The organism is Gallibacterium faecale (assembly GCF_027920745.1).
In the GTDB taxonomy this organism is placed as follows: domain Bacteria; phylum Pseudomonadota; class Gammaproteobacteria; order Enterobacterales; family Pasteurellaceae; genus Gallibacterium; species Gallibacterium faecale.
The window spans coordinates 1-52,809 of record NZ_JAQIBB010000013.1; the positions used below are offsets into that span (position 1 = coordinate 1).

49 protein-coding genes, 4 tRNA genes and 1 pseudogene are annotated in these 52,809 nt (G+C 36.4%); 37 read left to right on the top strand and 17 right to left on the bottom strand.

Translation table 11 applies throughout. The features are described 5' to 3' along the window. The first annotated feature begins 14 nt into the window (after window positions 1–14). A pseudogene (locus PF272_RS01190) lies at window positions 15–861 on the top strand (SDR family oxidoreductase). A 2-nt stretch (window positions 862–863) separates the two neighbouring features. After that, a complete protein-coding gene (gene uxaC / locus PF272_RS01195) occupies window positions 864–2,267 on the top strand; it encodes a glucuronate isomerase (protein ID WP_271141333.1) in 1,404 nt (467 codons plus the stop codon). A 68-nt stretch (window positions 2,268–2,335) separates the two neighbouring features. Here uxaC and gapA read toward each other — a convergent pair whose 3' ends face one another. Both gapA and fadR read right to left on the bottom strand, forming a co-directional pair. Then, window positions 2,336–3,331 (bottom strand): glyceraldehyde-3-phosphate dehydrogenase, encoded by a 996-nt coding sequence (gapA, locus tag PF272_RS01200; RefSeq protein ID WP_065233993.1) that lies wholly within the window; start codon window positions 3,329–3,331, stop codon window positions 2,336–2,338. 181 nt (window positions 3,332–3,512) lie between these two features. Next, on the bottom strand, window positions 3,513–4,235 hold the full coding sequence (fadR, locus tag PF272_RS01205; RefSeq protein ID WP_271141334.1) for a fatty acid metabolism transcriptional regulator FadR: 723 nt from the start codon (window positions 4,233–4,235) through the stop codon (window positions 3,513–3,515). A gap of 292 nt (window positions 4,236–4,527) precedes the next feature. On the opposite strand from fadR, the gene nhaB reads away from it, so the two are divergent. The 6 genes from nhaB to PF272_RS01235 all read left to right on the top strand — a co-directional run bounded on the left by nhaB (window position 4,528) and on the right by PF272_RS01235 (window position 11,180). Continuing rightward, window positions 4,528–6,084, top strand: a complete 1,557-nt coding sequence (gene nhaB / locus PF272_RS01210) for a Na(+)/H(+) antiporter NhaB (protein ID WP_271141335.1) — start codon at window positions 4,528–4,530, stop codon at window positions 6,082–6,084. Window positions 6,085–6,097: 13 nt separating this feature from the next. Then, a complete protein-coding gene (gene dsbB / locus PF272_RS01215) occupies window positions 6,098–6,640 on the top strand; it encodes a disulfide bond formation protein DsbB (RefSeq protein ID WP_271141336.1) in 543 nt (180 codons plus the stop codon). Window positions 6,641–6,716: 76 nt separating this feature from the next. After that, window positions 6,717–8,972 carry an ATP-binding protein gene (locus tag PF272_RS01220; RefSeq protein ID WP_271141337.1) on the top strand — a complete coding sequence of 752 codons (2,256 nt, stop codon included), beginning with the start codon at window positions 6,717–6,719 and terminating at the stop codon, window positions 8,970–8,972. Between the two features lie 6 nt (window positions 8,973–8,978). Beyond that, window positions 8,979–9,707, top strand: a complete 729-nt coding sequence (gene menH / locus PF272_RS01225) for a 2-succinyl-6-hydroxy-2,4-cyclohexadiene-1-carboxylate synthase (protein ID WP_271141338.1) — start codon at window positions 8,979–8,981, stop codon at window positions 9,705–9,707. A gap of 16 nt (window positions 9,708–9,723) precedes the next feature. Next, on the top strand, window positions 9,724–10,581 hold the full coding sequence (menB, locus tag PF272_RS01230) for a 1,4-dihydroxy-2-naphthoyl-CoA synthase (RefSeq protein WP_271141339.1): 858 nt from the start codon (window positions 9,724–9,726) through the stop codon (window positions 10,579–10,581). Between the two features lie 59 nt (window positions 10,582–10,640). Beyond that, on the top strand, window positions 10,641–11,180 hold the full coding sequence (locus PF272_RS01235) for a gamma carbonic anhydrase family protein (protein WP_271141340.1): 540 nt from the start codon (window positions 10,641–10,643) through the stop codon (window positions 11,178–11,180). 46 nt (window positions 11,181–11,226) lie between these two features. Here PF272_RS01235 and glyS read toward each other — a convergent pair whose 3' ends face one another. From glyS to glyQ, 5 genes are all read right to left on the bottom strand, one after another. Continuing rightward, window positions 11,227–13,296, bottom strand: coding sequence for a glycine--tRNA ligase subunit beta (gene glyS, locus PF272_RS01240; RefSeq protein WP_271141341.1), 2,070 nt, complete (start codon window positions 13,294–13,296; stop codon window positions 11,227–11,229). A gap of 34 nt (window positions 13,297–13,330) precedes the next feature. After that, the gene (locus tag PF272_RS01245) at window positions 13,331–13,912 is read right to left on the bottom strand and encodes a hypothetical protein (protein WP_271141342.1); all 582 of its coding nucleotides are present in this window, start codon (window positions 13,910–13,912) and stop codon (window positions 13,331–13,333) included. 114 nt (window positions 13,913–14,026) lie between these two features. Next, window positions 14,027–14,296, bottom strand: a complete 270-nt coding sequence (locus tag PF272_RS01250) for a hypothetical protein (RefSeq protein ID WP_271141343.1) — start codon at window positions 14,294–14,296, stop codon at window positions 14,027–14,029. A 20-nt stretch (window positions 14,297–14,316) separates the two neighbouring features. After that, entirely contained in the window at window positions 14,317–14,934 is a 618-nt protein-coding gene (locus PF272_RS01255; RefSeq protein WP_271141344.1) for a glutathione S-transferase family protein, read from the bottom strand. Between the two features lie 32 nt (window positions 14,935–14,966). Then, entirely contained in the window at window positions 14,967–15,875 is a 909-nt protein-coding gene (gene glyQ / locus PF272_RS01260) for a glycine--tRNA ligase subunit alpha (RefSeq protein ID WP_271141345.1), read from the bottom strand. Window positions 15,876–16,200: 325 nt separating this feature from the next. Here glyQ and nagB point away from each other — a divergent pair, with 325 nt between their 5' ends. From nagB to PF272_RS01290, 6 genes are all read left to right on the top strand, one after another. Next, window positions 16,201–17,013, top strand: a complete 813-nt coding sequence (nagB, locus tag PF272_RS01265) for a glucosamine-6-phosphate deaminase (RefSeq protein ID WP_271141346.1) — start codon at window positions 16,201–16,203, stop codon at window positions 17,011–17,013. After that, window positions 17,010–18,155 carry an N-acetylglucosamine-6-phosphate deacetylase gene (gene nagA, locus PF272_RS01270; protein WP_271141347.1) on the top strand — a complete coding sequence of 382 codons (1,146 nt, stop codon included), beginning with the start codon at window positions 17,010–17,012 and terminating at the stop codon, window positions 18,153–18,155. Before nagB ends, nagA begins: the two co-directional genes overlap by 4 nt. A gap of 204 nt (window positions 18,156–18,359) precedes the next feature. Next, window positions 18,360–18,436 (top strand) — tRNA-Met (locus PF272_RS01275). 4 nt (window positions 18,437–18,440) lie between these two features. Continuing rightward, window positions 18,441–18,525, top strand: a tRNA-Leu gene (locus tag PF272_RS01280). A 9-nt stretch (window positions 18,526–18,534) separates the two neighbouring features. Next, a tRNA-Gln gene (locus tag PF272_RS01285) sits at window positions 18,535–18,609 on the top strand. A gap of 32 nt (window positions 18,610–18,641) precedes the next feature. Continuing rightward, window positions 18,642–18,716, top strand: a tRNA-Gln gene (locus PF272_RS01290). Window positions 18,717–18,750: 34 nt separating this feature from the next. Here PF272_RS01290 and PF272_RS01295 read toward each other — a convergent pair. Further along, complete coding sequence (locus tag PF272_RS01295; protein WP_271141348.1) at window positions 18,751–19,566, bottom strand: NAD-dependent epimerase/dehydratase family protein; 816 nt, start codon at window positions 19,564–19,566, stop codon at window positions 18,751–18,753. A gap of 113 nt (window positions 19,567–19,679) precedes the next feature. Here PF272_RS01295 and PF272_RS01300 point away from each other — a divergent pair, with 113 nt between their 5' ends. The 5 genes from PF272_RS01300 to tehA all read left to right on the top strand — a co-directional run bounded on the left by PF272_RS01300 (window position 19,680) and on the right by tehA (window position 24,879). Then, window positions 19,680–20,219, top strand: a complete 540-nt coding sequence (locus tag PF272_RS01300; protein ID WP_271141349.1) for a cytochrome b — start codon at window positions 19,680–19,682, stop codon at window positions 20,217–20,219. Between the two features lie 200 nt (window positions 20,220–20,419). Continuing rightward, on the top strand, window positions 20,420–21,721 hold the full coding sequence (tig, locus tag PF272_RS01305; RefSeq protein ID WP_065233976.1) for a trigger factor: 1,302 nt from the start codon (window positions 20,420–20,422) through the stop codon (window positions 21,719–21,721). A 112-nt stretch (window positions 21,722–21,833) separates the two neighbouring features. Next, entirely contained in the window at window positions 21,834–22,421 is a 588-nt protein-coding gene (gene clpP / locus PF272_RS01310; RefSeq protein ID WP_065237866.1) for an ATP-dependent Clp endopeptidase proteolytic subunit ClpP, read from the top strand. Between the two features lie 11 nt (window positions 22,422–22,432). Continuing rightward, a complete protein-coding gene (gene clpX, locus PF272_RS01315) occupies window positions 22,433–23,683 on the top strand; it encodes an ATP-dependent protease ATP-binding subunit ClpX (RefSeq protein WP_271141350.1) in 1,251 nt (416 codons plus the stop codon). A 242-nt stretch (window positions 23,684–23,925) separates the two neighbouring features. After that, a complete protein-coding gene (gene tehA, locus PF272_RS01320) occupies window positions 23,926–24,879 on the top strand; it encodes a dicarboxylate transporter/tellurite-resistance protein TehA (RefSeq protein WP_271141351.1) in 954 nt (317 codons plus the stop codon). A 128-nt stretch (window positions 24,880–25,007) separates the two neighbouring features. Here tehA and PF272_RS01325 read toward each other — a convergent pair whose 3' ends face one another. Further along, a complete protein-coding gene (locus PF272_RS01325; protein ID WP_271141352.1) occupies window positions 25,008–26,666 on the bottom strand; it encodes a putative transporter in 1,659 nt (552 codons plus the stop codon). A gap of 183 nt (window positions 26,667–26,849) precedes the next feature. Here PF272_RS01325 and PF272_RS01330 point away from each other — a divergent pair, with 183 nt between their 5' ends. Continuing rightward, a complete protein-coding gene (locus tag PF272_RS01330) occupies window positions 26,850–28,634 on the top strand; it encodes an ABC transporter ATP-binding protein/permease (RefSeq protein WP_271141353.1) in 1,785 nt (594 codons plus the stop codon). Window positions 28,635–28,735: 101 nt separating this feature from the next. Here the strand turns inward: PF272_RS01330 and PF272_RS01335 are convergent, their stop codons facing one another. Genes PF272_RS01335 through rbsK form a run of 3 tightly spaced genes read right to left on the bottom strand, consistent with a single transcriptional unit; the run spans window position 28,736 to window position 31,974 of the window. Beyond that, a complete protein-coding gene (locus tag PF272_RS01335) occupies window positions 28,736–29,749 on the bottom strand; it encodes an aldose 1-epimerase family protein (RefSeq protein WP_271141354.1) in 1,014 nt (337 codons plus the stop codon). A 10-nt stretch (window positions 29,750–29,759) separates the two neighbouring features. After that, window positions 29,760–31,040 carry an L-fucose:H+ symporter permease gene (gene fucP / locus PF272_RS01340; protein ID WP_271141355.1) on the bottom strand — a complete coding sequence of 427 codons (1,281 nt, stop codon included), beginning with the start codon at window positions 31,038–31,040 and terminating at the stop codon, window positions 29,760–29,762. A 13-nt stretch (window positions 31,041–31,053) separates the two neighbouring features. After that, complete coding sequence (gene rbsK, locus PF272_RS01345) at window positions 31,054–31,974, bottom strand: ribokinase (protein WP_271141356.1); 921 nt, start codon at window positions 31,972–31,974, stop codon at window positions 31,054–31,056. A 156-nt stretch (window positions 31,975–32,130) separates the two neighbouring features. On the opposite strand from rbsK, the gene deoC reads away from it, so the two are divergent. Both deoC and deoR read left to right on the top strand, forming a co-directional pair. Then, window positions 32,131–32,805 (top strand): deoxyribose-phosphate aldolase, encoded by a 675-nt coding sequence (deoC, locus tag PF272_RS01350; protein ID WP_271141357.1) that lies wholly within the window; start codon window positions 32,131–32,133, stop codon window positions 32,803–32,805. Window positions 32,806–32,825: 20 nt separating this feature from the next. Further along, a complete protein-coding gene (deoR, locus tag PF272_RS01355) occupies window positions 32,826–33,575 on the top strand; it encodes a DNA-binding transcriptional repressor DeoR (RefSeq protein WP_271141358.1) in 750 nt (249 codons plus the stop codon). Between the two features lie 30 nt (window positions 33,576–33,605). Here the strand turns inward: deoR and hpaC are convergent, their stop codons facing one another. Together hpaC and hpaB are read right to left on the bottom strand one after the other, a co-directional pair. Beyond that, on the bottom strand, window positions 33,606–34,106 hold the full coding sequence (gene hpaC / locus PF272_RS01360) for a 4-hydroxyphenylacetate 3-monooxygenase, reductase component (RefSeq protein WP_271141359.1): 501 nt from the start codon (window positions 34,104–34,106) through the stop codon (window positions 33,606–33,608). A gap of 64 nt (window positions 34,107–34,170) precedes the next feature. Further along, window positions 34,171–35,772 carry a 4-hydroxyphenylacetate 3-monooxygenase, oxygenase component gene (gene hpaB, locus PF272_RS01365; RefSeq protein ID WP_065239321.1) on the bottom strand — a complete coding sequence of 534 codons (1,602 nt, stop codon included), beginning with the start codon at window positions 35,770–35,772 and terminating at the stop codon, window positions 34,171–34,173. Between the two features lie 266 nt (window positions 35,773–36,038). Between hpaB and hpaA the strand changes: the two genes are divergently transcribed. The 13 genes from hpaA to PF272_RS01430 all read left to right on the top strand — a co-directional run bounded on the left by hpaA (window position 36,039) and on the right by PF272_RS01430 (window position 48,721). Beyond that, complete coding sequence (hpaA, locus tag PF272_RS01370; protein ID WP_271141360.1) at window positions 36,039–36,968, top strand: 4-hydroxyphenylacetate catabolism regulatory protein HpaA; 930 nt, start codon at window positions 36,039–36,041, stop codon at window positions 36,966–36,968. A gap of 250 nt (window positions 36,969–37,218) precedes the next feature. Continuing rightward, on the top strand, window positions 37,219–38,244 hold the full coding sequence (locus PF272_RS01375; protein WP_271141361.1) for a TRAP transporter substrate-binding protein: 1,026 nt from the start codon (window positions 37,219–37,221) through the stop codon (window positions 38,242–38,244). 53 nt (window positions 38,245–38,297) lie between these two features. Then, window positions 38,298–38,825: a TRAP transporter small permease gene (locus tag PF272_RS01380; RefSeq protein ID WP_065239318.1), complete on the top strand. Its 528-nt coding sequence runs from the start codon at window positions 38,298–38,300 to the stop codon at window positions 38,823–38,825. Window positions 38,826–38,828: 3 nt separating this feature from the next. Further along, a complete protein-coding gene (locus tag PF272_RS01385; RefSeq protein ID WP_271141362.1) occupies window positions 38,829–40,160 on the top strand; it encodes a TRAP transporter large permease in 1,332 nt (443 codons plus the stop codon). An 11-nt stretch (window positions 40,161–40,171) separates the two neighbouring features. Next, window positions 40,172–40,858, top strand: coding sequence for a fumarylacetoacetate hydrolase family protein (locus PF272_RS01390; RefSeq protein ID WP_271141363.1), 687 nt, complete (start codon window positions 40,172–40,174; stop codon window positions 40,856–40,858). A 10-nt stretch (window positions 40,859–40,868) separates the two neighbouring features. Further along, window positions 40,869–41,657, top strand: coding sequence for a fumarylacetoacetate hydrolase family protein (locus PF272_RS01395; RefSeq protein WP_271141364.1), 789 nt, complete (start codon window positions 40,869–40,871; stop codon window positions 41,655–41,657). Then, entirely contained in the window at window positions 41,654–43,117 is a 1,464-nt protein-coding gene (gene hpaE, locus PF272_RS01400; protein ID WP_271141365.1) for a 5-carboxymethyl-2-hydroxymuconate semialdehyde dehydrogenase, read from the top strand. The genes PF272_RS01395 and hpaE overlap by 4 nt, the downstream gene beginning before the upstream one ends. Window positions 43,118–43,133: 16 nt before the next feature. Next, window positions 43,134–43,982 (top strand): 3,4-dihydroxyphenylacetate 2,3-dioxygenase, encoded by an 849-nt coding sequence (gene hpaD / locus PF272_RS01405; protein WP_065239314.1) that lies wholly within the window; start codon window positions 43,134–43,136, stop codon window positions 43,980–43,982. Between the two features lie 10 nt (window positions 43,983–43,992). After that, window positions 43,993–44,376, top strand: a complete 384-nt coding sequence (locus tag PF272_RS01410; protein ID WP_065239313.1) for a 5-carboxymethyl-2-hydroxymuconate Delta-isomerase — start codon at window positions 43,993–43,995, stop codon at window positions 44,374–44,376. A 21-nt stretch (window positions 44,377–44,397) separates the two neighbouring features. Continuing rightward, on the top strand, window positions 44,398–45,609 hold the full coding sequence (locus tag PF272_RS01415; protein ID WP_271141366.1) for a Bcr/CflA family multidrug efflux MFS transporter: 1,212 nt from the start codon (window positions 44,398–44,400) through the stop codon (window positions 45,607–45,609). 18 nt (window positions 45,610–45,627) lie between these two features. Next, window positions 45,628–46,431, top strand: a complete 804-nt coding sequence (hpaH, locus tag PF272_RS01420; RefSeq protein ID WP_065239311.1) for a 2-oxo-hept-4-ene-1,7-dioate hydratase — start codon at window positions 45,628–45,630, stop codon at window positions 46,429–46,431. A gap of 12 nt (window positions 46,432–46,443) precedes the next feature. After that, window positions 46,444–47,253 (top strand): 4-hydroxy-2-oxoheptanedioate aldolase, encoded by an 810-nt coding sequence (gene hpaI / locus PF272_RS01425; RefSeq protein WP_065239310.1) that lies wholly within the window; start codon window positions 46,444–46,446, stop codon window positions 47,251–47,253. A 16-nt stretch (window positions 47,254–47,269) separates the two neighbouring features. Continuing rightward, window positions 47,270–48,721 (top strand): NAD-dependent succinate-semialdehyde dehydrogenase, encoded by a 1,452-nt coding sequence (locus PF272_RS01430; RefSeq protein ID WP_271141367.1) that lies wholly within the window; start codon window positions 47,270–47,272, stop codon window positions 48,719–48,721. A gap of 49 nt (window positions 48,722–48,770) precedes the next feature. Here the strand turns inward: PF272_RS01430 and accC are convergent, their stop codons facing one another. The 3 genes from accC to aroQ form a co-directional block, all read right to left on the bottom strand. After that, a complete protein-coding gene (gene accC, locus PF272_RS01435) occupies window positions 48,771–50,117 on the bottom strand; it encodes an acetyl-CoA carboxylase biotin carboxylase subunit (protein ID WP_065237067.1) in 1,347 nt (448 codons plus the stop codon). A 69-nt stretch (window positions 50,118–50,186) separates the two neighbouring features. Then, window positions 50,187–50,648: an acetyl-CoA carboxylase biotin carboxyl carrier protein gene (gene accB, locus PF272_RS01440; RefSeq protein ID WP_065233696.1), complete on the bottom strand. Its 462-nt coding sequence runs from the start codon at window positions 50,646–50,648 to the stop codon at window positions 50,187–50,189. Window positions 50,649–50,710: 62 nt separating this feature from the next. Further along, on the bottom strand, window positions 50,711–51,163 hold the full coding sequence (gene aroQ / locus PF272_RS01445) for a type II 3-dehydroquinate dehydratase (protein WP_271141368.1): 453 nt from the start codon (window positions 51,161–51,163) through the stop codon (window positions 50,711–50,713). Between the two features lie 226 nt (window positions 51,164–51,389). Here aroQ and PF272_RS01450 point away from each other — a divergent pair, with 226 nt between their 5' ends. Then, entirely contained in the window at window positions 51,390–52,376 is a 987-nt protein-coding gene (locus tag PF272_RS01450) for a 2-hydroxyacid dehydrogenase (protein WP_271141369.1), read from the top strand. Window positions 52,377–52,496: 120 nt separating this feature from the next. Beyond that, window positions 52,497–52,809, top strand: a 313-nt coding sequence (gene trxA / locus PF272_RS01455) for a thioredoxin (RefSeq protein ID WP_271141370.1), incomplete at its 3' end; no start/stop codon positions are given.

Below are 52,809 nucleotides of genomic sequence, written 5' to 3' on the forward strand. Positions count from 1 at the left end.
ATAAGGAGTTAAGAATGAATATAGCTCAAAATCATAATTTAAAGGACAAACTTATAGTTATTTCAGGTGCTGGTGGTGTTCTCTGCGCTTTCCTTGCTAAGGAACTTGCAAAAACTCAAGCTAAAATTGCATTACTCGATATTAACTATGATGCTGCTAATCAAGTAGCAAATGAAATCAATCAAGCTGGAGGAATCGCAAAAGCTTATAAAACAAATGTACTAGAATTGGAAAGTATTCAACAAACTCGAGATAAAATCTACGAAGAACTTGGTACCTGCGATATCTTAATCAATGGTGCTGGTGGTAATAATCCAAAAGCCACAACAGACAATGAATTTCATCTATTAAATCTTCCAGAAAATACAAAAACATTCTTTAGCTTAGACAAATCTGGTATTGAATTTGTATTTAATCTTAATTACTTAGGAACATTATTGCCAACACAGATCTTTGCTAAAGATATGATCGGAAAAGAAGGAGCCAATATTATTAATATTTCTAGTATGAATGCGTTCACTCCTCTCACTAAGATCCCCGCCTATTCTAGTGCAAAAGCAGCAATTAGTAATTTTACTCAATGGTTAGCTGTTTATTTTTCTAAAGTTGGTATTCGTTGTAATGCCATTGCTCCAGGCTTCCTTGTAAGTAATCAAAATAGGGCCTTACTATTTGATAATGATGGTAATCCAACTCCTCGTGCAAATAAAATTTTAACTAATACCCCCAATGGCACGATTTGGTGAACCTGAAGAACTTTTAGGAACATTACTTTTTTTAATTGATAGTCAATATTCTAGTTTCGTGAACGGAGTGATTATTCCTGTTGACGGTGGCTTTTCTGCATATAGTGGGGTGTAATAATGAAATCATTTATGGATGAAGATTTTTTACTATCCACTAAAACTGCAACTCTGTTATATCATCAATATGCCGCATCCCAGCCTATTTTTGATTATCACTGTCATTTAAGTCCTAAAGATATTGCTGAGAATCGACAATTTAATGATCTAACGGAAATATGGTTAGCTGGAGATCATTACAAATGGCGAGCAATGAGAACAGCCGGTATTCACGAAGACTTGATTACAGGTACAGCTAGCAATTATCAGAAATATCTCGCCTGGGCAAAAACAGTTCCTCTTTGTATCGGCAATCCAATCTATCACTGGACACATCTAGAATTACGTCGCCCTTTTGGTATAACAAATACACTATTTAACCCAGATTCTGCTGAGAAAATTTGGTATCAATGTAATGAATTATTACAACAACCTGAATTTTCTACACAAGGTATCTTGCAGCAAATGAATGTCAAACTTATAGGCACTACTGATGATCCTATCGATTCTCTTGAATATCATCAACAAATTGCCAAAGATTCAATATTCAAAATTCAAGTTGTTCCAAGCTGGCGACCTGACAAAGTATTTAAGATAGAATTGTCTGGCTTCATAGATTATATTTCTCATTTGTCTGAGGTAAGTAACGTAGATATTCATTCTTTTTCTACTTTAAAACTAGCACTAATAAAACGTTTAGATCATTTTGATAAACATGGGTGCAAATCTGCTGATCATGGTATTGAAATTGTTCGTTTTGCTCCTATCCCAGACGAAAAAACATTAGACAATATCTTACAAAATCGCTTGCAAGGCAAAGATTTGTCTGACTTACAAATAGCTCAATTCACTACAGCAATTCTAGTATGGTTAGCACAGCAATACTCAGAACGTAACTGGGTTATGCAAATGCATATTGGTGCTTTACGGAATAACAATACTCGAATGTTTAATATATTGGGTCCAGATAGTGGCTTTGATTCTATTGCAGATCGTTGTTATGCTGAGCCTTTAGCAAAATTATTGGATCTTATAGATCAAACAAATCAATTACCAAAAACAATCCTCTATTGTCTAAACCCTAGAGATAATGAAATGATCGCCAGTATGATAGGTAATTTCCAAACTGGAGGAATCCCTGGAAAAATTCAATTTGGTTCAGGTTGGTGGTTTAACGATCAAAAAGATGGTATGGAACGTCAATTACAACAACTATCTCAATTAGGTTTATTAAGTCAATTTATTGGTATGTTAACCGATTCTCGTAGTTTTCTATCTTATACTCGTCATGAATATTTTAGACGGATTCTATGTGAAATGATTGGTAAATGGGTAGAAAATGGTGAAGTTCCAAATGATATTGATTTACTAGGAAATATGATAAAAAATATTTGCTTTAACAATGCTCAAAACTACTTTAAATAATGCTTTTTTAAAAACAAAAAACCGCCAACAAAGGCGGTTTTTTATTGGATTAAAGATTAATCACTCAATTATTTAGAGATATGAGCAACTAAGTCTAATACTTTGTTTGAATAACCAGTTTCGTTGTCATACCAAGAAACTACTTTAACGAAAGTATCAGTTAATTGAATACCTGCTTTAGCATCAAAGATTGATGTTAATGCACAACCGTTGAAGTCTGTTGATACAACATCATCTTCTGTGTAACCTAAAACACCTTTAAGTTCATTTTCAGAAGCACGTTTCATTTCTGCACAGATTTCAGCATAAGTTGCTGGTTTTTCTAAGTTTACAGTTAAGTCAACAACAGATACGTTTGGAGTAGGAACACGGAATGCCATACCAGTTAATTTACCATTTAATGCTGGGATAACTTTACCTACAGCTTTAGCAGCACCAGTTGATGATGGGATGATGTTTTGAGAAGCACCACGACCACCGCGCCAGTCTTTAGCTGATGGACCATCTACAGTTTTTTGAGTTGCTGTAGTTGCGTGAACAGTTGTCATTAAACCGTCTTTGATACCCCATTTGTCATTTAATACTTTAGCAATTGGTGCTAAGCAGTTTGTTGTACAAGATGCGTTAGAAACGATGTCTTGTCCAGCATAGCTATCGAAGTTAACACCATTTACAAACATTGGAGTGCTGTCTTTTGAAGGACCAGTCATAACAACTTTTTTCGCACCAGCAGTGATGTGTTTACGAGCTGTTTCATCAGTTAAGAATAAACCAGTTGCTTCAACAACAACATCAACACCGATTTCGTTCCATTTTAAGTTTGCTGGATCACGTTCTGCAGTAACACGGATTGTTTTACCATTTACTACTAAGTTACCATCTTTAACTTCAACAGAACCGTCGAAACGACCGTGAGTTGAATCATATTTCAACATATACGCCATGTAATCAACATCGATTAAGTCGTTGATACCAACTACTTCAATGTCATCACGGTGTTGTGCTGCACGGAAAACGATACGACCGATACGGCCAAAGCCATTAATACCAATTTTAATTGCCATAGTATTTTTACCTATATTGAATGTTAAACAAAAAATCTAATTAAGCCACGTTTATCCTATTAAATTAGAACTTCCCATGACGTAACTGCGGCGAATTATAGCATAAACTTCTTTTTTACGAAAATCCGCCATTGTGCAATCGCAAGATAACAGATAACTTTTTTGTGATCTACATCAAATTTTATTGATTAAAGTTTTCTGGTAAATGTTGCTGCATAGATGACCAGATAAGACCACTTTCGATACCATATTGACGAATACAAGGTCTAACTTGATCTATCTCTCCAGATTGACAAATACTTTGTAATTGATAATAAAACTTAAGTGCTAGCTCTCTACTTAAAGCATTTGAAAAATAGAAACGCCCTACCCGCTCATATAAGCTCTTTAGACTATTTAAAATCAAGCCATACACAGGATTATTAGATGCAAAAGCAAGTTTACGGAAAAGTTCATAATCAAAAGAAGTATAATCTTCCGCTGTATCTTTGAGTCTAGCTAATGGTTCAAAAACAGCTAATGACTCCTCTTTTGCAATACGAAACGCTTTACTAATATAAATAGCAGAGATATTTGTTCTTGCCGATAAAATATTGGCAATAATAGTAGATACTCTTGTACCATCTAATTTAATCAGCGCTTCTAAAATATTAAGCCCCGATGTTTCCCAAATATTATTAACACGTGTTGGTTTACCGTGCTGAATACTCAACCAACCATCACGAGCCAAGCGCTGTAATACTTCTCGCAAAGTAGTCCGTGTTACCCCAATTTTATCGGCTAATTCTCTTTCTGCGGGGAGATCACTTCCCGGTGGAAAATGATTATTCCAAATACTTCTGATTATGTATTCTTCTGCTAATCTTGCAGGGCTATGTGCTTTGATGACATCATTATTTGCCATTATCGTACCTTGTTCCTAATTACACTCTAACAGATCATACATAATACCTTTTCTACTGACTTTCATTAATCAAAAAAGGTTACATACTTTCTTAATAACTAATATTTTGTGCATTTCGCATTAAAAAATGCACTGAATAAGCGAAAAAGACGAAAATCTTTGATCATCCACAAATAAATCGAATATCGAATGAATAAATCTGCAAGATTGTATTACAATCGAGCCAGTTGTAAATTAAAAAAACACAACATCACTAATAAATAATGTTCTAAAAGTCTATGGAGATGACGCTATGACCTATTTGCAAGCAAGTATGCAAAATTTTTTAGGGCAGAGTCCAAATTGGTATAAATTATTTATCATTGGCTGCTTAATCCTTAACCCTATCATTTTTTACATTAATCCCTTTCTAGCTGGTTGGCTTCTTGTTGCAGAATTTATTTTTACTCTTGCCATGGCGTTAAAGTGTTATCCCTTACAACCCGGTGGTTTGCTTGCATTAGAGTCTGTCATTATTGGTATGACAACGCCTGAACATATTAAGCATGAAATTATGGCGAATTTTGAAGTAATTATGTTGTTGATGTTTATGGTGGCAGGTATTTACTTTATGAAGCAATTATTACTATTCCTGTTCACCAAACTTCTCCTCGCCATTCGTTCCAAAATTACCTTATCTTTAGCTTTTTGTATTAGTGCTGCATTCTTATCTGCATTCCTTGATGCACTTACTGTTGTTGCCGTTGTGATTAGTGTCTGTATGGGCTTCTATGGGGTTTATCATAAAATTGCATCAGGCAATAAATTTGATGATTCTACGGATATTACCAATGACGATAAAATCACCAGTGCCAAAAAGACATTAGATGAATTTCGTGCTTTTTTACGTAGTTTAATGATGCATGCAGGTGTAGGTACTGCATTAGGTGGCGTAATGACTATGGTTGGCGAACCACAAAACTTAATTATTGCTGAACAAGCAGGGTGGCATTTTGGTGAGTTCTTCTTCCGCATGGCACCGGTTACTGTACCTGTCTTAATTTGTGGATTATTAACTTGTTTTGCTCTTGAGAAATTTAAGCTCTTTGGCTATGGTGCACATTTGCCTCGTCGTGTTTGGTTAGTGCTAGCAATTCTAGATCGCAGTCAAAGTGAAAAAATGAGTCGTAATGATCGAATCAAATTATTTGTACAAGCACTGATCGCTGTTTGGTTGATTATTGGATTAGCCTTCCATCTTGCTGCGGTTGGTTTAATTGGATTAACGATCATTATTTTATCAACTTCATTCTGTGGTATTACTGACGAACATACCATTGGTCGTGCCTTCCAAGAGTCTTTACCATTTACGGCTTTACTTGTTGTTTTCTTTACTGTGGTGGCAGTGATTATCGATCAGCACCTATTTGGCGGAATTATCCAATTTGTATTAAGCGCTAGCGAAAGTTCACAATTAATCCTGTTCTATATCTTTAATGGTTTGTTGTCATCTATTTCAGATAACGTATTCGTTGGTACCGTTTATATTAATGAAGCAAAAGCAGCTTTAGAAGCAGGTAAAATTTCTTTAACTCAATTTGAAAATATTGCTGTTGCTATTAACACAGGTACTAACTTACCATCTGTAGCAACGCCAAATGGGCAAGCAGCTTTCTTATTTTTGCTAACTTCATCATTTGCCCCATTAATTCGTTTATCTTATGGTAGAATGGTGCTCATGGCGTTACCTTATACAATTGTGTTATCTGTTGTCGGTTTAATTGGCGTAGAGTTTTTCTTACCTGAACTTGCTGCACTCTTCACACAATGGGGATTAATTCCAACGCCACATATTCCACCAGTACATTAATAAAGGATAGGCGATGCTTACTGTATTTAAATCTTGGTCTTTAACTCGAACAGCGTGGCTAATTATGGCGCTATCAGGATTAGCGCTGGAAGGTACTGCGCTTTATTTTCAACATGGCTTAGGATTACATCCTTGCGTAATGTGTATTTATGAACGTGTAGCATTGCTTACCATTATTTTTGGTGCACTCATTGGTGCCATTTATCCTTCATCATTATTCTTTCGTATTGCAGGTATTATTGTTGGTGCCTGGGGTGCAATCAAAGGCGTATTACTTGCCCTAGAACACGTAGATTTACAACTTAATCCAGCGCCTTGGAAACAGTGTGAATTTCGTCCTGACTTTCCACAAACACTTCCACTTGATCAATGGTTCCCACAAATTTTCCAAGCAAGTGGTTCTTGTAGTGATATCACTTGGCGTTTTCTTGGTTATACTATGCCGCAATGGTTAGTTGTTGTTTTCGGGATTTACATCGTACTTTGGCTACTTATTGCATTAAGCCAATTTAAACGTGGTTATTCAACACGCCAAAGACGTTTATTTAAACATTAACATTCAATGATCAAAAAGGATAAATTTAAGCCATAATTTATCCTTTCTTTTTATCTATTTCTGCCAAGGATTAACTATGCTTGATATTAGACATTCTGTGCAAAAATATATTGATTGGGTTATTCGTCTAGGGAGATTACGTTTTTCTCTGCTTGGCATTGCTGTGCTTGCCGTTTTTGCACTCTGTGTACAAATTCTTCTCAGCATTTTTGTCACTGGGCAGATCTATTGGATGGATATCATTCGCTCCATCAGTTTTGGTTTGATCTCTGCACCTTTCGTCATCTACTTTTTCAATGTTATTGTGGAAAAACTTGAACGTTCTCGCCAGCGTTTACACGAATCCAATCAAGAACTTTCCGAAACGCTAAAACTATTAGAAAAAGAGATTACAGAAAAAAACAAAGCTCAACTCGCTTTACAACAAAAAGCCGATTTTCTCCGTTCTTTTATCGATGCGTCTCCTGACCTTGTGTTTTCACGTTCTGAGAGTGGTAAATTTCTAGAATGTAATCGTGCTATGGAATTGCTTACAGGGAAAAGTGAAAGTGAACTACAAGGATTAACCATTCAACAAACTTTCCCTGCTGATATTGCTAAATATATTCAAGGTACAGATAAAGCTGTCTTAGAAAATAATATTGGTATGACTTATGAACAATGGTTTAAATATCCAAACGGTAAAGTCGCTTGTTTTGAAATCAGAAAAGTCCCTTATTATGATCAAATTAATCAACAACACTGTTTGCTAGGCTTTGGTCGGGATATTACTGAACACAAACGCTATCAAGAAACTATCGAAAAAGCGAGCCGTGATAAATCAACATTAATGACAACCATTAGTCACGAATTACGTACTCCATTAAATGGTATTATCGGGCTAAGCCGAATTCTTTTAGATAGCCAACTCAATGAAAAACAACGTAATTACTTACATACAATTAACGTTAGTGCTGTTTCACTTGGCCATATCTTTAGCGATATTATTGATTTAGAAAAATTAGATTCTCGCCGTATTCAGTTATATAAGAAAGAAACTGATGTTCTACGCTTATTAAGTGATATTGAGAACTTTGCCACCTTTATGGCAAATCAGAAAAATCTCTACTTTAAGTTAGAATATGATGACAACTTACCTAATTTCTTAATGTTAGATTCTGCGCGAGTGTCACAAATTTTATGGAATCTGATTAATAATGCTGTGAAATTCACGACAGTTGGTGGGTTAACTTTGCGTTTCTCTCGTCTTGATCAACACACTTATAGTTTTGCATTAACCGATACAGGGGTAGGTATTCCGGCGAATGAGCAGAAAAAAATCTTCGCAATGTATTATCAAGTCCGTTCTGGTAATCAAAAAGCGCTTGGCAGTGGGATTGGTTTATCCATTTCAAAACGCATTGCTAAATTAATGAATGGAAACTTAACCGTAAGCAGTGCACCAAATAAAGGCTCGACTTTTACCTTTACATTTAAGGCAGAAGAAGTTGTAAAACTACCGCCAATTGTCACTATTCCTGAATTGCAACATCTTTTTATCTTATTAGTGGAAGATATTGAAATTAATGTGATTGTTGCACGATCTATCCTAGAAAAATTAGGTTATCACGTTGATGTTGCTATGACAGGAAAAGACGCGATTAAGATGTGTGAAGAAAAACAATATGATCTTGTTCTGCTCGATATTCATCTCCCTGATATGACTGGCTTTGAAATTGCCGAATACTTACATCAACAATATGAACAAGAAAAATATGATTACTTACCGCCATTAGTGGCGTTAACGGCTAATGTTGTATCGAATAAACAAGATTATTTCAAACATGGTATGGATGATGTTTTACAAAAACCACTTTCATTAGAGGCTCTTAATCAATGTCTATTACACCTGTTTAATTTACAACCTCAGCCTATTGCAGAGCCAACCTTTACTGAAACTGAGCTACCAACAAAAAGCAAGGATTCTGAAGTTTGGCAAAAATTAGATATCGTGATGTTAAATGAATTAGCCAATATTCTCGGCAAAAAGACCATTCAAAATAACTTAAATTTATTCGCCTCTATGATGCCGAACTATCTACAAGAGTTATCTGCTCAATATCAAGCCTATTTAACTGATCCTCAACATAAACAATCATTATGCGAAATTGCTCATAAAATGAAAGGAGCAGCTTCTTCTGTTGGGTTAAAACAGTTGCAAGAAATCAGCAAGCATATTCAAGATGGTAATGAAGCAGATTGGGAAGAACATTTAGCTGAACGAATTGAGTTGTTACAACAATGGCAGCAGCATACAGATTGCTTACAACGTTGGCTAGATCAGAAGTATTAAATTGATATGCAACATTTTATCTTTTTACATGGTTTTTTAGGATCACAACAAGATTGGCATGCGGTAGTTACACAATTATCCAATGTAAAATGCCACTGTCTAGATCTTCCGGGTCATGGTGCGAATCATCATATTCAAATCAGTGATTTTGCAGAAAGTGCTATTTGGCTTTCAAAACAGATTCAACAATTAGTTGGTCAAGCACCCTATTATCTGATTGGTTATTCCTTAGGTGGTCGGTTAGCTGCTTATTTTGCTACACAAACTATAACACCAGTACATAACTTACAAAAAGTAGTGCTAGAAGGCGCAAATTTAGGACTAACCTCTCAAATAGAACGGGAATTACGTTGGCAAAATGATACGATGTGGGCAGAACAATTTGCTACCCAACCGATTCGACAAGTATTACAAGCTTGGTATCAACAACCTGTTTTTGCCGATCTCACTGAACCACAACGCCAAGATTTAATTAACATTCGTGCTAATAATCAACCAACTGCATTAAGCCAAATGCTGTTAGCCACGTCTCTTGCAAAACAACCTGACTTGTGGCAACAAATTCAGGTACAACCAGAAAAGTTCTACTACTTTTGTGGTGCAAATGATGAAAAATTTCGCCAATTAGCAGAAAAGCATCAATTAAACCTAACATTAATTGAGAAAGTTGGGCATAATGCACACGTTCATCAGCCAATCGCATTCGCAACCAAATTGGCTGCACTATTTTGTTAATAAAAAAGGAAAAATTATGTTATATCCAAGCGAAGACTTTTTATACGCACCTGTTGAATGGCAAGATTGTAGCGCAGGTTATACCGATATTCTTTATCATAAATCTGCTGATGGTATTGCCAAAATTACAATTAACCGTCCTCAAGTACGTAATGCATTTCGTCCACAAACCGTAAAAGAGATGATTCAAGCCTTTGCTGATGCTCGCTTTGATGAAAAGATCGGGGTTATTGTTTTAACTGGTCAAGGTGAAAAAGCATTCTGTTCTGGTGGCGATCAAAAAGTCCGTGGTGATTACGGCGGTTATAAAGATGATCAAGGTGTACATCATCTCAATGTACTCGATTTCCAGCGTGATATTCGCACTTGTCCAAAACCAGTTGTCGCAATGGTTGCAGGCTATGCAATCGGTGGTGGTCATGTATTACATATGATGTGCGACTTAACCATTGCCGCAGACAATACAATTTTTGGTCAAACTGGACCAAAAGTAGGTTCTTTTGATGGTGGTTGGGGTGCGTCATATATGGCACGTATTGTAGGTCAAAAGAAAGCCCGTGAAATTTGGTTCCTTTGCCGTCAATACAATGCGCAAGAAGCATTAGATATGGGACTAGTGAACACTGTTGTACCTTACGCAGATTTAGAAAAAGAAACCGTACGTTGGTGTCGTGAAATGTTGCAAAATAGCCCGATCGCATTACGCTGCTTAAAAGCGGCATTAAATGCAGATTGTGATGGTCAGGCAGGATTGCAAGAACTTGCTGGTAATGCAACGATGTTGTTCTATATGACTGAAGAAGGTCAAGAAGGGCGTAATGCATTCAACGAAAAACGCCAACCAGATTTCAGTAAATTCAAACGTAATCCTTAATCACACAATATGGTCAGCAGACGCTGACCATTATTTTATCTCACTTATCAGGAATCACTATGGCAATACGCAATTATTTATCTTATCGCCCACAGTTAGCAGATCGTGTTTATATTGATGAATCAGCTGTTGTTATTGGAAAAGTTTGGTTAGCAGACGACGTTTCAATTTGGCCCGGTGCAGTATTACGTGGTGATGTGAATGATATTCGCATTGGCGCACGTAGTAATATACAGGATTTAAGTGTTCTGCATACAACCCGATCCTCTGAAGCTAATCCCAAAGGTTCCCCATTAAATATCGGTGAAGATGTTACTATTGGCCATCATGTTACTTTGCATGGCTGTACTATTGGTAACCGAGTATTGGTTGGCATGGGAAGTATTATTTTAGATGATGCTGTTATTGAGGATGATGTCATAATTGGAGCAGGTAGCCTGGTACCTCCTCGTAAACATCTCGCCAGCGGTTATTTATATTTAGGCTCTCCAGTAAAAGCGATTCGTCCATTAACCGAAGAAGAACGCACGTTCTTACGCATCTCAGCTCAAAATTATGTGAATACTGCTGCGGAATATAAACAAACAGAAATCGACTAAACTGAAATGAAAAAGGGAAGAACCTTTGTCCTTCCCTTAAACTCATTTATTGTAATAACGAAATATCCGCTACTTTAAAGAACAGATCACGTAAATTCTTCAATAATGCTAAACGATTTTGGCGAAGTTTTGCATCTTCCACATTTACCATAACATTATCAAAGAAGTTATCCACACTTTCACGTAATCCAGCGAGTTGATCTAAAGCAGTTTGATAATCACCTTTTTCAAACAATGGTTGCAATTCACGCTGTAATTCTAAAACACGTTCAGCTAATGTGATTTCTTGCGCCTCTTTGCATAATGCAAGATCGATATGCTCAGGTAATTCGCCTTCTACTTTAGAAAGAATGTTTTGTACACGTTTATTTGCTGCAGCAAGCGATTGTGCCGACTCTAAAGTACGGAAATGACTTACAGCTTTTACACGTGCATCAAAATCAGCTGGTTTAGTTGGGCGACAAGCTAATACCGCTTGAATGGTATCAATTGCGTATCCTTCATCTTGATACCAAGCACGGAAACGGCCAAGAATAAAATCAACAACATCATTCACAACCGCTGTATTAGTTAATTTATCACCATAGAATTGTGCGGCTTTCTCGGTTAAATCGACTAAATCTAATGGTAAATTTTTCTCTACAATAATTCGCAATACCCCTAATGCTGCACGACGTAACGCAAACGGGTCTTTATCGCCTTTTGGATGTTGCCCAATACCGAAAATTCCCACTAAGGCATCGAGTTTATCCGCTAAAGCAACAGAACAAGCCACGAGACTACGCGGTAATCCGTCACCAGCAAAACGTGGCATATATTGTTCATTTAGCGCAACCGCAACTTCTTCATCTTCACCATCATGGCGAGCATAATGCATTCCCATTACACCTTGTGTATCAGTAAACTCAAATACCATATTTGTCATTAAGTCACATTTTGACAATAAACCTGCACGTTGAGCTTGTTGTACATTAGCACCAATTTGTTGAGCAATTTCACCACTTAATCTCTCAATTCGTTCTGTTTTATCAAATAATGTACCTAATTGTTGTTGGAATAATACGGTTTTTAGGCGTGGTAAGTTATCAACTAAACGTTGTTTTAAATCCGTTTTAAAGAAGAATTCCGCATCACTTAAACGAGGACGTACAACTTTTTCATTCCCTTGAATTACCGCACTTTGATCGGCTGGATTAATATTTGATACAAAAATGAAATGTGGTAATAACTTGCCACTTTGATCATAAATTGGGAAATATTTTTGATCCCCTTTCATAGTGTAAACCAAGGCTTCTGCTGGAACAGCTAAGAAGCGCTCTTCAAATTTTGCTGTCATCACCACTGGGAACTCAACTAATGAAGTCACTTCCTCTAAAAGATCTTCTTCAATATCTGCTACTCCACCAACTTTGGCAGCAGCTTGTTCTGCATCACGGCGAATTATGGTTTTACGTTGATTAAAATCAGCAATCACGCTGCCTTTATCTGCTAATAATTGTGGATATTGATCAGCATGATCAATCGTAAACTCGGCCTCACCTAAGAAACGATGTCCACGAATAGTACGTGCACTTGCTACACCAAGGATCGTTCCTTCAATTAACTCACCACCAAATAATAATGTCACAGTATGTACAGGACGGATAAATTGCTCACTTTTATCTCCCCAACGCATTGGTTTAGGAATTGGTAATTTCGCCAGTGCATTAGCAACTAAATCCACTAATAATTCTTTTGTTTGTTTACCTGCTTCTACAACTTGATAAAATAGCCATTCGCCTTTATCTATACTGATACGTTCCGCTTGATCAACTGTAATTCCACAACCTCTTGCCCAACCTTCTGCCGCTTTAGTCGGTTTACCTTCTGCATCAAATGCTACTGATACGGCTGGACCACGTTTTTCAATCGTTTTACTTGGTTGTTCAGTAATTAAGTTATGTACTTTCACTGCCAAACGGCGTGGTGCCGCAAACCATTCCACTTTATCAAAAGTTAAGCCAGCATTATTTAACTCCGCAGTGAAATTATCTGCAAATGCCACCGCTAATTTTTTCAGAGCTTTCGGTGGTAGCTCTTCAGTGCCGATTTCGGCGAGGAAGTTTTGTGTTGTCATCTTATTGTTCTCTAATAACAAATATATCTATATCTTATGGAAAAACTTGTTTAAAATTTTCAGACCAAATTTTAGGATTTAAAGGTCTTGTACAAAAACCTTTCGTTTTATCATTTGCAATCATCATTGCATCTTTCGCTTTATCCTCTCTTTCAAAGGATTTAATTTGAATCTGTTGCTTATCAGTTATCCCTGAAAGTTTTCTTTGTTTAATTTGTTCAACAAATCGCTGTGCAATTTGTTTTAATTCAGCATTCTTTTCAATTTCTTGTTTAGCCAGATAATTACTTTCATTTTGAACATTAATCACATTTTCAATCTTAATTATGATCTCATCATTAACTAATGCCCATTTTCCAGTCATTGCATAGCTGTAATACAAGATGCTCAGAAACTTAGCATCAGGCAATTCCTTTGCTGGAAACATTAACATCGAAAAAATCTGAGCTGTTCCATTCTTATGCAATCGATAATCTGCTAAAACTTTTGCATTATGATCTTTATGTTCAATTTGGCAATGCCAATCACCATAAAGATCTTTTACACTGTATTGCACACTTTTCGCACTCACCAAAGAACTGCTCAAAAGTAAAAAAGAAAAGATAACTTTCTTCATTGTATATCTCCAAGTCCTATTGAGGCTCATATCGATATTCCACTATCGATATTGGTTTAGCTAATTTATCGCTTGTAATAAGCTATCTTCTATCAATGTTGCTGTAATTCACGATTACACTTTTGGTGAAAAATAAACTGCAAGTCGCTCAATATCTAAAATCACATCATCACCAACAACTAATGCTGGAACACCTGCATAACCATTCGCTTTCACAGCATCGAAAGCCGAATGCTGATCACGTAAACGTAAAAAACGTTTCAGATTTGCCATACTCTCCAAAATACTAACACTTTCATATTCCACACTTAAGCGGGATAACTCTGCCACAAAAGGCGCTGTATCATGGCAAAGATGGGCAAAAAATAAAACCGGTTTTGTCATTTTGATCATCCTAAAATTGTTTATGCTGTTGGTTTTGTTGCTTGCAGGCAAGGATATTTCTCATCCATTTTCGCTGCCCATGCGACTAATTTAGGAAAATGTTCCGCTAAGTTAAATCCGGTATTTTCTAAGCGGAATGTCCACCAATCAATTAAACAGACGGCGCTTAATGTACCAATATTTAATTCATCACCAAACTGAGCAAGCTTTTCTTCAAGCTGCACAAAACTACGGATATTTCTTTCCATTAGTTGTTGGTGTCTTGCTGTCCACCACTCATTTTCAGGGCGAAAACGACGTTCAGCCACAATAGTCGGAGTGGTATTTTCCAAAATACCTTCTACCAACGCATGGAGTGCCAAAACTTGCCAGCGTTTACCATTCATTGGAAATAATGTCAGTTGTGAACCGATACTATCCAAGTATTCACTAATCAATAAACTCCCAAACAGCCATTCACCATTTTCCATTTGTAAACCAGGGATTCTGCCTAATGGATTATCTTTATTATGAGGAGAGTTAGGATCAAATGAGTTGGTGATTTTTAATAATTCAATCTGATCTTCGAGTTGATGATATTGTAATGTTGCTCTTGCTTTACGAGCGAAAGCACTTGTTGTGGAATACCAAAGTTTCATCTTCATTCTCCTCATCATTAAAGGGTTAGAAATTATTTTTTGCAACCAGGGAAACCTAATGCTTCGCGGCTTGCATAATAGGCTTCGGCAACACCTTTTGTTAGTGCACGAATTCGTAAAATATAACGTTGGCGTTCAGTTACTGAAATCGCTTTACGTGCATCCAGCAAGTTAAAACTATGTGCAGCTTTTAAAATTCTTTCATAAGCTGGCAATGGTAACGGTTTCTCTAAAGAGAGTAAGTATTGTGCTTCTTTTTCATATTGCTCAAAACATTTAAATAAGAAGTCAACATCAGCATATTCAAAGTTATATGTTGATTGCTCTACTTCATTTTGATGGAACACATCACCATATGTTGTTTTACCTAATGGCCCATCTGACCAAACAAGATCATAAACACTGTCCACACCTTGAATATACATTGCCAAACGTTCTAAACCATAGGTAATTTCACCTGTCACTGGTCTGCACTCCAAACCACCGACTTGTTGGAAATAAGTAAATTGTGTCACTTCCATACCATTTAGCCATACTTCCCAACCAAGCCCCCATGCACCTAAAGTTGGATTTTCCCAGTTATCTTCAACAAAACGGATATCATTTTGGGTTGGATCAAAGCCAAGCATTTTTAACGAACCTAAATAAAGTTCTTGGATATTGTCTGGTGAAGGTTTAATTACTACTTGGAACTGATAGTAGTGTTGTAAACGGTTTGGATTTTCCCCATAACGACCATCAGTTGGACGGCGAGAAGGTTGTACATAAGCAAATGCCATTGGTTCTGGGCCTAATGCACGTAATGCCGTCATCGGGTGCGATGTTCCTGCACCAACTTCCATATCAAACGGCTGCACAATCGTACAACCTTGTTCTGCCCAATATGATTGTAACGCCAAGATCATGCCTTGGAATGTTTTGATATTAAATTGTGTAGTCATAATAAAATCTTCGATCAGTTTACATAAATTCGCATATTCTACTTGATTTTTATTGGATTGAGTAGGCTAAAGCAGCTAGCATCCTCTGATTTTTATATGCTATTTTAATCCAGAATACTTCTAGCAAAAAGTATTTTTGAGCAGATTATCTTCACCATTTTTTAATTTTTAAATGCAAACAATATTGAATAAAAATCTACCATTTCCTGCACAAAAAACATTCTGCAAAAACTAAGAAAAAATGAACTTTGGAGCAAAATTAATGTTATAATAAAAATAATGAAGTTTTATTTTAAAATTTATCAATTAAACAAGGAGCCATCTTATGCGTCTTATTCCATTACAAAACGATCAACAAGTTGCTAAATGGGCAGCTCGCCATATTGTCGATAGTATCAATCGTTTTGCTCCAACTGCAGAACGTCCTTTCGTTTTAGGTTTACCAACTGGCGGTACCCCTCTCGCCACCTATAAAGAATTAATCAAACTTTATCAACAAGGGGAAGTCAGTTTTAAACATGTTGTTACTTTTAATATGGATGAATATGTAGGATTACCAAAAGAACATCCTGAAAGTTATCACTCTTTTATGTTCAATAACTTCTTCAATCATGTTGATATCCCACACGAAAATATTAATATTCTTAACGGCAATACTGATGACCATGATGCAGAATGCCAACGTTATGAAGATAAAATTAAATCTTACGGTAAAATTCACTTATTTATGGGCGGTGTAGGTGAAGATGGTCATATCGCATTTAACGAACCAGGCTCATCTCTATCTTCTCGTACCCGTATTAAAACATTAAATGAAGATACCCTGATTGCGAATTCACGTTTCTTTAATAATGATATTAACCAAGTACCAAAATATGCATTAACAATTGGTGTTGGTACATTATTAGATGCTGAAGAAGTAATGTTATTAATCACTGGTTATCGTAAAGCCCTAGCATTACAAGCTGGAGTTGAAGGGGCAGTAAATCATCTTTGGACAATCAGTGCATTACAAATGCATAGTCGTGCAATTTTTGTTTGTGATGAAGCTGCTACCCAAGAATTAAAAGTGAAAACAGTTAAATACTTTAAAGAACTAGAATCACACGCTATTCACAGTGTAAGGGAATTAAAATGAAACAATATGCATTAACTAATTGCGTTATCTATACTGGCTCGCAAATATTGTATGATCACGCAGTTATCATCAATGAAGACAAAATTGAAAATATAGTAAAACAGCAAGATCTGCCGGCGAATCTTCAACAAATTGATCTGAACGGCGCTAACTTATCGGCTGGCTTTATTGACCTGCAACTTAATGGTTGTGGTGGAGTAATGTTTAATGATAATTGCTCTGTTAAAACCTTAGAAATTATGCAGGCAACCAATCTCAAATCAGGGACAACTAGCTTTTTACCTACTTTTATTACTGCACCTGATGAAGAAATGAAGCACGCTATTACTGTAATGCGTGACTATTTAGCGAAGCATAAAAATCAAGCATTAGGCCTACATTTGGAAGGCCCTTATCTCAGCAAAGAGAAAAAAGGCGTCCATCGCGAGGAGTTTATTCGTGAAATTTCTGATGAAATGTTAGCATTCTTATGTGATAACGCAGAGGTTATTAGCAAAATAACTATTGCAGCAGAAAATCCAACCGCTGATTTTATTCCACAATTTATTAATAAAGGAATTATTGTTTCGATTGGTCACTCTAATGCAAGCAGTGAAGTAGCAACGCAACGTTTTGCTCAAGGTGCTACCTTTGCAACTCACCTACATAATGCAATGTCGCCGGTTTCCTCTGGTCGAAATATGGGAGTAGTGGGTGCTGTGTTAGATAATCCTAATGTTTATACTGGCATTATTGTAGATGGCTTACACGTCACTTATGGTAATGTGCGCATCGCTAAACAGTGTAAACAAGATAAATTATGTTTAGTCTCTGATGCCACTGCCGCAGCCGGGGCAGATATTGAATCATTCCAATTTGTCGGTAAGACTGTCTATGTCCGTGATCATAAATGTTATGATGCTAATGGCACCTTTGGCGGTTCAGCAGTCACCATGATCGAAGCCATTCAAAATTGTGTAAATGAAGTTGGTATCAATTTAGACGAAGCAATTCGTATGGCAACATTATACCCGGCAAGAGCAATTCGTGTTGATCATCAACTAGGCAGTATCGAAGCCGGTAAGATTGCAAATCTCACTGCGTTTAACCACAAATTTGAGGTATTAGGTACCGCTGTTAATGGTAAGTGGTTATTTAATTAATTCTTTTCTATATAGATTGTGATGAATAAATCTCATCACAATCTTTCTCTTTTCTATGGTTTTTCCTCTATCAATTCATTAAATTTGTAAAAAATGAACAAATTGTCTATTCTCTATGCGAACAAGCTAAAAAATCTTTTTTTCTAAAAAAAGTTGTTGACGAGGATAGGATATATCAGCATAATTAGCGCCGCAAAAGCAAATGGCTATGTAGCTCAGTTGGTTAGAGCACAACACTCATAATGTTGGGGTCACAGGTTCGAATCCCGTCATAGCCACCAGTTAGCGGGAATGGCGAAATTGGTAGACGCACCAGATTTAGGTTCTGGCGCCGTGAGGTGTGTGGGTTCAAGTCCCTCTTCCCGCACCATTTTAAAGTTGGGGTATCGCCAAGCGGTAAGGCACCGGGTTTTGATCTCGGCATCCCTAGGTTCGAATCCTAGTACCCCAGCCATCTTCTTAAATCTACTTTTATTATATTCCTGTTGGGGTATCGCCAAGCGGTAAGGCACCGGGTTTTGATCTCGGCATTCCTAGGTTCGAATCCTAGTACCCCAGCCATCTTTCTTTTCTTAACTCTTTTTCTTGTTTTTAATTACATCATTTCTGGATCTGGATATTGATATACAAAGTCTAAGTCTTGGCAAATTTTATCCGCTGAGATGATACGTTCCATTGGTTCACTTTCCTCTGCAAATTGTGGTAATGGCAATGCTAATTTTTCTGCTGCCTTTGTATAATACTCAGCTTTTAATGGGTGGATCGGTGCCGCTAAATTATAACGTCGGTGATATGAAGGGGTTTCTAATAATAGCTGAATCGCGCGTAAACAATCTGTTAAATGCACCAAATTAATGGTTTGTTGAGCGCCTTGAATATTTTGTTTACCTGATAAATGATGTACTGGATGTCTATCTTCACCCACTAAGCCTGCAAAACGAATAATATCCACATCAATATCTTGCAATTCCCATAATCGTTGTTCAATCTCTAATAACGCCTTACCAACATCTGAAGTAGGATGTGGTAAATAATCTTCATCAAAAACACCAGAAATCATTGGATAAACCGAAGTTGAACTAATGAAAATAATATGTTGCACATTGTGTAATAATGCTTCGGTAAGCAGATTTTCAACACTAAGAACGTAATTATTGAGGTCAAAAAAATATTCACTTGGGGGGATGTTAATGATCAGGCTATCTACACTTAATAAAGCTTCTAAATCGTCAGGATCAGCATTAATCATAGGGGTTAGTTCCAGATAATAACTCTCAACGCGCTGTAACCGCATCTGCTCCACGCCTTCATGCGTTCGCTTACTTCCCTTCACTTCCCAACCTAGACTTTGTAAATAACGTGCAAGAGGGAAACCTAACCAGCCTAATCCAACGATTGCCACACTTTTCATACTTGTTTTATCCAGCGTTTATCTTCAAAATAGTTTCTCATTTTCTCCTCATTCTAAGACAATAAAATGAAATCACAAGCGATTATGTTTGTTATCACTACTAGGAGCTTTCTATGCCATCAAAATACCCAACACTTCAAATTTTCTTACATTGGCTATCCTTACTTTTCGTGTTAATTACCTATTTCAGCATTCAAGCCCAAGATTTAGATCTTACTTTGGATTGGTATGATTTAATGGTGAATACACACTATACCTTTGGTATTTGTGTCTGGGGAATTATCTTCGTTCGCCTTATTGTTCGTCATCTTTATTTAAAACAGACACCAGCAATTACACCAACGCCACCAGTATGGCAAACTAAACTTGCCCACTACGTCCATTTAGCTTTATATCTTTTCTTTATTTTAATTCCAATTTTTGGCGCCTTAACTGTATTAAATAAAGGAAGTGATCTCACTTTTGCGAATTACCCAATTATTGCTGGTTTTAATCCCAATCCAGAAACAGCGCATACCTTAAAGGAAATCCATGAAACATTAGTTAATATCGCTATGGCTTTGGTCGTTTTACACGCTATCGCAGCATTATTCCATCACTATATCGTCAAAGATAATACCTTATTAAGAATGATGCCTCACAAATCTAAATAAATTCCTTTAGTAAAATTGAGCGAACAATAAACAACTACCCGTTTTTATCGTTCGCTTTCTCGACATATTACTTATGAATAAGCTATAATCGGGCGTTCAATTTTTTAATACACTCGTATTATTGTACACAATCAATAATTATCTTTTGCGTGTTCGGTAGATAGGTTGCCGAGTACAATCATTTTTTTGAGGTAGCATAAATGCAAATTTCAGTAGAAACAACTCAAGGATTAGAACGCCGTATTAGCATTACCGTACCGGCAGATGTAATCGAACAAGCTGTTCGTGAAGAATTAAAAAGAGTAGCAAAAACTGCTCGTATTGATGGTTTCCGTAAAGGAAAAGTACCACCTAGCATTATCGAAAAACGTTTCGGCGCATCTGCTCGTCAAGACGTATTAGCTGATGTGATGCAACGTCATTTCTTCGATGCTATCATCCAAGAAAAAATTGACTTAGCAAGCCGTCCAACATTTGCACCAGAACAATATAAAGTAGGTGAAGACCTTACTTTCTCTGCAACTTTTGAAGTTTATCCAGAAGTTGAAATTAAAGGTTTAGAAAATATCAAAGTAGAAAAACCAGTTGTTAAAATCACTGATGCTGATGTAGATAAAATGGTTGATACTCTACGTAAACAACAAGCAACTTGGGAAGAAAAAGCGGAAGCTGCACAAGCAGATAGCCGTGTAACTATCGATTTTGTTGGCACCATTGATGGTGAAGAATTCGAAGGCGGTAAAGCAACTGACTTCGTATTATTCATGGGTCAAGGTCGTATGATTCCTGGTTTTGAAGATGGAATTGTTGGCCACAAAGCTGGCGAACAATTTGATGTTGATGTTACTTTCCCAGAAGAATATCACGCCGAAAACTTAAAAGGTAAACCAGCGAAATTTGCAATTACTTTGAAGAAAGTAGAAGTCATGGTATTACCAGAACTTACTGATGAATTTGTTGCTAAATTTGGTCCAAACACTAAAACAGTTGCTGACCTCCGCAATGAGATCGTGAAAAATATGCAACGTGAACTTGATAATGCAGTAACAGCAAACATCAAAACTCAAGTATTAGATGGTTTAATTGAGCAAAACGATATTGATGTACCAAGCTCTGCAGTTGATCAAGAAGTTGATGTATTACGTCAACAAGCTGCACAACGTTTCGGTGGTAATGCACAACAAGCATTAGAATTACCACGTGAAATCTTTGAAGAACAAGCTAAACGTCGTGTTAAAGTTGGTTTGTTACTTAGCAAAGTCATTTCAAGCAACGAATTAAAAGTGGATGAAGATCGTGTGAAAGCAATGATTGCAAGTATTGCTTCTGCATACGAACAACCACAAGAAGTTGTTGATTACTACAGCCAAAACAAAGAACTTTCTAACAACATCCGTAATGTTGTTTTAGAAGAACAAGCTGTTGATGTAATTCTTGAGAAAGCACAAGTATCTGAAGTTGAAAAATCTTTTGACGACATTATGAACGCACCTCGTGCATAATTCAGTCGAAATTAATCTTCATTCAAGCTATTAAGTGCGGTTATTCTAGACCGCACTTTTTCTATTTTTAATTGCTGCCTCATTCTGAGGTTTGCTGACAACAGGAGAAAATATGGCATTGGTCCCTATGGTTATCGAACAAACTTCACGTGGTGAACGCTCGTTCGATATTTATTCTCGATTACTTAAAGAACGTGTTATTTTTTTAACTGGCGAAGTAGAAGATAATATGGCAAACCTTATCGTTGCCCAATTATTATTCTTAGAATCAGAAAACCCAGATCAAGATATTAATCTCTATATCAACTCCCCTGGTGGTTCCGTCACAGCAGGCATGGCAATTTACGACACGATGCAATTTATCAAACCTGATGTACGTACTCTCTGTATCGGTCAGGCTTGTTCAATGGGAGCCTTCCTTCTTGCCGGTGGTGCAGCAGGTAAACGTTTTGCTTTACCACATTCTCGTGTGATGATTCACCAACCATTAGGTGGTTTTAGAGGTCAAGCATCTGATATTCAAATTCATGCACAAGAGATCTTAAAAATTAAGGAAACCTTAAATCAACGCCTAGCTTTCCATACCGGTCAGCCATTAGAGGTTATCGAAAAAGATACTGATCGTGATAACTTTATGTCAGCGGAAGCTGCCAAAGCTTATGGCTTGATTGATACTGTATTAACTCATCGCGATCAATAAGTGAGTAAAGTATGTCAGATAAACCAGAAAATAATGAAAAATTCTACTGTTCTCTTTGTGGTAAAGAAAAACATGAAGTAGAAAAATTAATTGCTGGCGTTTCAGGCTATATCTGTAATGAATGTGTAGAAACCTGCCACGACTTATTGTCCGATGAAGCAAATTCAGCCGCAGAAGAAGAATCATCAGATCAAACTGAATCAGATGCAATTCCTACTCCGCACGAAATTCGTGCCCATTTAGATAATTATGTCATTGGACAGGATCAAGCAAAAAAGACCCTAGCTGTTGCAGTCTATAACCACTATAAACGTTTACGCAGTAATGAAAGCGATCTTGATGTTGAACTTGGCAAAAGTAATATTTTATTAATTGGACCAACTGGAAGTGGGAAAACATTCTTAGCCCAAACGCTAGCTCGCCAGCTCAATGTTCCTTTTGCGATTGCCGATGCAACAACATTAACTGAAGCTGGTTATGTAGGCGAAGATGTAGAAAATATTATCCAACGCCTTTTACAAAACTGTGAATACGATACAGATAAAGCAGAGAGAGGCATTATCTATATTGATGAAATTGATAAGATTTCACGTAAATCAGAAAATCCATCAATTACTCGTGATGTCTCAGGTGAAGGTGTGCAACAAGCCTTATTAAAATTAATTGAGGGAACAGTTGCTTCTGTACCACCACAAGGCGGTCGTAAACATCCACAACAAGAGTTTTTAAAAGTAGATACCTCAAAAATTCTATTTATCTGTGGTGGGGCATTTGCTGGACTTGATAAGATTATCGGTAAACGAACTCACAAAGATCGTGGAATTGGTTTTAGTGCTGAAGTCAATAGCAAACAAGATGAGCAAAATATTACTGAACTCTTCGCTCAAGTTGAAACAGAAGACTTAATTAAATTCGGTTTAATTCCTGAATTTGTCGGACGCTTACCAGTAATAGCAACCTTAGCGGAATTAGATGAAGAAGCATTAATCAATATTCTTACCGTACCGAAAAATGCATTAATTAAGCAATATCAAGCGCTATTTAAACTCGAAAATGTAGAACTTGAGTTTTCACCAGAAGCCTTAAAAGCGATTGCACAAAAAGCATTAGCACGTAAAACAGGAGCACGTGGTTTACGTTCTATTGTGGAAAATATCTTACTCGATACTATGTATGATCTTCCGTCTTTAACTGGCTTAAAGAAAGTAGTAATTGATCAAGATGTGATTGAGAATAAGTCATTACCGAAATTAGAGTATTAATTTAAAGTGGGGAAATTACCCCACTTTATCATTTTTGTAGTGACAGGAATGCTCTCTGTTATATCAACAATTCTTATTAAAAAGAACCTTACATATCAAAAATAGACATATCCCTTTATATACTCAATTTAATATCTATCATAAATGACACATTTTGATGATTTCTCAAGTCTTTTCATAGAGAAGAAAAGTATATTTTAGATCAGAATATATATCCTATTTAATAAACATTTGGATTTAATATGAATAAGAAATTTATTAATTTACCAATTAGTTATTTCAGTATTACCTTAGGGCTATTTGCTTTAGGTCTCGCTTGGAAACAATTTGAACAAAGTAAGCAATTATCAAATATTATATCGTCTAGCCTATTAGCTAGCACATCAATTATATGGTTCCTATTTATCTTACTTTACTTAATTAAGATCATTGCTCGACAAGAAAGTGTAAAAAATGAATTCTTAAATCAAATTCAGTGTTGTTTTTTTAGTCTTTTACCTATAACACTACTATTATTTAGTTTAAGCATAAAACCTTTTATTTTACCCAGTATATCTACTAGTCTAATTTTTATTGGCACAATCTTACAACTAGCATTTTCTACTTACCGTGCCGCTGGATTATGGAAAGGTAATCATCCTTTTGACGCCACCACACCTATCCTCTATTTACCCACTGTTGCCGCCAATTTTGTTAGTGCTATCGCCTTAACTTCATTAAGTTTAACCCAATATGCAGTAATCTTTTTTGGTATGGGAATGATTTCTTGGATTACATTAGAACCTGCAATTTTACAACGCCTACGCAATAGTTCTAGTATTGAAGAAGGTTTACGCCCAACATTAGGGATTCAACTCGCTCCGGCTTTCGTTGCTGCCAATACTTACTTACACATTGTTGATGGTCATATAGATTATTTCGTTCTCGCCATTATTGGCTATGGTATGTTACAGCTATTATTTTTATTTCGTTTACTACCCTGGATTATAAACAATAGCTTTAAAATTTCACTGTGGGCATTTTCATTTGGTGCAGCAGCAATGGCAACAGTTGGAGTCTATCTAATACATACTACCGAATTTCAACTAGATATACTTGGCTATTTATTTTTTATTTTAGGGAATATCATTATAATATTTTTAACTTTAGGTACATTAAAACAGATTATTATAGGAAAATTCTTTCCTATTCAATAGAAAAATGCGGTTCTTATACCGCATTTTTTATAATTAAAAAATAACTACCTTGATTATTTACTTAAGTTTTGTCATTACCTGAAAATAGCCTAACTCATTGAATTAGGCTATTTTTCATCAGAACTATTTTATAGTGCGAACAACAATATCGCTAATAACTGAGGCGAGATAATCCGTAAGAACATCACTAACGGATAAACGGTTGCATAAGAAAGTGCTGCTGCACCGCTTTCTTCTTTCATCGCATTGGCAAATGCTAATGCTGGAGGATCGGTCATTGAACCTGCAAGCAAACCACAAATAGTCAAATAATTCAATTTACCATAGATTCTTGCCACAACCCCGGTAATAAATAGTGGGATAAATGTAATTAACATCCCATAAAGTGCCCATTCACCACCATCACCATCAATTAAGGATTCAAGGAAGTTCCCACCTGATTTCAAACCAACAACGGAAAGGAACAACACAATCCCGATTTCACGTAACGCCAAGTTTGCACTCGGTGGCATAAACCAGTAAAGTTTTCCGATACTACCAATTCTTGCCAAAATTAATGCAACTACTAAAGGTCCACCAGCAAGTCCAAGTTTTAATGCTACTGGGAAGCCCGGAATTTGTACAGGAATAGAACCAAGTAATACCCCTAAACCAATCCCAATAAATACTGGTAACATTTGTACTTGTTGTAATTTTTGTTGTGCATTTCCAATAATTGAGGTAACTGCTTCAATCGCATCTAAACGTCCAACAAGATTTAAAACGTCCCCAAATTGTAAACTGGTATTTTGGCTTGGTACCAATTCAACCCCAGCACGGTTTAAACGAGAAATCACTACTTCATATTTTTGATGAATATTGAGATCACGAATCTTCTTCCCTAATACTTGTTCATTCGTCACCACAACACGCACAGTACGTAAATCAGTACCACGCGTAGTTAATAATTCACTACCAGCCAATTCACCAACGACTAATTGCACACGGTGTAATTCAGCCGGCTCCCCCACTAAATGCAGATAATCATGTAAATTCACAATAGTGTCATCTTTTGGCACCAATAAAGTATCACCACGTTTCAAGCGAGAACAAATCACCTCTTTAACTTCCAATCCCGGAATTTCACAAATACGAAGTCCTTCTAAATTCGGATTCGTTACTCTAACATTGATAGCGTGTAAGGTTTCTTTATCGTGATTCATTTCACGTTCAAACGCCGCCGCTTCCTGATCAATTTTCACTTTAAAGAATAAGCGAATCAGCCACATAGTTAATAAAATACCACAAATACCAAATGGATATGCCATTGCATACGCTGTACCCATTGTTTCAGTAATATTCATAAAACCAAGTTCAGCGAGGATTTGTTGTCCCGCACCTAGCGATGGTGTATTGGTCACTGCACCAGAGAAAATACCTAAAATAACAGGTAATTCTAAGCCAAACAGTTTATAGAGAATGACGACTAATAATGCACCTAAAAAAACGATCATCATGGCGAATAAATTGAGTTTTAAGCCTGATGATCGTAATGAAGAGAAGAAACCTGGTCCGACTTGAATCCCGATAGTATAAACAAACAGGATTAATCCAAATTCTTGCACAAAATGCATAGTATGCGCATCTAGTGTAATCCCATATTGTGTTGTGAAATGTGATACCAATATTCCACCAAACAATACCCCACCGATCCCAAGACCGACCCCTCTTATTTTCCAGTGTCCTATCCATAATCCAAGTACAGCAACTAACGATAGGAGACTGATAGTGATAGCAATATCACTCATACAACTACTCCTTAATAGTTAAAAATAAAACTGGTAAAATTATATTGCTTTCTATTAAGAAAAAAACTGAGGCAAGGCAATTTTTTACAACTTTTTTAGAAATTTTTTGCTTAAATTGTTGTCTGTAGGCAAAATAATATAAGTCATCATATAAACAAGTTATCAATTTTAGGTTGTAATAGAATGGATTTAGTTTCAGAAGCAGTGACTTCTCTTTTTTGGATTGTTAAAAGTTTTATCATTAGCAGTATTTGTTTTTGTTTAGCTCTTACTTTATTAGTTAAGTTCACCCGTTGGGGACACCAATTTTGGCAATTAACTAAAGAGTATTTCATTGGCAAACAAGGTATTGTTCCTCTTTTTACCTTCACTATTATTGTTTTACTCACGTTATTTTCTGTACGTTTAGATGTGATCTATTCGCAATGGTACAACAATATGTATAAATCCTTACAGGATCTAAATGAAGAAGCTTTCTGGCAACAAATGGTTGTATTCTGCGTAATTGCTGGTGTGAATTTAGTGAATGTCTTAGTAATCTATTTTGTGAAAAGCAAATTCAATATCCACTGGCGAGAATGGTTAAATAGCCATTTCTTAGATCGTTGGCTCAGTAATCAGAGTTTTTATAAAACACAATACACTTACAACCAACTGGATAATCCCGACCAACGTATTCAACAAGATATTACTGCCTATGTAGAAAATTCGATGAGTTTTGCAACAGGGGTTATTAGTGCAACTGTTTCAATTGTTGCCTTTACTGGCATCTTATGGCATCTCTCTGGTCCAATGAAAATTGCAGGATTTGAAATTCCACATATGATGGTATTTCTTGTCTTTATTTATGTATTGATTACCAGTGTTTTCGCCTTTAAGTTAGGGCGTCCATTAATCAAACTCAATTTTGCTAATGAAAAATTAAATGCAGATTACCGTTATTCTCTTATTCGCATTAAAGAATATGCAGAGAGTATTGCTTTTTATGCCGGTGAAAAAATTGAGAGAATCTTATTGAATGACCAATTTAAGAAAATTATCGATAATGTATGGAAACTTGTTTATCGTACTTTAAAACTCTCCGGGTTTAACTTAGTTGTGTCACAAGTATCAGTTGTCTTCCCTTTTATTATTCAAGCACAACGCTTTTTCTCTAAACAAATTACACTAGGAGATATGGTACAAACAGCTCAAGCTTTTGGACAAGTACATTCCTCTCTCTCCTTTTTCCGTAACTCTTATAATGTCTTCACTGAATATCGTGCAACATTAGAACGGTTAAGTGGCTTTACTGCGGCAATTCAAACTTGCCAACAAGGAAATGTTGCTGAAATCACACATACCTCCGAGCAGATTGCATTTGATAACCTTTCGGTACTGAATGCAGAAGGTACGATCTTATTAAATCAACTTAACTTAACTTTAAACAGTGGACAACGCTTATTAATTCAAGGCCCTTCTGGGGTTGGAAAAACGACATTATTGCGAACAGTCGCAGGATTATGGCTCTACTCTAACGGAAAAATTGCTTGTCCAGAAGAAGCTTTATTCTTATCCCAAAAAAGTTATTTACCACAAGGGACACTTCGTTCAACCTTATATTATCCAAACAATATTCCTGATAATGATAACGAACGAGCACTTGAGATTTTAAAAGCAGTTCAACTACCGCATCTTATTGAGAAGTTAGATGAATATCGTGATTGGACTAAAATTCTCTCTTTAGGCGAACAGCAACGTGTTGCAATTGCTCGCTTATTATTGGCCCAACCTAAAGTTGCCTTCCTAGATGAAGCAACTTCAAGTATGGATGAAGGCTTAGAATTTTCAATGTATCAATTATTGATTGAACGTTTACCAAATACGATCTTAATTAGTGTTGGTCATCGTTCTACATTACATCAACACCACACAGATCTCTTAACCTTGCTAGGAAAAGGGGCGTGGCAAACAAAAGCACTAAATTAAGAAAAAAATAACCCGCATCTTGCGGGTTAGTACAATATAAAGAAGAATCATAGATTTATTATTATTAACTTATCAATAATCAAAAATAAATATCCTATTAACTATTCTATACCAGTAACTACTGTAAACGTTCTAACTTCTTTTGGTTCCAACATTATCAAAGTTCCATTATTTTTTGCAGCTAGAAATCCTTCTGGACGACAAGTTCCTGGAAGGACAAATGCCGCTACCTGTTGATCTTGATTATACAAAATCCATCTAGTAGCAAAATCAAAATCCTTTGAAGAAAATTTAGTAACATAGGAATATCCATTAGTTGAATACATCCTAAACTCTAAATTTTCCTGATACTTATGTAAATAATCCATAAAAAATACAATTTCAGGATCATACAACTGATTTTTATCTAGAGCAGTAAGTTTATACTTCCCTGCTTTAATCTCCTCATTAAATATTTTCCATTGCGTCGTTGGTTTTACATGTGCTGGTATAGATTCTCTAATACGAATAATATCATCAGGAATATTTTGTTTAAAAGTTGCATTATCTTCATAACAATAATTCATATGACACATATATTGTAATGGCATTTCTACACCCGCAAGGTTAGTTACTTGCATATTAATTTCAAATAAAGAACTATCTGCTCTTAATGTGACACGAGGTTCTGCCAAATAATGATGTCCAAATCCTTTTACATACTCAATAGAACTATAAATAGAACAACTATTTTCTTCTATTACTAACCATGAATTATCCATTTGAGCACAAGGCATTTCTCCATGTAAAGAGTGTGTATCCTCTGGACTAGGACAACCATTACAAAGCAAACCAGAATGAAATGCAAAACAACCATAAGTATCTACAATTGTAGTACCTAATTTTGGTTGACTAAACATATTCCTCATTTTTAAATTATGTCCTTTAAACTCTGCATCCCAGATAATTTGTCCATAAAATGGTAAAACAACAATAAAACCTAACGAATTTTGTATCTTAAGTGCCTCAATACCTGAAGGATATTTAAATGTACAAATAATAAAATGACTATTTTCGAAAATTATCAGCTCTTCTAATTTAAATTGCTCTTTAAATAAATATAAATAATTCTTCATATTTTCTTCCTTATTTTTCACTTCTTTTATCAAAAAAGTAATAACCTACATATGCAAAACAGAATAATGGAACAATAAATGCAAGCTGTAGTGATCCTAACGAGTCTGAAACAAAACCATGTATAGCAGGTATAACGGCAGCACCAATAATTGACATAACAACTATAGCTCCAGCTATTTCTCTATGTTCTTGTTTGACAGTATCTAATACAGAAGCATAAATCGTTGCCCAGCAAGGGCCAAATAATACACTTGCAAAGATTGCAGCATATACAGCTGAAAAATTAGGGACAAATGCTGTATAAGCTAAAGTGATCACTCCTAAAATAGAATACCAAATTAGAACTGTATCTGATTTAAATTTAGTCATTAAGAAATTTGCAATAAACTTACCGATAAAAAAACCAATAAAACTGTATATCATAAAATTAGAAGCTGTTCTTTCATTAATGTCACTCAGATTTAAAGCTAATCTAATAGTAAATGACCATACAGCAACTTGCATCCCGACATATAAAAATTGAGCAATAATCCCTTTCTTAAATTTAGAATTTCTAGCTAAATATTTTAAAGTATCAATAAATCTGACTTTTTCTTTATTCTCACTAACAGGTTTACATTTAGGGAATTGTGTAACCAAGAAAAGTATCGTGACTCCAATTAAAACAAAGATCAAATACTTATATGGCTGTAATGTATATTCTAATAAAGATAATTTAAATGAATGCAACTGTTCCGGTGTTAAGTTTTGCATTTTCTTACCTAAGCTTTCACCTTCCTGAAAAATTAGATATTTCCCTAATAATATCCCTGAAATTGCACCTATAGGATAAAAGGTTTGGCTAATATTTAATCTTAATGTTGCATAATCTTTATGACCAATCATTGAACTATATGTATTAGCAGAAGTTTCTAAAAAACTTAAACCTATTGCAATAGAAAAAATAGCAGCTAAAAACATTGTATAAGTTGCCATATGTGATGCAGGATAAAACATTGAACAACCAATAATATACAAAGTAAGTCCAATAAGAATTGCTACCTTATAACTAGTTTTTCTAATCACTAATGATGCAGGAATAGCAATTAAAAAATATCCACCATAAAATGCACTCTGAACCAAAGCACTAGCAAAATCACTTAAAGTAAATACACTCTTAAATTGCGTAATTAAAATATCATTTAAACTAGCCGCAGCTCCCCATAAAGGGAATAAACAAGACAAAAGAATAAATTGAAATAAAGGTGTCTTATTTAAATATCCATTAGATAATTGCTGTATGTCTTTCATATTCTATCTCCTTTTAAATCATTGATTTTTGATAGTCTTCAAATTGTTGCTTACTTGGATAAGATGATTGCGTTCCATAACCAGTAACACTATAAGCTGCAAATAAAGAAGCTTTTTGCATTGAATAAAGAATATCTAAAGTACTCATATAATAATGAGCAAAACATCCAACAAAAGCATCTCCCGCACCACTAGTGTCTACTGCATTCACTTTGTAAGGTTCAACCACTGTAGCCTCTTCCCCTCGTAACCAAATAGATCCTTTATTTCCTAACGTAACAATAAGATTTTTCAGGCCTTTTCTTAATAATGATTGGGCTGCAAGTCTAATCTCATCCATTGTAAAGACCGGCAATCCAGTCAGAATCTCAAGTTCTGTTTCATTCGGCATAAAGAAATCACACTTACAAGCATAAGAAATATCTAACTCTTTACAGGCTGGAGCTGGATTCAAAATAACAGGGATATTATATTTATTAGCAAAATCAATCGCATAATATACAGTTTCTAATGGGACTTCTAATTGAAGAATTATTATCTTACATTTTCTTAATTGTTGTTCTGCATTATCAATATCAATTGGTTTTAAATAAGCATTAGCTCCTTTAATAATTAGGATCCTATTCTGTGATGAGGAATCCACAAAAATAGGGGCAATTCCACTAGAAACTCCATCTACTTTTTGAATAAAATCTGTATTAACACCATAATTTCTAAAATTATTAATAGTATTTTCTGCAAAAATATCATCTCCTACTTTAGTTAGCATCAAAACAGAAGCTCCCAATTTTGCGGCTGCAATTGCTTGATTAGCACCCTTGCCACCACACCCAATTTGAAAATTTGGCGCCTCCAATGTTTCTCCCATTTTAGGCATACGATCTATATAAGTTATAAGATCAACCATATTTGAACCAATAACTGCAATTTCCATAAATTTCTCCTTCCACCAATGTTAGAAAAATAACAAAATTAAATCTTTTATAGCATATAACAATAAAAATGTTAAAAAAATGACAAAGATCACAGCTTTGAAAAAATTTTTAAGTATCATAATAGTCTAATTGATACACAAAAAAGAGGTTAAAAAATGAGAAAAAATGAACTTGCACAAATGATTGATCATACTGCTTTAACAGCTGAAAAGACCGAAGAAGATATCAGAACGCTTTGTAATGAAGCAAAAAAATATAACTTTTTCTCTGTATGTATAAATTCATGTTATATTCCTCTAGCAAAAGAGGTTTTAAAAGATAGCAATGTTAAAATTTGCACAGTTATTGGATTTCCTCTAGGTGCAAATCTAACATCGGTCAAAGTTTTTGAAGCAAGGGAATCTATTCTGGCTGGTGCTAATGAAATAGATATGGTTGCGAATATAGGCTGGATAAAATCTCAACACTGGGACTTAGTACAAAATGATATTCAAAGTGTATTATATACTTGTCATAATAAAGCCCATCTAAAAGTTATTTTAGAAACTTGCTTATTAACTGAAGATGAAATCATTACAATATGCAGAATTTGTAAAGATCTAGGTGTTGATTTCGTCAAAACATCCACTGGTTTTAATAAAGAAGGAGCTACTGTTAAAAATATTCAACTAATGCGTAGAACAGTCGGGCAACAAGTAGGCGTAAAAGCTTCAGGTGGTATTAAAAATACAAAAATAGCTTTAGATATGATTAATGCCGGAGCAAATCGAATTGGGGCTAGTGCAGGGATTGATATTATTCAAGGTTTATCTGATACTAATAATATTTAGTCCTAATTATAATATTAAGTATGAGTTCTAGAATCCAAAAATTAGAATTTCTACTCACGCAAATGGATAAAATCCATTTGCGTGATGCTTCTGAAATTTTAAATGTCTCTGAAATGACAATTCGCCGAGATTTAAATTCTGATGAAACAAAATCATTAGTATTACTTGGAGGGTATATCGTTAAAGATCCACAAAAAAATAAAAGCTATAACTATCAAATCTTTGAACATCAAGGAAAAAATATTGTAGAAAAAATGCAAGTAGGAAAAATTGCGGCATCTGTAATTGAGAATGGAGATATTGTATTTTTTGATTGTGGTTCAACTATCCCATTTATTGCATCACAAATAGATAATAAAATCAAATTTACTGCTATTTGTTGTTCACTTAATACATTCTTGATACTACAAGAAAAAACTAACTGTGAACTATTTCTAGCTGGTGGTAGATATTCTAGACATAATTCTTTTTTTAGCACCATTTCCACAAATACAGATATAGAAAAAATATGCACAACGAAAGCTTTTATTTCTGCTGCTGGCATTGATGCCATTCAAGGTGTAACCTGCTTTAATTTTGAAGAAGCCAAAGTAAAAGTTAATGCTATCAATAAAACTCAACAATCAATATTAGTTTTTGATCATTCAAAAATAGGGCAAATTAAACAAGCTTATATAGCTGATATAGATAAATTTAATCTTATTGTAACTAATCATCCTTTACCAAAAGAATTTGGTAATAACCTTCCAATAAGGCTTATAGATGAATAACCCCATAATATATAATATGGGGTATAGATATTACTTCACAACTTGGAATGTTCTATTGAAATAAACTAAACCTTGTCCTTCATGAACATCAATTTTATCTAATGTCACCAAGAAAAGAGAATGTGTACCTACTTCATGCACAGTCGTAATTTTGCCATGTAAATTAGACAGTGATCCTACTAGCGCTGGTGCATGGCCCGGTTCATGTTTTTCTTTCCATACATCCATCTTAAAGCGATCTTCCATCGAACTTTCTCGCATTCCCGCAAAATGGCAAGCGAGTTCTTCCTGTTCTGCCGATAATACATTAATACAAACTTGTTTATTTTGTTGGAATACAAGGTTCATTTGGCTATTACGATTAACACAAACCAATACCGTAGGAGGCGTATCCGTAATCGAGCAAACCGCAGTTGCAGTAATACCACAAGTTCCTGCCTCTCCGTGTGTTGTAATGATATTTACTGCAGCAGCCATTCTCGCCATAGCATTACGGAAATTTTGTTGTTCTGGGGTTAAGGTTTTCGACATAAAACACTCCTAGCGTTCAGGATAAAAGAAGGTATGCGATCTAAACCGCATACCTTGTCTATGATTATTTACAGAATTTATTAAGGTCACCGAGCATATTAATATCATCTGGGTTAGTCAAGTGCGGAACTTTCCAGCCATTTTCGTCATAATCAGCCAAACATTGATCCACAAGATCAAAGCATTTTTGTAAAATGCCATTTGCGGTTGATTGACCAAGCACTTGTAAACGGACCTCTTCTTGGCTACCAGCATAGTTAATTTCATAAAGCTCATGACGACCACCAAATTCGGTACCAATAGCATCCCATAATAATTTTAGAATCTTAATCCGTTCGCGATATTCAATATTATTTGACCCACGAACATATTTTTCTAAGTATTTATCAATATCTGGGTTATTAAAATCAAGTTTATGCGATGGTAAATAAATCAATCCACTGGTTACAGTCTGCTCTGCAATTTTCTTCACCGCAAGATAAGCCATTGGTGCCATTACCCGATAAGTTTGAATTGCTGGTAAGCTTGGCATACGACAACCGCTTTCCCAAGAGAACGAGTTTCCATACATTGCATCAGTTAATGACCAGAATAGGTTACGCCATGCTAATACTTCACCCATTTGTGCTGCTACACCACGGAACTCAATAACACCTGTACATTGTAGTGCTTTGTGAATGATACCTGATAAGAAATCTAATTTAACTGCTAAACGTGTACATGCTTGCATTGGGAATAATGTTGCAAATCCAGCATATTGAGCCCATTTACGGCAACGTTCAAAATCTTTATAAATTAAGATATTTTCTTTTGGAATAAATACCTTATCCAAAACTAGAATTGCATCATTTTCATCAAAACGGCTAGACAGTGGGAAATCATACGGTGAACCAGTTGCACCTGCGGCTAATTCATAAGAGTGGCGACAAATTAATTTCACTCCTTTTGCATCCATTGGTGCAATAAACATCATCGCAAATTTTTCATCTGAACCGATAATTTGTGCAGAACCAAAACCGATAAAGTTATAGTGGGTTAATGCAGAGTTTGTAGCCACTACTTTCGCACCACTGACAATAATACCGTCTTCTAACTCTTCTTCGACTTTAACATAGACATCTTTTACTTCATCAATTGGTTTATTACGATCAATAGGTGGATTAACAATCGCGTGGTTAAAATAGAGGCAAGATTCTTGAATACGTTTATACCATTCACGAGCATTATCCGCATAAGGACCATAGAACTCTGCATTAGCACCTAATGATGTACCAAACGCAGCTTTATAATCAGGTGTTCTACCCATCCAACCATAACTTAGACGAGACCAGGCTGCAATCGCATCACGTTGCTCACGTAAATCTTCAGCCGTTCTTGCGTAACGGAAGAATTTATGGGTATAACCGCCATTCCCAGTATCTGTTTCCCAGCATAATTCATCTTTGCTTTTTGGATCATGTAATGCATCATAAAGTCTTGCGATTGATGCCGCTGCATTTCTAAATGCAGGGTGAGTCGTTACATCTTTAACACGTTCACCATAAATATAAATTTCACGACCGTCACGAAGACTTTCTAAATATTCTTCGCCGGTAAATGGACGATTTTTTTCTTTACGGCAATCATCAGGTCTTTTATGTTGATAGTAACGATTTTGATCGGTCATGGCAGTCACTCCTTAATAAAGTTATTTGGAATTTTTACCCTTATTGGGTAGGTATTAACATTTATAGAGGAGAATTTGTGTTATTAAAATGTAATTTTTAAGTTAAAAAATGTACTTTTCTGTTATTTCTCTGTTTTATAGATAAAATGTGAGTCAGATCTCATTTACTTGGATTGACTAGTTTTTTACCTAAGAAAGAATGATAAAATAAGTATGTTTTATTTGATATCTATTGTTAATGTTCAGTAAATTTTGAGGTCTCGTTTATGCGCATTTATGATAAAGAAAGTTTTATTACCCTATTAGACGATGCCAAAAACCAAGCAATTAATATTGATATCAACCAAACCTACGGTGCACCAAAGGATGGTTCACAGATTCATTATGAATCCTTCGAGAAATTACGTATCTTTTATGGACAATTTTCAAAACTTCATTTTCATGATCGTTATTTTCAACTGCATTATTTAACTAAAGGGGCAATTTATTTACAGTTAAGTGAGAATATTTATTCCTTAAAAGCACCTTGTTTTATTTTAACTTCCCCTTCCGTTCCACATAGTTTTTATACTGAACTCGATACTGTTGGTCATGTATTAACTATTCCACAACAATTTATTTGGGATTTATTACGTTCTATTCAGCAAAATAACAATTACTTCCAACCGCTTTGTATCGAATTAGCCGCAGATAGTCCTGAAACTAAAGAGATAGAAAATATTTTGGATAAAATTGTTGAGGAGTACGAAGATAGCCGTCCAGAAAAACATACGATGTTACGTCTATATGCCAAAATTTTGTTTATTAATATTGCTCGGTTAAAAGAAAAGAATTTACAAGCTGCAGAAAAGCTCCCCGTTAAAGGTGGCGATATCGATCTATTCAACCAATTTAACCAATTAATTGAACAAAACTTTAGAAAAAACAAGGTAATCTCTGAATATTTAACTCATCTCTGCATTAGCGAAAGCCGTCTTAATGTATTATGCAAAAAGTTTTCTGGCCTTTCACCTAAACAAATTATCATCGAACGCCAGCTACAAGAGGCAAGATATCAATTAATGTTTACCCAAGAATCTATTAGCAAAATTGCTTATGATCTTGGTTTTAGTGACCCTGCTTATTTTTCTCGTTACTTCCAAGCTCGTGTTGGTGTTTCTCCAAAAAGATTTCGCGATCGAGATCACACATCCTAAAAACTCTTCCCATTGAACAGGAAAAGTACATTTTTTTTCACGAAAAGTACATTTCAAGTTTGTAAAAAATCTATTATAAATTTTAACAATCTTAATAATTTTTTAACCAATGAGTATTAAGATTCTGTTTTGACTATTCTGTCTGTTTTCTAAATTGTCTTAACAATTTTAATAATAACTACTCTGCTTGCTTCTATGGTTTTAGGCAAGTGTTCATGCAATACCTCATATTTATGATGGAGACCTTACCATGAAAAAAATGACACTACTTGTCCCTGTTTTAGCTTTTTCGGCCATCACAAACGCTTCAGCTGCAGATAAAGTCACGTTAAAAATCGGACATTTTTTACCGCCACTTTCTACGATTCATCAACATATCCTTACCCCTTGGTGTAGTGATTTAAATAAAGAATCTAAAGGTCGGATTGAATGTCAACTTTATCCATTAAACCAACTTGGTGGTACTCCAGCACAACTGGTTGACCAAGTTCGTTATGGCGTCGCTGATATTGTCTGGACTGCACCTGGCTACTCTGCTGGACGTTTTAAAACCATTGAAGCCTTAGAAACTCCGTTCCTTCTACCTAATTCCCGAGTAGGTAACCAAGTTGCTTGGAAATTCTTTGAAAAACATTCTAAAGATGGTGAATTCAAAGATTTTAAAGTCATCAGTGTACAAACCGACGGTGGGGTCACTTTCCATGCAAATAAACCGCTAGATAATGTAAGCGATCTTAAAGGAATGAAACTAAGAACGCCTACTCGTTTAGCTTCTCAAGTAATGAAAGCACTCGGTGGTGAAGCAATTTCAATTCCACCATCACAAGTGGCAGAAAGTATCTCTAAAGGCGTTGTAGATGGTGCAATGGGTGCATGGGAAGTCGTACCACCATCTAAACTCGATGAAGTTACTAAATATCACGTATTGCCAGAAAGTGGACAACCATATCCAACTGTAACGGTATTAATGTTGTTAATGAACAAAAATAAATACAACAGTATGCCTGCTGACTTAAAAGCTATCTTTGATAAATACAGTGGCCCAGCTATGGTTGAACGTATTACCAAAGCATGGGAACAAGCTGAAAAAGAGGCGATTGATAAAACATTAGCAGGTAAAGGTGTTATCGCAAAATATGACGCAGCAAAAATCCAACAAATGCAAGAAATGACAAAATCTGTTACTGAACAATGGATTTCTGATGCGAAGAAATCTGTCGTAGATGGCCAAGCATTAATTGATGACATCAAAAATATGGTTAAAGAACAACAATAACCATTATTTTCTCAAATTTTAGCCCCACCTTTTGCGTGGGGCAGGAGGATGCAATGAGTGAAACATTGCCAGTCAACGAAGTACCTACTTTAGTTGATACCCCTGTGGGACGAGTTCTATATCAAATCTCTAAACAATTTGCCTTGTTAGGTGGATTTATTTTTCTTGTGCTAATTGTTATTTCACTCTACTCATTAATCGGGCGCAAGTTAGGCTTTGGCGGTGTAGTTGGTGATATTGAGCTGGTTCAAGCAGGCGGAGCTGTTGCTGGTTCATTATTCTTACCGTTCTGTACCATTATGTATGAACACCTAAAGGTCGATTTCTTCACTATGAAATTACCGCTCAGTATTCAAAATAAACTTGATGCACTTGCCGATTTAGCATTATGTGGTGTTGCTTTATTGTTGGTATATCGAATGGCAATCCAAAGTGTAGCGTTATATGACTTTGCCGAAGTCACAGCATTAATGTCTATCCCTGTGTGGATCCCAAATATGCTGATGATTCCTGGATTTTGTTTAATGGCGATTTGCTCACTATATTACTGCGTAGTTCACGCTACACAAAAAGGAGAATAACCTATGATGAGTGGCGTAGAAATGGGAATTGTAGGATTCCTTATCTTATTAACCTTACTATTAATTCGTATTCATATTGGCATTGCAATGTTCCTAGCCGCCGCAGGCCTTTATCTCTATTTAGGCCAAGGCGATGTGAGTATGTTAATGTTCACGTTAAATGGTTTAGTGTATGCCCGCTTATCTAACTACGATCTTGCTGTGATTCCATTTTTCATTTTAATGGGACAATTTGCATTAAATGGCGGTATGTCAAAAGCTTTATTTAAAGCAGCAAGCAGCTTTATTGGACATTGGCGAGGTGGTCTAGCTATGTCAGCGATTGGTAGTTGTGCTGCTTTTGGTGCCATTTGTGGTTCATCTTTAGCTACCGCAGCAACTATGGGACAAGTCGCCTTACCTGAATTAAAGAAAAGAAAATATTCTGGTGCATTATCTACTGCAACATTAGCTGCTGGTGGAACATTGGGTATCTTAATTCCCCCATCAGTTCCATTAATCATTTATGCTGTATTAACACAAGAATCAATTGGTAAATTATTCGTTGCTGCAATTATCCCTGGCTTATTAGCTATGCTCGGTTATGTTTTAGTGGTAAAAATCCTCGTTACCATTAATCCTGATGCTGGCCCAACATCAGAAAAAATGCCTTTTAAAGAAGCTTTAAAAAGCCAATTTCAGGTCATTCCAATTTTTATTGTGTTCTTAATTGTGATTATCAGTATTTATGCTGGTTGGGCAAATCCAACAGAATCTGCCTCTATTGGTGCAGCTGCTTGTGGTGTGATTGCTTGGCTAAATGGCGGTTTAACATGGCGAGGCGTACTCGATAGTATTTTAGGGACAGCAACCACTACCGCAATGATTTTTATGGTACTGATTGGTGCTGACTTATTAAACTCAGGTCTAGCTATTACACAAATGCCTAATCAATTAGCAGCTTGGGTAGTAGAACAACAATTTCCACCATTATTAGTTCTATTCACAATCTTACTCATTTATCTCTTTTTAGGCTGTGTTATGGATTCTCTGGCCATGATCCTCCTCACTATTCCTATCTTTTATCCAATTATTATGGGATTAGATTTTTGGGGATTAGCCGCTCAAGATAAATCAATTTGGTTCGGAATTTTGGCCTTAATGGTTGTAGAAATTGGTTTGGTTACACCACCAGTTGGAATGAATCTCTTTATTATCAATAAAATCGATGGTGAAACCTCTTTAGGACAAACATCAAAGTGGATCGTGGCATTTCTCTTCTCTGATTTTGCACGTATCGCATTAGTCACTTTTGTACCAATTTTAGCGTACGGACTTGTTCACCTATTTGAATAGAAGGTATTTTTATGACTCAAACATCATTAGCCAAACAAGTGGTTGAAACCTGCACTACCGCCACACCATCCGTGTTTGCGATTGCATTAAATAGCCGTGAACAATTAGCACGACTAGATGAAAAATTTAACCAAGCACCTTATCAAGCACCGCCAAAAACACCGGTAATCTTCTTACAACCACCTAGTACATTAAACATCAATGGTGGTGCAGTAGTATTGCCAGAAGGACAAGCTGAATTACGCATTGAACCTCATCTTGGTGTGGTATTTGCCGATACAACCTCGAGAATCAATCAAGCAGAAGCGTTCAACCATATTCGTGGATTTGTGCCTGTTAATCTCTTTTCACTCCCTAGTGATGATTACTATCGCCCTGATATTACAGGTCGTTGTCGTGATGGGTTCTGTTCTATTGGTCAAGAGATCAACCAATCTGCCGTTACTGATCCAGATAACATCAGCGTCAGTATCAGTGTAAATGGTCAATTTAAGAAAAAAAGTGAGGGAAATATTATGTTACGTAGCATCTCAGAATTAATCGCTTTCCTTAGCCAATTTATGACTTTTAGATGCGGTGACATTTTATTAGTTGGTACTGATGATTGTCCAATTATTGTGACTAAAAATAGCTGTGTAGAAACGACTTTTGAACAGCTTGGTACTGTGACTAACACCGTTATCGAGTCAGCTAAATAAGGAGAACACTATGGCGAAATATGCTCGTGTTTTATATCGTAATCAAGTCCATGTAGTCACCGTACTCGATGACAATACATTGCTATTAGCCAATCAACAAACTATTCCTGCTGCCGCAGTGCAATGGCTGCCTCCATCAACAGGAACAATGTATGCACTTGGTTTAAATTATGCAGATCACGCTTCTGAATTGGCATTCAAAGCACCAACAACACCATTAGTATTTATCAAAGCACCCAATACTTATACTGGCCACAAACAAGTGACTTGGCGCCCAGATAATGTTGAATATATGCATTATGAATGTGAATTAGTCGCTGTTATTGGAAAAGTTGCTAAAGATATTAAAAGAGAACAGGCAATGGCATACATTGCTGGATATACCCTTTGTAACGATTATGCCATTCGTGATTATCTAGAAAATTATTACCGTCCTAATCTTAGAGTCAAAAATCGTGATGCAACAACACCACTCGGCCCATGGATTGTGGATCGAGATGATATTGCCGATCCAATGAATTTAACCTTAAAAACGTGGATTAATGGTGAGCTAAAACAACAAGGTACCACCAAAGATATGATTTTTGATATTCCATTTTTAGTTGAGTACCTCTCGCATAGAGTGACATTGCAACCCGGTGACATGATTGCGACAGGCACACCGAAAGGGTTAGCTGATGTGAAACCAGGTGATGTTGTTGATGTTGAAATCGAACAGGTTGGCAAGCTAACAAATTATCTTGTAAGTGAACGTGCTTTTTTAATCGATAAACAGTTTTTAGAGAGGATCATACTATGATTAAACATTGGATTAACGGCAAAGAAGTCGCAAGTGAAGAAACATTCCAAAATATTAATCCTGCAACTGGAGAAGTGATTTGTGAAGTAGCCAGTGGTGGTGAAAAAGAAATTAATGCTGCAGTACAAGCGGCAAAAGAGGCCTTTCCTAAATGGTCGAAAACCCCTGCTAAAGAACGTGCTAAATTAATGCGTAATTTAGGTGACTTAATTGATAAACATGTCGCCCAACTCGCAGAATTAGAAACTTTAGATACAGGTTTACCAATTCATCAAACTAAAAATGTTCTCATTCCTCGAGCTTCACACAACTTCAATTTCTTTGCTGAAGTCTGTACTCGAATGAATGGGCATTCTTATCCTGTTGATGACAAAATGCTTAACTATACGCTCTATCAACCAGTTGGTGTTTGTGGGCTCGTTTCACCTTGGAATGTACCTTTTATGACAGCCACTTGGAAAACTGCACCTTGTCTAGCATTAGGTAATACCGCAGTATTAAAAATGTCTGAACTCTCACCACTCACAGCCAATGAATTAGGTCGTTTAGCGTTAGAAGCGGGTATTCCAGAAGGGGTATTTAATGTAGTGCAAGGTTATGGTGCCACTGCAGGTCATGCCCTTGTTTGTCACAATGATGTTCGTGCAGTTTCTTTCACGGGCGGTACCGTTACTGGTCGCAATATTATGCGTAATGCCGGTTTGAAAAAATTCTCAATGGAATTAGGCGGAAAATCACCAGTATTGATCTTTGATGATGCAGATGTAGAACATGCTTTAGACTCTTCTCTATTTGCGATTTTCTCTTTAAATGGCGAACGTTGTACCGCAGGTTCACGTATTTTCATTCAAGAAACCATCTATGATGATTTTGTTAAAGAATTTGCAGAACGTGCTAAACGTATCATTGTTGGCGATCCACAAGACTTTAATACCCAAGTAGGTTCAATGATTACTCGTCAACATTACGACAAAGTTACCGGATACATTCGTATTGGTATTGAAGAAGGGGCAACCTTAATGGCAGGCGGTCTAGAACGCCCAGAAGGTTTACCAGAACACCTCAGTAAAGGTAACTTCATTCGCCCAACTGTGTTCGCTAATGTGAATAATAAAATGCGGATCGCACAAGAAGAGATCTTTGGTCCAGTCGTTTGCTTAATTCCATTCAAAGATGAAGAAGAAGCGCTTCGCTTAGCCAATGATGTGGAATATGGTCTTGCTTCTTATGTCTGGACTAACGATCTCGGTAAAGCACATCGTTTAGCGCACGGTATCGAAGCCGGTATGGTATTTATCAATAGTCATAATATTCGTGATCTCCGTCAGCCATTTGGTGGTGTAAAAGCGTCTGGTGTTGGTCGTGAAGGTGGTGAATACAGTTTTGAAGTCTTTGCTGAAATCAAAAATATCTGTTTACCGTTACAAAATCACACTATCCCACGCTGGGGCGTAAAATAAACATAAGGAGAGCGCTATGGGTAAACTAGCATTAGCCGCCAAAATTACACACGTACCGTCAATGTATCTTTCTGAATTACCGGGAAAAAACCATGGTTGCCGTGAAAGTGCAATCCAAGGCCATTACGAAATTAGTCGCCGTTGTCGTGAGTTAGGGGTCGATACCATCGTTGTTTTTGATACACACTGGTTGGTGAATAGTGCTTATCACATTAACTGCTGTGATCATTTTGAAGGGATCTATACCAGTAATGAACTACCTCATTTCATTAAAGACATTACATTTAATTATGATGGTAATCCTGAATTAGGGCATTTAATCGCTGATTTTGCTGTGAAGAAAGGGGTACGTGCCCAAGCACATGAAATTCCAAGTTTAAAATTGGAATATGGCACATTAGTACCAATGCGATATATGAATCAAGATAAGCATTTCAAAGTCGTATCAATTTCTGCATTTTGTACCTCGCACGATTTTGAAAATAGTCGCAAATTAGGTGAGGCTGTACTAGAAGCAATCGAGGCTTATGATGGTACTGTTGCGGTATTAGCGAGTGGTTCACTTTCACACTACTTCATTCCAGATGAACGTGCAGCAGAGGGAATGAACAGTTATACCAGAGAGTTTGAACATCAAGTTGATTTACACGTCGTTGATATGTGGAAACGAGGCAACTTCAAAGATTTCTGTGCAATGTTGCCGGAATATGCTGAATTTTGCCGAGGTGAAGGCAATATGCATGATACTGTGATGCTACTCGGTATGCTTGGTTGGGATAAATACGATAAGGGTGTAGAAATCCTTACTGATCTTTTCCCAAGTTCTGGTACTGGACAAATTAATGCGATTTTTCCGCTTGCATAAGGAGCAATAAATGCCACATTTTATTGTTGAAGCAACAGATAATCTAAAGGGTGATGTTGATTTTGCAGCTCTTTTCCCACAAGTGCATGACTATCTAGCTGGTACAGGTATTTTCCCTCTTGGTGGTATCCGTAGCCGAGTACATTGGGTTGATGTTTATCGTATGGCAGATGGTAAAGAAGATGATGCTTTCGTCCATATCACCTTAAAAATTGGTGCGGGACGAGATCAAGCTGAATTAAAACGTGTTGGGGAAAACCTGTTTTCATTATTAACACAATTTTTTGAACCAACTTTTGCTAAACGTTATTTCGCATTATCTTTTGAAATCAGTGAGTTAAGTGAAACATTGAATTTTAAAAAGAATAATGTTCACACACGTTTTAAAAAATAACTTCACTAAATAGGAGAGTGTATGCCGAACTCACGTACACCAATTAAACCTTTATCTGAAACTGCTCTGATCATTTTTTTAGGTGGTTTAGTTGGCTTCGGCCCACTCTCTATTGATATGTATCTGCCTACCTTCCCTAATATTGCGGAATACTTAGGAGCAGATATATCTCAAGTTCAATTTACAGTAAGTACATTCCTGATGGGCTTTTGTGCTGGGATGTTACTCTATGGGCCATTATCTGATCGTTATGGACGCCGCTTTATCTTAATTATTGGTATGTCGCTCTATGTCTTAGCGAGTATAGCCTGTTTATTTGCCACCAATATTGAACAATTACTCATTTGTCGATTTTTGCAGGCATTTGGCGGTGGCGCTACTCCCGTTTTAGGACGGGCTATTGTGCGAGATCGCTTTCCACCGCAACGCACTGTAAGCATTCTATCCATGATGCAGCTAATCACAATGTTAGCGCCATTACTCGCCCCTATGATTGGCGGCGTATTATTGATCTTCTTTGATTGGCGTTCCAACTTTGTATTACTTGCTATTTTAGGTGCTATCTGTTGGATTATTGTCTATTTTCGCCTTGAAGAAACTCATCAGGTTAATGTTTCTGCTCCATTAACATTAACAACTATTTTTCATCCTTATTGCATTGTCCTTCGTAATCCACCTACCGTAGGCTATATTTTCTGCCTATCTTCAATGTTTGGTGGCTTATTCACCTATGTTGCAGGTACACCTTTTGTTTACATTGATTACTTTCATTTCTCACCACAACATTATGGTTATTTCTTTGGACTCAATGTTATTGGGATCATCATATGTACTTTATTAAATAATCGATTTGCCAAAAAATATTCATTACAAACCCTCTTAGCAGGCGAAGTCAGTTTAGTCGCCATTGCGGGTATTGGATTTGCTTTCGCAGATCCTAACAACTTAATCGCCATTATGTTGCCATTATTCCTTTTTATTGGCCTAACTGGTGCGATTGCACCTAACATTATGGCCATGCTATTACAACTACATCGTAATCGTGCGGGCACAGCAATGGCTCTTGCCACCTCAATGCAATTTGCTGGAGGTCTCTTCGCTAGTGCAGCACTCTCTTATTTTTTTCAAGGAACACCACAAACCATGCTTCTCGTGCTTTGTGTCTGTTCTATCTGTGCAGTAACAGGATTTTTACTCGCTGCATTTTTATCAAATAAACAACAAACATCATAATAGGTTTAAGGTGAAACTATGTTAACTCAAGACATCATTCAACAAGCGGCACTTGCATTAAATCAAGCAGAAAAAAGTAGAACTCAGATTGAACAATTTTCTTTAGCTTATCCAGGAATTACGATTGAAGATGCGTATGCAATTCAAAAAGAGTGGGTGGCAATGAAAATTGCAGAGGGGCGTGTTTTAAAAGGCCATAAAATTGGTTTAACTTCTAAAGCGATGCAGAATAGTTCACAAATTGATGAACCTGATTATGGGGCATTATTAGATGATATGTTCTTTGAAGAAAATGGGGAAATTCCAATCTCACGTTTTATTGTCCCGAGAGTGGAAGTTGAATTAGCCTTTATCCTAAAACGTGATTTAACGGGGCCTAATTGCACTATTTTTGATGTATTAGATGCCACTGACTATGTGATTCCTGCTTTAGAAATTATTGATGCTCGCATTGAATCTTTTGATCGAAAAACTAAAGTTCCTCGTCGTGTATTTGATACGATTTCTGATAATGCTGCTAATGCTGGCGTGGTTTTGGGCGGTCGTGCAATTAAGCCAATGGATGTTGATTTACGCAGAGTTGCTGCGGTGCTTTATCGTAATGGTATTGTTGAAGAATCCGGAGTATCCGCAGCAGTATTAAATAATCCACTTAAAGGTGTTGCTTGGTTAGCCAATAAATTAGCACCTCATGGTGTCACCCTCAAAGCAGGCCAAATTATTTTAGGAGGATCTTTTACTCGTCCGGTGCCAGCAAGACAAGGCGATACATTCCATGTGGATTATCACGAGCTCGGCAGTATCTCAATGCAGTTCGTTTAGGAGGGATTGCTAATGAAATTACCTGAAAATTTATTTAAAAAAGCGATTAATAACAAACAAGCTCAAATCGGTGTCTGGGTGGGGATGGCTAATGGATATGCTTGTGAAATAGCAGCGAATGCTGGCTTTGACTGGTTATTGTTAGACGGTGAACACGCCCCTAATGATATTCAAACCTTATTACATCAATTACAAGTTGTTAGCGGTTATCCTTCAACCTCAGCTATCGTTCGTCCACCAATTGGTGATCCTGTGATTATTAAACAGTTATTAGATATTGGTGCACAAACCTTATTAATTCCAATGGTAGAAACTGTTGAACAAGCAGAAGCATTAGTTCGAGCAGTACGCTATCCACCTCGTGGTATTCGTGGCGTTGGTAGTGCCTTAGCTCGTGCTTCACGTTGGAATAATGTAGAAAACTATTTACATCAAGCTGATCAAGAAATTTGTTTATTACTGCAAATTGAAACTGAAAAAGGATTACAAAATCTGTCTGAAATTGCTAAAGTGGACGGGGTTGATGGTATTTTCATTGGGCCAGCCGATTTAAGTGCTTCATTAGGTCATTTAGGTAATCCGGGGCACCCTGAAGTACAAGAACATATTGAGCAAGCGATTAGAATTATTCGCCAAGCCAATAAAGCACCAGGTATTCTTTATGCAGATCCTAAGATGGCACATCACTATTTAGCACTCGGTTGTCTTTTTGTCGCAGTAGGCGTTGATACCTCAATTTTAATGCGAGAGTTATCTAAATTGGCGAGTAGTTTTAAACAACAAACACCAACGATAACAACAAGCCGTAATAGTGTGTATTAACACAAAGGAACAAATTATGGATCTTTCAAATTTTAGTTTATTACGAACCCAATCATACATTAACGGTCATTTTGTTAATGCAGAATCAGGTAACGTTTTCCCCGTTACTAATCCTGCCACTGGTGAAGTGCTTTGTGAAGTTAGCGATGCAGGTATTAAAGAAACTGAACAAGCTTTATATGCTGCACAACAAGCACAACAAGCTTGGGCAGCGAAAACAGGCAAAGAACGTGGTCAAATCTTACGTCGTTGGTTTGATCTCGTGATGGCAAATCAAGAGGAACTTGCACAATTATTAAGTCTTGAACAAGGTAAACCATTGGCTGAAAGTCGAGGTGAAATTGCTTATGGCGCCAGTTTCTTAGAATGGTTTGCTGAAGAAGCAAAACGTGCTTACGGTGATGTGATTCCACAAGATAAAGTGAATCGTCGTATTGTCGTGATTAAACAGCCTATCGGGGTTGTCGCAGCAATTACGCCTTGGAACTTCCCGAATGCGATGATTACACGTAAAGCTGCGCCTGCACTCGCCAGCGGTTGTACGATGGTTTTGAAACCTGCACCGGAAACCCCATTATCTGCTTTAGCATTAGCTGTATTAGCAGAACAAGCTGGCGTTCCTGCCGGGGTGTTTAATGTGGTTATTGGGACTGATGCTGTCGGGATTGGTAAAGTCTTAAGCCAACACGATATCGTAAAAAAACTCACGTTCACTGGTTCTACTCGTGTCGGTAAAATTTTAATGGAGCAATGTGCTTCAACAGTGAAAAAAGTTGCTCTTGAATTAGGTGGTAACGCACCATCTATTGTATTTGATGATGCTGATCTTGATACAGCGATCGAAGGCATTATTGCTTCTAAATTCCGTAATGCTGGACAGACTTGCGTTTGTACCAATCGTATCTATGTACAACGTGGTATTTATCAGGCTTTTGTCGAAAAATTCTTAGCACGTGTACAACAGATGAAGGTAGGCTCCGCTTTTGAACAAAACGTAGAAATTGGTCCTTTAATCAATCAAAATGCTGTTCATAAAATCGAAGATCATATTGCAGATGCGTTAGCTAAAGGAGCTACTCGTGTGTGCGGTGGTAAGTTACATGCTCTTGGCGGTACTTTCTTTGAGCCAACTATTTTAACTAACGTTAATCAAAATATGAAAGTCGCTAAAGAAGAAACCTTTGCACCATTAGCACCAATTTTCTGTTTTGATACGGAAGAAGAGGCCATCCAAATGGCAAATGATACTGAATTTGGCCTTGCATCTTATATCTATACACCAAATATGAGCCGAATTTGGCGAGTCAGTGAAGCACTTGACTATGGTATGGTAGGAATTAATGAAGGCATTATTTCTACTGAAGTTGCACCATTTGGTGGTGTGAAACAATCTGGGCTAGGACGCGAAGGTTCACGTTATGGTCTGGAAGAGTTTATGGAAATGAAATATCTCTGTATGAAAATTTAGCATTTTCGCTGATAAAAAAATGCCAGTGCTTACAACACTGGCATTTTTATTATTCATTTAAACCAAGTTTTTTCTCTAAGTAATGAATATTAGTACCACCTTTTTGGAAATTCTTATCATCAAGAATCATCTCATGTAGTGGAATATTGGTTTTAATCCCTTCAATAATGGTTTCATTTAATGCAGTTTGCATACGACGAATAGCCACTTGACGATCTTCACCATAACTGATTAATTTACCAATCATTGAGTCATAATTCGGCGGTACAGTATAACCACCATAAATATGGGAATCCCAACGGATACCAAAACCACCTGGCGAATGTAAATGCTCAATCTTACCTGGTGATGGTAAGAATGTCGCAGGATCTTCGGCATTAATACGACATTCAATCGCATGGCCACGTACTTTGATATCTTCTTGTTTGAATGAAAGTGGTAAACCCGCCGCAATACGTAACTGTTCTTTCACTAAATCTACACCAGTGATCATTTCAGTTACTGGATGCTCTACTTGAATACGCGTATTCATTTCAATGAAATAAAATTCACCATTTTCATAGAGGAATTCAAATGTACCTGCACCACGATACCCAATTTCTTTACAAGCATTCGCACAACGTTCGCCAATATTACGACGCATTTCTTCAGTAATACCTGGTGCAGGTGCTTCTTCAACCACTTTTTGGTGACGACGTTGCATAGAACAATCACGTTCTGCTAAATAGATTGCATTGCCGTGTGTATCTGCTAACACTTGAACTTCAATATGGCGTGGATTCTCTAAATATTTTTCCATATACACCATATCATTATTGAATGCTGCTTTTGCTTCTGCCTTAGTCATCGCAATTGCTTCTTCTAAAGCACTCTCTTGACGAACAACACGCATACCACGTCCGCCACCACCACCTGATGCTTTAATAATAATTGGATAACCAATGCGTTTCGCAATTTCTTTATTTTTATTAATATCACGACCTAATGGGCCATCTGAACCTGGTACACAAGGTACCCCCGCTTTTTTCATTGCTTCAATCGCAGAAACTTTATCACCCATTAGGCGAATAACGTCTGCTGTTGGTCCAATAAAAATAAACCCTGAACGCTCTACTTGCTCTGCAAAATCTGCATTTTCAGATAAGAAACCATATCCCGGATGAATCGCATCTGCACCAGTTACCTCAGCTGCCGCAATAATTGCTGGAATATTTAAATAGCTTTTTGCTGAAGGAGCTGGCCCAATACATACTGTTTCATCTGCAAGCAATACGTGTTTTAACATACGGTCAGCGGTTGAATGAACTGCTACCGTTGCGATATTTAATTCTTTACACGCTCTTAAAATACGTAATGCGATCTCACCACGGTTGGCAATAACCACTTTTTCTAACATAACTTGTATCCATGATTTGAAAGTTAACAACGCAACTTGTTATGAGTTGCGTTGTAGATAAACATTGGTCTATTCGATAACGATTAATTGCTCATCAAACTCAACCGCATCACCATCATTGACAAGAATCGCTTTTACAACACCTGCTTTATCAGATTCAATACGATTCATCATTTTCATTGCTTCAACAATACAAAGGGTATCACCAACTTTAACGGTTTTACCAACTTCAACGAACGGTGCTGCTTCTGGGCTTGGGCTACGATAGAAAGTTCCCACCATTGGAGAGCGAATAATATGACCAGATACAGTACCTTTATCTTCTGCTGATACTGCTTTTGGTGCTGGCTCAGCCACTGCTGGTGCAACTTGTTGAGGCACAACAAATGATTGCGGCATTACTGGCGCTGGTGCCGCAGCAACGTTACCACGACTAATACGTACTGACTCTTCACCTTCGGAAATTTCAATTTCCATGATGCCTGATTCTTCAACCAATTCGATAAGTTTTTTTATTTTACGAATATCCATAATTTGATCCGTTATAAGTTAATTGTTTAATCGACAAACCACAAAAACGCTGGTGGCAATGATTAATTTGCTTGTTGCTGCTGCAAATAAGCAACGGCAAACTGTAACGCATATTGATATCCTGCCGCACCTAAACCACAAATCACGCCCACAGCAACATCACTTAGGTAGGAATGATGACGGAAAGGTTCACGGCGATGAATATTTGAAAGATGAATTTCCACAAAAGGAATCTCAACTGATAATAGAGCATCTCGCAACGCCACACTCGTATGAGTAAAGGCTGCTGGATTGATCAAAATAAAATCCACTTCACCTAAGCTATCATGGATTTTATTAATAAGCTTTTCTTCGCTATTTGTTTGGAAACAAGTCAACGCAATATTGTATTGTGCTGCTGCCTTTTGTATATCGTTTTCGATATCTTGTAATGTTTGTTTACCATAATGTTTAGGTTCTCGTTTGCCTAACATATTCAAATTTGGTCCATTTAACAGCAAAATACGAAATGACATAATTTCCTCTTCTTCATTCTCTAAATGAAATGCCACATTATAACGATTTTATTGAAAATCACAGCATTTATCTGCTCGTACCACTCAAATTATTCTAAATTTTATCAAAATCGTCTTTTTTAACAACAAACGATATTCGCAACTTTTCGCCCACTTTCTGCATTTCCTAATAACACCTAAGCATCAATAAGCGTTAAGATATTCTCCTCAATAAAGGAGTATTACCATGAAAATTGCTGTTTATAGTACCAAAAGTTATGACAGAAAATATCTTGAACTTGTGAATGTCAAATATGGTTTTGAATTAGAGTTCTTTGACTTTATGTTAAGTAAGCGAACTGCCAAAATGGCAGAAGGTTGCCAAGCTGTCTGTATTTTTGTTAATGACATTGCCGATCGAGAAGTATTAACCCAACTTTCTCAATTAGGTATCCAAACTGTTACATTACGCTGTGCTGGTTTTAATAATGTTGATCTTAACGCTGCCAAAGAATTAGGTATTAATGTTGTCAGAGTTCCAGCATACTCGCCTGAAGCGGTTGCTGAACATACTGTTGGTTTAATGCTAACCTTAAATCGCCGTATTCACCGGGCATATCAACGTACTCGGGAGGCAAATTTTTCATTAGAAGGATTGATTGGTTTTAATATGCACGGACGTACGGTAGGTGTTATCGGTACAGGGAAAATCGGTCTTGCTGTGATGCGAATTTTAAAAGGCTTTGGTATGCATATACTTTGTTATGATCCATTTAAAAATCCAGCTGCAGAAGAACTTGGAGCAACTTATGTTTCTTTAGATGAACTCTATGCTCATTCTCACGTAATTACCTTACACTGCCCTGCCACACCAGAAAATTATCACTTGTTAAACGCTGATGCATTTAACAAGATGAAAGATGGTGTGATGATTATTAATACTAGTCGCGGTACATTGATTGATACTAAAGCTGCTATTGAAGCCTTAAAATCACGTAAAATTGGTTCATTAGGGATGGATGTTTATGAAAATGAACGCGATCTCTTCTTTGAAGATAAGTCAAATGAAGTGATTCTTGATGATGTATTCCGCCGTCTATCTTCTTGTCATAATGTCTTACTGACAGGACATCAGGCATTTTTAACTGAAGAAGCATTGACCAGTATTTCTGAAGTAACGCTCAACAACATTGCTCAAATTGAACAAAAATTACCCTGTGCGAATTCACTTTAGATTTTAGCTATTATTGGAATTCATCTTTTTTCATAGAATAATGTTATAATGTTGCAACATTTTTAACATTGCTTATAAAACAAGCAATATTAATCTATTTATTAACACAAGGATTTAATTATGAGTGATAAAATTGTTTATTCTAGTGATGCAGCTTTTGAAGCAGATGTTTTAAAATCAGATGTGCCTGTATTACTTGATCTTTGGGCGCCTTGGTGTGGACCTTGTAAAATGATCGCACCTATTTTAGATGAACTTGCAGAAGAGTTTGGTGACAGATTAAAAATTGTAAAAATTAATATTGATGATAACCAACAAACACCTGCAAATTTAGGTGTACGTAGTATCCCTACTTTAATTATCTTCAAAGATGGTCAACCTGTTGCTACCCAAGTTGGCGCTTTACCAAAACAAAGATTAGCTGATTTTATTA

Bases quoted from the DNA above. Each gene is read 5' to 3' on its own strand.
- hpaB (WP_065239321.1), bottom strand. From the start codon at position 35,772: ATGACCGATCAAAATCGTTACTATCAACATAAAAGACCTGATGATTGC.
- PF272_RS01410 (WP_065239313.1), top strand. From the start codon at position 43,993: ATGCCACATTTTATTGTTGAAGCAACAGATAATCTAAAGGGTGATGTT.
- hpaD (WP_065239314.1), top strand. From the start codon at position 43,134: ATGGGTAAACTAGCATTAGCCGCCAAAATTACACACGTACCGTCAATG.
- menH (WP_271141338.1), top strand. From the start codon at position 8,979: ATGCAACATTTTATCTTTTTACATGGTTTTTTAGGATCACAACAAGAT.
- tehA (WP_271141351.1), top strand. From the start codon at position 23,926: ATGAATAAGAAATTTATTAATTTACCAATTAGTTATTTCAGTATTACC.
- nhaB (WP_271141335.1), top strand. From the start codon at position 4,528: ATGACCTATTTGCAAGCAAGTATGCAAAATTTTTTAGGGCAGAGTCCA.
- dsbB (WP_271141336.1), top strand. From the start codon at position 6,098: ATGCTTACTGTATTTAAATCTTGGTCTTTAACTCGAACAGCGTGGCTA.
- PF272_RS01220 (WP_271141337.1), top strand. From the start codon at position 6,717: ATGCTTGATATTAGACATTCTGTGCAAAAATATATTGATTGGGTTATT.
- PF272_RS01245 (WP_271141342.1), bottom strand. From the start codon at position 13,912: ATGAAGAAAGTTATCTTTTCTTTTTTACTTTTGAGCAGTTCTTTGGTG.
- PF272_RS01375 (WP_271141361.1), top strand. From the start codon at position 37,219: ATGAAAAAAATGACACTACTTGTCCCTGTTTTAGCTTTTTCGGCCATC.
- glyS (WP_271141341.1), bottom strand. From the start codon at position 13,296: ATGACAACACAAAACTTCCTCGCCGAAATCGGCACTGAAGAGCTACCA.
- clpX (WP_271141350.1), top strand. From the start codon at position 22,433: ATGTCAGATAAACCAGAAAATAATGAAAAATTCTACTGTTCTCTTTGT.
- aroQ (WP_271141368.1), bottom strand. From the start codon at position 51,163: ATGTCATTTCGTATTTTGCTGTTAAATGGACCAAATTTGAATATGTTA.
- rbsK (WP_271141356.1), bottom strand. From the start codon at position 31,974: ATGGAAATTGCAGTTATTGGTTCAAATATGGTTGATCTTATAACTTAT.
- PF272_RS01430 (WP_271141367.1), top strand. From the start codon at position 47,270: ATGGATCTTTCAAATTTTAGTTTATTACGAACCCAATCATACATTAAC.
- nagA (WP_271141347.1), top strand. From the start codon at position 17,010: ATGAAACAATATGCATTAACTAATTGCGTTATCTATACTGGCTCGCAA.
- deoC (WP_271141357.1), top strand. From the start codon at position 32,131: ATGAGAAAAAATGAACTTGCACAAATGATTGATCATACTGCTTTAACA.
- PF272_RS01295 (WP_271141348.1), bottom strand. From the start codon at position 19,566: ATGAAAAGTGTGGCAATCGTTGGATTAGGCTGGTTAGGTTTCCCTCTT.
- PF272_RS01385 (WP_271141362.1), top strand. From the start codon at position 38,829: ATGATGAGTGGCGTAGAAATGGGAATTGTAGGATTCCTTATCTTATTA.
- PF272_RS01390 (WP_271141363.1), top strand. From the start codon at position 40,172: ATGACTCAAACATCATTAGCCAAACAAGTGGTTGAAACCTGCACTACC.
- PF272_RS01330 (WP_271141353.1), top strand. From the start codon at position 26,850: ATGGATTTAGTTTCAGAAGCAGTGACTTCTCTTTTTTGGATTGTTAAA.
- tig (WP_065233976.1), top strand. From the start codon at position 20,420: ATGCAAATTTCAGTAGAAACAACTCAAGGATTAGAACGCCGTATTAGC.
- PF272_RS01395 (WP_271141364.1), top strand. From the start codon at position 40,869: ATGGCGAAATATGCTCGTGTTTTATATCGTAATCAAGTCCATGTAGTC.
- accB (WP_065233696.1), bottom strand. From the start codon at position 50,648: ATGGATATTCGTAAAATAAAAAAACTTATCGAATTGGTTGAAGAATCA.
- hpaE (WP_271141365.1), top strand. From the start codon at position 41,654: ATGATTAAACATTGGATTAACGGCAAAGAAGTCGCAAGTGAAGAAACA.
- PF272_RS01450 (WP_271141369.1), top strand. From the start codon at position 51,390: ATGAAAATTGCTGTTTATAGTACCAAAAGTTATGACAGAAAATATCTT.
- PF272_RS01325 (WP_271141352.1), bottom strand. From the start codon at position 26,666: ATGAGTGATATTGCTATCACTATCAGTCTCCTATCGTTAGTTGCTGTA.
- deoR (WP_271141358.1), top strand. From the start codon at position 32,826: ATGAGTTCTAGAATCCAAAAATTAGAATTTCTACTCACGCAAATGGAT.
- nagB (WP_271141346.1), top strand. From the start codon at position 16,201: ATGCGTCTTATTCCATTACAAAACGATCAACAAGTTGCTAAATGGGCA.
- menB (WP_271141339.1), top strand. From the start codon at position 9,724: ATGTTATATCCAAGCGAAGACTTTTTATACGCACCTGTTGAATGGCAA.
- PF272_RS01380 (WP_065239318.1), top strand. From the start codon at position 38,298: ATGAGTGAAACATTGCCAGTCAACGAAGTACCTACTTTAGTTGATACC.
- fucP (WP_271141355.1), bottom strand. From the start codon at position 31,040: ATGAAAGACATACAGCAATTATCTAATGGATATTTAAATAAGACACCT.
- PF272_RS01300 (WP_271141349.1), top strand. From the start codon at position 19,680: ATGCCATCAAAATACCCAACACTTCAAATTTTCTTACATTGGCTATCC.
- PF272_RS01415 (WP_271141366.1), top strand. From the start codon at position 44,398: ATGCCGAACTCACGTACACCAATTAAACCTTTATCTGAAACTGCTCTG.
- fadR (WP_271141334.1), bottom strand. From the start codon at position 4,235: ATGGCAAATAATGATGTCATCAAAGCACATAGCCCTGCAAGATTAGCA.
- PF272_RS01255 (WP_271141344.1), bottom strand. From the start codon at position 14,934: ATGAAACTTTGGTATTCCACAACAAGTGCTTTCGCTCGTAAAGCAAGA.
- hpaA (WP_271141360.1), top strand. From the start codon at position 36,039: ATGCGCATTTATGATAAAGAAAGTTTTATTACCCTATTAGACGATGCC.
- uxaC (WP_271141333.1), top strand. From the start codon at position 864: ATGAAATCATTTATGGATGAAGATTTTTTACTATCCACTAAAACTGCA.
- PF272_RS01250 (WP_271141343.1), bottom strand. From the start codon at position 14,296: ATGACAAAACCGGTTTTATTTTTTGCCCATCTTTGCCATGATACAGCG.
- clpP (WP_065237866.1), top strand. From the start codon at position 21,834: ATGGCATTGGTCCCTATGGTTATCGAACAAACTTCACGTGGTGAACGC.
- PF272_RS01235 (WP_271141340.1), top strand. From the start codon at position 10,641: ATGGCAATACGCAATTATTTATCTTATCGCCCACAGTTAGCAGATCGT.
- hpaH (WP_065239311.1), top strand. From the start codon at position 45,628: ATGTTAACTCAAGACATCATTCAACAAGCGGCACTTGCATTAAATCAA.
- hpaC (WP_271141359.1), bottom strand. From the start codon at position 34,106: ATGTCGAAAACCTTAACCCCAGAACAACAAAATTTCCGTAATGCTATG.
- gapA (WP_065233993.1), bottom strand. From the start codon at position 3,331: ATGGCAATTAAAATTGGTATTAATGGCTTTGGCCGTATCGGTCGTATC.
- hpaI (WP_065239310.1), top strand. From the start codon at position 46,444: ATGAAATTACCTGAAAATTTATTTAAAAAAGCGATTAATAACAAACAA.
- accC (WP_065237067.1), bottom strand. From the start codon at position 50,117: ATGTTAGAAAAAGTGGTTATTGCCAACCGTGGTGAGATCGCATTACGT.
- PF272_RS01335 (WP_271141354.1), bottom strand. From the start codon at position 29,749: ATGAAGAATTATTTATATTTATTTAAAGAGCAATTTAAATTAGAAGAG.
- glyQ (WP_271141345.1), bottom strand. From the start codon at position 15,875: ATGACTACACAATTTAATATCAAAACATTCCAAGGCATGATCTTGGCG.